This is a genomic window from Pseudomonas sp. FBF18 (assembly GCF_024261405.1).
Taxonomy (GTDB): Bacteria; Pseudomonadota; Gammaproteobacteria; order Pseudomonadales; family Pseudomonadaceae; genus Aquipseudomonas; species Aquipseudomonas palmensis.
Genome location: NZ_QKRS01000013.1, coordinates 61,499 through 118,631, shown reverse-complemented (window position 1 = coordinate 118,631; position 57,133 = coordinate 61,499). Strand labels below are relative to the sequence as shown.

The 57,133-nt window shown below is 66.5% G+C and carries 53 protein-coding genes (1 of these 53 only partly in view); 27 read left to right on the top strand and 26 right to left on the bottom strand.

Annotation, left to right across the window (positions count from 1 at the left end; genetic code table 11):
* From DN387_RS19390 to DN387_RS19380, 3 genes are all read left to right on the top strand, one after another.
* Positions 1-120 carry the 3' end of a PQQ-dependent dehydrogenase, methanol/ethanol family gene (locus tag DN387_RS19390; RefSeq protein ID WP_054916123.1) on the top strand. It extends 1,953 nt beyond the left edge of the window, so 120 of the gene's 2,073 nt are visible here — the last part of the coding sequence; its start codon lies beyond the left edge, outside the window; it ends in the stop codon at positions 118-120.
* A 149-nt stretch (positions 121-269) separates the two neighbouring features.
* Positions 270-2,105: an NAD(P)/FAD-dependent oxidoreductase gene (locus tag DN387_RS19385; protein WP_054916122.1), complete on the top strand. Its 1,836-nt coding sequence runs from the start codon at positions 270-272 to the stop codon at positions 2,103-2,105.
* Positions 2,106-2,323: 218 nt separating this feature from the next.
* The gene (locus DN387_RS19380) at positions 2,324-3,331 is read left to right on the top strand and encodes an Ldh family oxidoreductase (RefSeq protein WP_054916121.1); all 1,008 of its coding nucleotides are present in this window, start codon (positions 2,324-2,326) and stop codon (positions 3,329-3,331) included.
* Positions 3,332-3,446: 115 nt separating this feature from the next.
* Here the strand turns inward: DN387_RS19380 and DN387_RS19375 are convergent, their stop codons facing one another.
* The 16 genes from DN387_RS19375 to DN387_RS19300 all read right to left on the bottom strand — a co-directional run bounded on the left by DN387_RS19375 (position 3,447) and on the right by DN387_RS19300 (position 19,835).
* Positions 3,447-5,027 carry an aldehyde dehydrogenase (NADP(+)) gene (locus DN387_RS19375; protein WP_054916120.1) on the bottom strand — a complete coding sequence of 527 codons (1,581 nt, stop codon included), beginning with the start codon at positions 5,025-5,027 and terminating at the stop codon, positions 3,447-3,449.
* Positions 5,028-5,054: 27 nt separating this feature from the next.
* Positions 5,055-6,446, bottom strand: a complete 1,392-nt coding sequence (gene abaF / locus DN387_RS19370; RefSeq protein WP_054916119.1) for a fosfomycin efflux MFS transporter AbaF — start codon at positions 6,444-6,446, stop codon at positions 5,055-5,057.
* 81 nt (positions 6,447-6,527) lie between these two features.
* Positions 6,528-7,445 (bottom strand): dihydrodipicolinate synthase family protein, encoded by a 918-nt coding sequence (locus DN387_RS19365; protein WP_054916118.1) that lies wholly within the window; start codon positions 7,443-7,445, stop codon positions 6,528-6,530.
* A 124-nt stretch (positions 7,446-7,569) separates the two neighbouring features.
* A complete protein-coding gene (locus DN387_RS19360; RefSeq protein ID WP_054916117.1) occupies positions 7,570-8,598 on the bottom strand; it encodes a proline racemase family protein in 1,029 nt (342 codons plus the stop codon).
* Between the two features lie 116 nt (positions 8,599-8,714).
* Entirely contained in the window at positions 8,715-9,437 is a 723-nt protein-coding gene (locus DN387_RS19355) for an amino acid ABC transporter ATP-binding protein (protein WP_054916116.1), read from the bottom strand.
* On the bottom strand, positions 9,430-10,080 hold the full coding sequence (locus tag DN387_RS19350; RefSeq protein ID WP_043861057.1) for an amino acid ABC transporter permease: 651 nt from the start codon (positions 10,078-10,080) through the stop codon (positions 9,430-9,432). Before DN387_RS19350 ends, DN387_RS19355 begins: the two co-directional genes overlap by 8 nt.
* A 10-nt stretch (positions 10,081-10,090) precedes the next feature.
* Positions 10,091-10,756, bottom strand: a complete 666-nt coding sequence (locus DN387_RS19345; protein ID WP_043861058.1) for an amino acid ABC transporter permease — start codon at positions 10,754-10,756, stop codon at positions 10,091-10,093.
* The gene (locus tag DN387_RS19340; RefSeq protein ID WP_054916115.1) at positions 10,749-12,530 is read right to left on the bottom strand and encodes an aconitase X; all 1,782 of its coding nucleotides are present in this window, start codon (positions 12,528-12,530) and stop codon (positions 10,749-10,751) included. Before DN387_RS19340 ends, DN387_RS19345 begins: the two co-directional genes overlap by 8 nt.
* A gap of 10 nt (positions 12,531-12,540) precedes the next feature.
* The gene (locus DN387_RS19335) at positions 12,541-13,359 is read right to left on the bottom strand and encodes a transporter substrate-binding domain-containing protein (protein ID WP_043861060.1); all 819 of its coding nucleotides are present in this window, start codon (positions 13,357-13,359) and stop codon (positions 12,541-12,543) included.
* Between the two features lie 248 nt (positions 13,360-13,607).
* Entirely contained in the window at positions 13,608-14,357 is a 750-nt protein-coding gene (locus DN387_RS19330) for an AraC family transcriptional regulator (protein ID WP_043861061.1), read from the bottom strand.
* A 74-nt stretch (positions 14,358-14,431) separates the two neighbouring features.
* A complete protein-coding gene (locus DN387_RS19325) occupies positions 14,432-15,688 on the bottom strand; it encodes an FAD/NAD(P)-binding oxidoreductase (RefSeq protein WP_054916114.1) in 1,257 nt (418 codons plus the stop codon).
* Positions 15,685-15,921, bottom strand: a complete 237-nt coding sequence (locus DN387_RS19320; RefSeq protein ID WP_043861063.1) for a 2Fe-2S iron-sulfur cluster-binding protein — start codon at positions 15,919-15,921, stop codon at positions 15,685-15,687. Before DN387_RS19320 ends, DN387_RS19325 begins: the two co-directional genes overlap by 4 nt.
* Complete coding sequence (locus DN387_RS19315; protein ID WP_054916113.1) at positions 15,914-17,029, bottom strand: FAD-binding oxidoreductase; 1,116 nt, start codon at positions 17,027-17,029, stop codon at positions 15,914-15,916. The genes DN387_RS19320 and DN387_RS19315 overlap by 8 nt, the downstream gene beginning before the upstream one ends.
* Positions 17,026-17,958, bottom strand: a complete 933-nt coding sequence (locus DN387_RS19310) for a 4-hydroxyproline epimerase (protein WP_054916112.1) — start codon at positions 17,956-17,958, stop codon at positions 17,026-17,028. The genes DN387_RS19315 and DN387_RS19310 overlap by 4 nt, the downstream gene beginning before the upstream one ends.
* A 152-nt stretch (positions 17,959-18,110) precedes the next feature.
* Positions 18,111-18,815 (bottom strand): GntR family transcriptional regulator, encoded by a 705-nt coding sequence (locus DN387_RS19305; RefSeq protein ID WP_054916135.1) that lies wholly within the window; start codon positions 18,813-18,815, stop codon positions 18,111-18,113.
* Positions 18,816-18,857: 42 nt separating this feature from the next.
* The gene (locus DN387_RS19300) at positions 18,858-19,835 is read right to left on the bottom strand and encodes a LysR family transcriptional regulator (protein WP_082405775.1); all 978 of its coding nucleotides are present in this window, start codon (positions 19,833-19,835) and stop codon (positions 18,858-18,860) included.
* Between the two features lie 113 nt (positions 19,836-19,948).
* Between DN387_RS19300 and DN387_RS19295 the strand changes: the two genes are divergently transcribed.
* On the top strand, positions 19,949-20,836 hold the full coding sequence (locus DN387_RS19295; protein ID WP_054916111.1) for an SDR family oxidoreductase: 888 nt from the start codon (positions 19,949-19,951) through the stop codon (positions 20,834-20,836).
* 145 nt (positions 20,837-20,981) lie between these two features.
* Positions 20,982-22,619 carry a methyl-accepting chemotaxis protein gene (locus DN387_RS19290; RefSeq protein ID WP_043861067.1) on the top strand — a complete coding sequence of 546 codons (1,638 nt, stop codon included), beginning with the start codon at positions 20,982-20,984 and terminating at the stop codon, positions 22,617-22,619.
* 216 nt (positions 22,620-22,835) lie between these two features.
* On the opposite strand, the gene DN387_RS19285 is transcribed toward DN387_RS19290, so the two are convergent.
* The 6 genes from DN387_RS19285 to DN387_RS19260 all read right to left on the bottom strand — a co-directional run bounded on the left by DN387_RS19285 (position 22,836) and on the right by DN387_RS19260 (position 29,930).
* Positions 22,836-24,116 (bottom strand): OprD family porin, encoded by a 1,281-nt coding sequence (locus DN387_RS19285; RefSeq protein WP_054916110.1) that lies wholly within the window; start codon positions 24,114-24,116, stop codon positions 22,836-22,838.
* Between the two features lie 32 nt (positions 24,117-24,148).
* Entirely contained in the window at positions 24,149-25,285 is a 1,137-nt protein-coding gene (locus tag DN387_RS19280) for an ABC transporter substrate-binding protein (protein WP_054916109.1), read from the bottom strand.
* 48 nt (positions 25,286-25,333) lie between these two features.
* Positions 25,334-26,092 (bottom strand): ABC transporter ATP-binding protein, encoded by a 759-nt coding sequence (locus DN387_RS19275; RefSeq protein WP_229589366.1) that lies wholly within the window; start codon positions 26,090-26,092, stop codon positions 25,334-25,336.
* A 5-nt stretch (positions 26,093-26,097) separates the two neighbouring features.
* Positions 26,098-27,864 carry an ATP-binding cassette domain-containing protein gene (locus DN387_RS19270; protein WP_052504234.1) on the bottom strand — a complete coding sequence of 589 codons (1,767 nt, stop codon included), beginning with the start codon at positions 27,862-27,864 and terminating at the stop codon, positions 26,098-26,100.
* Positions 27,864-28,901, bottom strand: a complete 1,038-nt coding sequence (locus DN387_RS19265; protein ID WP_043861071.1) for a branched-chain amino acid ABC transporter permease — start codon at positions 28,899-28,901, stop codon at positions 27,864-27,866. Before DN387_RS19265 ends, DN387_RS19270 begins: the two co-directional genes overlap by 1 nt.
* Before the next feature lie 447 nt (positions 28,902-29,348).
* The gene (locus tag DN387_RS19260) at positions 29,349-29,930 is read right to left on the bottom strand and encodes a TetR/AcrR family transcriptional regulator (RefSeq protein WP_043861072.1); all 582 of its coding nucleotides are present in this window, start codon (positions 29,928-29,930) and stop codon (positions 29,349-29,351) included.
* 294 nt (positions 29,931-30,224) lie between these two features.
* Here DN387_RS19260 and DN387_RS19255 point away from each other — a divergent pair, with 294 nt between their 5' ends.
* From DN387_RS19255 to DN387_RS19165, 19 genes are all read left to right on the top strand, one after another.
* On the top strand, positions 30,225-31,040 hold the full coding sequence (locus DN387_RS19255; protein WP_054916107.1) for an alpha/beta fold hydrolase: 816 nt from the start codon (positions 30,225-30,227) through the stop codon (positions 31,038-31,040).
* Positions 31,041-31,046: 6 nt separating this feature from the next.
* Positions 31,047-31,343, top strand: coding sequence for an extradiol ring-cleavage dioxygenase (locus DN387_RS19250; RefSeq protein ID WP_043861074.1), 297 nt, complete (start codon positions 31,047-31,049; stop codon positions 31,341-31,343).
* 4 nt (positions 31,344-31,347) lie between these two features.
* Positions 31,348-32,199, top strand: coding sequence for a protocatechuate 3,4-dioxygenase (locus DN387_RS19245; protein WP_054916106.1), 852 nt, complete (start codon positions 31,348-31,350; stop codon positions 32,197-32,199).
* Complete coding sequence (locus tag DN387_RS19240) at positions 32,196-32,549, top strand: non-heme iron oxygenase ferredoxin subunit (protein ID WP_043861076.1); 354 nt, start codon at positions 32,196-32,198, stop codon at positions 32,547-32,549. The genes DN387_RS19245 and DN387_RS19240 overlap by 4 nt, the downstream gene beginning before the upstream one ends.
* Before the next feature lie 38 nt (positions 32,550-32,587).
* On the top strand, positions 32,588-33,937 hold the full coding sequence (locus tag DN387_RS19235; RefSeq protein WP_043861077.1) for an SRPBCC family protein: 1,350 nt from the start codon (positions 32,588-32,590) through the stop codon (positions 33,935-33,937).
* 9 nt (positions 33,938-33,946) lie between these two features.
* On the top strand, positions 33,947-34,477 hold the full coding sequence (locus tag DN387_RS19230; protein WP_043861078.1) for a 3-phenylpropionate/cinnamic acid dioxygenase subunit beta: 531 nt from the start codon (positions 33,947-33,949) through the stop codon (positions 34,475-34,477).
* A gap of 10 nt (positions 34,478-34,487) precedes the next feature.
* Positions 34,488-35,300, top strand: coding sequence for a 3-(cis-5,6-dihydroxycyclohexa-1,3-dien-1-yl)propanoate dehydrogenase (gene hcaB / locus DN387_RS19225; protein ID WP_054916105.1), 813 nt, complete (start codon positions 34,488-34,490; stop codon positions 35,298-35,300).
* Positions 35,301-35,331: 31 nt separating this feature from the next.
* Complete coding sequence (locus DN387_RS19220) at positions 35,332-36,303, top strand: nitronate monooxygenase family protein (RefSeq protein ID WP_043861080.1); 972 nt, start codon at positions 35,332-35,334, stop codon at positions 36,301-36,303.
* A 29-nt stretch (positions 36,304-36,332) separates the two neighbouring features.
* A complete protein-coding gene (locus tag DN387_RS19215; RefSeq protein WP_054916104.1) occupies positions 36,333-37,115 on the top strand; it encodes a 2-keto-4-pentenoate hydratase in 783 nt (260 codons plus the stop codon).
* A gap of 104 nt (positions 37,116-37,219) precedes the next feature.
* Positions 37,220-39,079, top strand: coding sequence for a feruloyl-CoA synthase (locus DN387_RS19210; RefSeq protein ID WP_054916103.1), 1,860 nt, complete (start codon positions 37,220-37,222; stop codon positions 39,077-39,079).
* The gene (locus DN387_RS19205) at positions 39,076-40,017 is read left to right on the top strand and encodes an acetaldehyde dehydrogenase (acetylating) (protein WP_043859792.1); all 942 of its coding nucleotides are present in this window, start codon (positions 39,076-39,078) and stop codon (positions 40,015-40,017) included. The genes DN387_RS19210 and DN387_RS19205 overlap by 4 nt, the downstream gene beginning before the upstream one ends.
* 10 nt (positions 40,018-40,027) lie before the next feature.
* Positions 40,028-41,062 (top strand): 4-hydroxy-2-oxovalerate aldolase, encoded by a 1,035-nt coding sequence (dmpG, locus tag DN387_RS19200; protein ID WP_054916102.1) that lies wholly within the window; start codon positions 40,028-40,030, stop codon positions 41,060-41,062.
* A 14-nt stretch (positions 41,063-41,076) separates the two neighbouring features.
* Entirely contained in the window at positions 41,077-42,081 is a 1,005-nt protein-coding gene (locus tag DN387_RS19195; protein WP_054916101.1) for a CDP-6-deoxy-delta-3,4-glucoseen reductase, read from the top strand.
* Between the two features lie 319 nt (positions 42,082-42,400).
* Positions 42,401-42,847: an HIT family protein gene (locus tag DN387_RS19190; protein WP_043859795.1), complete on the top strand. Its 447-nt coding sequence runs from the start codon at positions 42,401-42,403 to the stop codon at positions 42,845-42,847.
* 188 nt (positions 42,848-43,035) lie between these two features.
* Positions 43,036-43,812 carry a hypothetical protein gene (locus DN387_RS19185; RefSeq protein ID WP_231390606.1) on the top strand — a complete coding sequence of 259 codons (777 nt, stop codon included), beginning with the start codon at positions 43,036-43,038 and terminating at the stop codon, positions 43,810-43,812.
* Between the two features lie 38 nt (positions 43,813-43,850).
* Complete coding sequence (locus DN387_RS19180) at positions 43,851-44,249, top strand: ester cyclase (RefSeq protein WP_043859797.1); 399 nt, start codon at positions 43,851-43,853, stop codon at positions 44,247-44,249.
* A 69-nt stretch (positions 44,250-44,318) separates the two neighbouring features.
* On the top strand, positions 44,319-44,981 hold the full coding sequence (locus tag DN387_RS19175; protein ID WP_043859798.1) for an iron-containing redox enzyme family protein: 663 nt from the start codon (positions 44,319-44,321) through the stop codon (positions 44,979-44,981).
* 139 nt (positions 44,982-45,120) lie between these two features.
* The gene (locus DN387_RS19170; protein ID WP_054916100.1) at positions 45,121-46,953 is read left to right on the top strand and encodes a long-chain-acyl-CoA synthetase; all 1,833 of its coding nucleotides are present in this window, start codon (positions 45,121-45,123) and stop codon (positions 46,951-46,953) included.
* 257 nt (positions 46,954-47,210) lie between these two features.
* Complete coding sequence (locus tag DN387_RS19165; protein WP_054916134.1) at positions 47,211-48,788, top strand: diguanylate cyclase; 1,578 nt, start codon at positions 47,211-47,213, stop codon at positions 48,786-48,788.
* Positions 48,789-48,850: 62 nt separating this feature from the next.
* Here DN387_RS19165 and mobA read toward each other — a convergent pair whose 3' ends face one another.
* Genes mobA through DN387_RS19150 form a run of 3 tightly spaced genes read right to left on the bottom strand, consistent with a single transcriptional unit; the run spans position 48,851 to position 53,808 of the window.
* Positions 48,851-49,429, bottom strand: coding sequence for a molybdenum cofactor guanylyltransferase MobA (gene mobA, locus DN387_RS19160; RefSeq protein ID WP_054916099.1), 579 nt, complete (start codon positions 49,427-49,429; stop codon positions 48,851-48,853).
* Positions 49,430-49,489: 60 nt separating this feature from the next.
* Entirely contained in the window at positions 49,490-52,618 is a 3,129-nt protein-coding gene (locus DN387_RS19155) for an efflux RND transporter permease subunit (protein ID WP_043859687.1), read from the bottom strand.
* An 11-nt stretch (positions 52,619-52,629) separates the two neighbouring features.
* Positions 52,630-53,808, bottom strand: coding sequence for an efflux RND transporter periplasmic adaptor subunit (locus DN387_RS19150; protein WP_054916098.1), 1,179 nt, complete (start codon positions 53,806-53,808; stop codon positions 52,630-52,632).
* A 155-nt stretch (positions 53,809-53,963) separates the two neighbouring features.
* Here DN387_RS19150 and DN387_RS19145 point away from each other — a divergent pair, with 155 nt between their 5' ends.
* Positions 53,964-54,665 carry a response regulator transcription factor gene (locus tag DN387_RS19145; RefSeq protein WP_043859689.1) on the top strand — a complete coding sequence of 234 codons (702 nt, stop codon included), beginning with the start codon at positions 53,964-53,966 and terminating at the stop codon, positions 54,663-54,665.
* Positions 54,666-54,680: 15 nt separating this feature from the next.
* Complete coding sequence (locus DN387_RS19140; RefSeq protein WP_054916096.1) at positions 54,681-55,979, top strand: ATP-binding protein; 1,299 nt, start codon at positions 54,681-54,683, stop codon at positions 55,977-55,979.
* 353 nt (positions 55,980-56,332) lie between these two features.
* Here the strand turns inward: DN387_RS19140 and DN387_RS19135 are convergent, their stop codons facing one another.
* Positions 56,333-56,653, bottom strand: coding sequence for a hypothetical protein (locus DN387_RS19135; protein WP_054916095.1), 321 nt, complete (start codon positions 56,651-56,653; stop codon positions 56,333-56,335).
* 138 nt (positions 56,654-56,791) lie between these two features.
* Here DN387_RS19135 and DN387_RS19130 point away from each other — a divergent pair.
* Positions 56,792-57,133, top strand: a 342-nt coding sequence (locus DN387_RS19130) for an STN domain-containing protein (RefSeq protein WP_254506172.1), incomplete at its 3' end; no start/stop codon positions are given.

The following is a 57,133-nucleotide window of genomic DNA, read 5'->3' as shown; positions in this document are numbered from 1 at the left end:
CCACTGGGCATGCCGTCGTTCGACGACTCGCTCAAGCCCGAGGAGGTCGAGCAGATCAAGCTCTACGTGATGTCGCGCGAGTACGAGGACTACATGGCGCGCCACAAAGCCGCACCTTGAATCGCACCGGCGGCCTGTGTACGTCACAGGCCGCCGGTCGGGTGCGTGTTGGTGCTCCGGGTCGATCTGGTCTTTTCTGAAAGAAGTCACATCGCTGGCAGTCTTTGTGACCTCAACGGAAGAACCCGACTACCTCAGGAGCCACTGCCATGTCCGCCATCCCTTCGCGCAGCCCCCGCAGGACGCCACTTGCCCGCAACAAGGACGTGACCGCGCTGGTCCCGGACTTCCCGTTCCACTACGCCGACTACCTCGCCGCCGCCCGTGCCGCCGGCCAGCCGCTGTGCCGCGTGCCGCCCGAGTGCTGGGGCCGCAAGGTGCTGGTGGTCGGCGCCGGTATCGCCGGCCTGGTGGCGGCCTACGAACTGCTGAAGATGGGCCTGCACCCGGTGGTGCTGGAGGCCGGCGAGCGCATCGGCGGGCGGCTGTATTCCAGGGTCATGGGCGACCCCGGCGCCGAGGTTATCTGCGAGCTGGGCGCCATGCGCTTTCCGGTATCCGGCAAGGCGCTGTTCCACTACTTCGACAAGGTGGGCATGACCGCGCAGTCGGCGGACTTTCCCAACCCCGGCACAGCGGCCGCAGTCAGCACCGTGGTCGACTACCAGGGCCGCGTGAAGTACTACGAGCACGACAGCCCGGTGTTCCCCGTGCCACCGGAGTACCTGCAGCTCGAAGAGCAGTTCTTCGACACCTTTCTGGCGGGCGCGCCGTTCTACTTCCATGAACTGGAAACCGCCATGACCGAAGGCAGCATCGACCAGAAAGCCATCAAGCGCCTGTGGAATGCCATCGTCCACTGCGGCGCCGGCCGCAGCTGGGACGACGTCAGTTTCTATCAGGCCCTGCTGCTGGAGTCGGGGTGGAGCCGCGAGCAGATCAACCTGTTCGGCCAGATCGGCTTCGGCACCGGTGGCTGGAACACCGACTACCCCAACAGCATTCTCGAAGTGCTGCGGGTGCTGTACACCGGGCTGGATGCCAGCCACCGGCTCATGTACCAGGGCGCCGAGGCACTGCCCAGGGCGCTGTGGACGCAATCGCCCACTGCGTTGGGCGACCCCTGCGACAACGGCCAGGGCGACAGCAGCGTCGAGTCGATGACCCGCCAGGTATTTGCCGAGCCGTTCAACCAGGAAGTCCGGCATATCAGCCCGCTGGCGAACGGTGAGTTCTCGGTACTGGTCCACGACCTCAAGCGCGATACCAGCGCCTGGCTGACCATCGGCCACGTGGTCTACACCCCGCACCTGCGGGTACTCGACAAGCTGCGCGCCAGCGGCACCGTGCAGCAACTGAAGGCCATGGACGCGCTGCTGCCCAGCGCGACCTGGGAGGCCGTCAAATATACCCACTACATGCAGTCGGCAAAGATCTTCGCGGCCACCCGGCGGCCCTTCTGGCACGAACGACCGGGGCCGATGCAGGAACGCACGCTGAGCGTGACGCTGTCCGATGGCCTCACCCGTGGCACCTACCTGGTCGATTACGCGCAGGCGCCAAGCGGCTACCGCGGCAGCGGCATCTTCCTGTCGTACACCTGGAACGACGATGCGCTGAAGTTCCTGGGCGACCGCGCCAGGCCGGCGCCGCAGCATGCCCAGCTGTGCACCACGTTGCTGCAGGCCATCTACCCCAACGTGGACCTCGCCGCGCACTACAGTGCCAGCAACACCTTCGTCGAGTTCAACTGGGAGGACCAGCCGCACTACCTGGGCGCCTTCAAGATGAACCTGCCCGGGCAGTACGCCTACCAGCGCAGGCTCTTCGCGCAGTTCATGACCGGGGTGGGCAGCGCCACGCCCTACGGCTTCGTGCTGGCCGGCGACGACGTGTCCTGGACCGGTGGCTGGGCCGAGGGCGCGGTTACCAGCGCACTCAATGCGGTGAACAAGATTGCCGTGTGCCTGGGCGGCGCGAGCGACCCGAGCAACCCCGGCCCGGTGGAATCCTGGGCCGACCTGCAACCGGTCGAACTGCGCTGAAGCTATCCACAAAAAAAGTGGGTAGCTCTGTGGATAAAGCGCTACACGCTGCGTACCACAAGGGCTGCGTCAGTTTGATTACAAACTGAACAGCTTCCCTGGGTGTGCGTGGGGGGCTGTTGGCCACTGTGCCAAGTTCGTCATGCCCGTGGTCCGAATCGATCAAGCCCGGCCCCGGTCGATGGGGCACGATGGGCGGTCTGTCCAAGGAGCTGACCATGATTCGACTGACCCTTACCCAAGCCCATGAACTGGCAGAGTCGATCCTGCTGCACAACGGTTTCAACGCGGCGCACGCCGCAGCCGTGACGGCCACGGTGGTCGCCGGGGAGCGCGATGGCTGCGCCTCCCATGGGCTGTACCGGGTGATCGGCTGTGTGAACTCGCTCAAGGCCGGCAAGGTGTCGGCGGCGGCCGAGCCGCAGGTGATCGACCAGGCGCCCTCGATCGTGCGTGTGGATGCTGCTGGCGGCTTCTCGCAGCTGGCGTTCCAGGCCGGCTTGCCGATGCTGCAGGCCAAGGCCCGCAGCAACGGCATCGCGGCCCTGGCCATCAACCACTGCGTGCACTTTTCGGCGTTGTGGGTCGAGATCGAACAACTGACCGAGGCCGGCCTGGTGGCGCTGGCGTGCAACCCCAGCCATGCCTGGGTGGCGCCGGCCGGGGGCAGCCAGCCGGTGTTCGGCACCAACCCCATCGCGTTCGGCTGGCCGCGTGCGGGCGCCAACCCGTTCGTATTCGACTTTGCCACCAGCGCGATTGCGCGCGGCGATATCGAGCTGCATCGGCGCGCCGGCAAGGCCATCCCCGAAGGCTGGGGCGTGGATGCCCAGGGGCAGCCGAGCACCGACCCGAACGTGGTGCTCGACAGTGGCGCGATGCTCACCTTTGGTGGGCACAAGGGTTCGGCGCTGGCGGCGATGGTCGAGCTGATTGCCGGGCCGCTGATCGGCGACCTGACCAGTGCCGAGTCGCTGGCCTATGACGCGGGCAGCAAGTCCTCGCCGTACCATGGCGAGCTGATCCTCGCGCTGGACCCGCAGCGGTTTCTGGGGGCGGGCGCCGAGGCGCACCTGGCGCGGGCGGAGGCGGTGTTTGCGGGCATCGAGGGGCAGGGTGCGCGGCTGCCGTCACAGCGCCGCTTCGAGGCGCGCAAGCGCAGCCTGGAGGAGGGCGTGCAGATCCCCGAGGCGCTGTACAACGACCTCAAGGCATTGCTGAACTGAAACCCCATCGCGGGCCAAGCCCGCTCCCACAGGGTCTCCACTGACCATGAACACAGTGGTGTACCTGTGGGAGCGGGCTTGACCCGCGATGGGCTGCAAAGCAGCCCCAAATCAGTCAGAGCGGTTCGCGACTACTACAACCCTCCACCAACCGCACAATCCCCAGCGGGTTGCCATCCTGCAACGCCGCCGGCAGCAGATCATCCGGGCAGTTCTGGTAACACACCGGCCGCAGGAACCGATCGATCGCCAGGCTCCCCACCGACGTCCCCCGCGCATCCGAGGTGGCCGGGTAGGGCCCGCCATGCACCATCGCATCGCACACTTCAACACCGGTCGGGTAGCCGTTGAACAGCACCCGCCCGACCTTCTGCTCCAGCAGCGGCAGCACCTGGGCAAACTGCGCCAGGTCGTCGGCTTCTGCAATCAGGGTGGCGGTCAACTGCCCATGCAGGCTCGCCAGCGCGCTGTGCAACTGATCCGCATCGGCCACTTCCACCACCACCGTGGTCGGCCCGAACACCTCCTCCTGCAACAGTGCATCACCGTCGAGCAGCAAGCTCACATCTGCCTTGAACAGCTGCGGCTGCGCCTGGTTGCCCTGTTGTTCACGGCCCGCCAGGTGGCTCACCCCAGGGTGCGCCTGCAACGCCTGTACGCCCTTGGCATAACTGCGCAGGGTGCCGGCATTGAGCATGGTCTGCGCCGGCTGCTCGCCCAGCGTCGCCGCCAAGTGCGCAACAAACGCCGAAAACTGCGGCGAGCGCAGCCCGATCACCAGCCCGGGGTTGGTACAGAACTGCCCGCAGCCCATCACCACCGACGCCGCCAGCTCCGTGGCGATTTTCTCGCTGCGCACCTGCAGCGCCTGCGGCAGCACCAGCACCGGGTTGATGCTGCTCATTTCGGCAAACACCGGGATCGGCTGCGCCCGCGCCGCCGCCATGTCGCACAGCGCGCGCCCGCCCTTGAGCGAGCCGGTAAAGCCCACGGCCTGGATCGCCGGGTGCTTGACCAGCGCCTCGCCCACCCCGGCGCCATAGATCATGTTGAACACGCCCTCGGGCATGCCGGTGCGCTCGGCGGCGCGAATGATCGCGTTGGCCACGTGCTCGGCCGTGGCCATGTGCCCGCTGTGGGCCTTGAACACCACCGGGCAGCCGGCCGCCAGCGCCGCCGCGGTATCGCCCCCGGCGGTGGAGAACGCCAGCGGAAAGTTGCTGGCGCCGAACACCGCCACCGGCCCCACGCCGATACGGTACTGGCGCAGGTCCACCCGTGGCAGCGGCTGGCGCTCGGGCAATGCGCGGTCGATGCGTGCACCGTAGAAGTCGCCCCGGCGCAGCACCTGGGCAAACAGGCGCATCTGCCCGCTGGTGCGGCCGCGCTCGCCCTTGATCCGTGCCGTGGGCAAGGCTGTTTCGCGGGTTACCAGCGCGACGAAGTCATCGTCCAGCGCGTCCAGCTGCTCGGCTATGGCCTCCAGAAACTCCGCCCGGCGCCCGGCCGGCAGGTTGCGAAACGTCGGGTAGGCCGCCGCTGCGGCGCGGGCGGCAGCGTCCACTTCCTCGGCGGTGGCCTGGGTGAAACGGTACGGCAGGGCGTCGTCGGTGGTGGCGTCATGGCTGTGCAGGGTGATGTTGCCGGCGGCGCTGCGCGCACCGCCGATGTAGTTGTGGCCGATGATCTCGGTCATGCAGACCTCCTGTTGAAAGGGTTGGGCTCAGGCCAGCGAGTTGCCGCGAGCGCTGGCGGTGTCGGTGCTGGCGGCAACCCGCTCGGCCGACTCGGCGTCGACCAGGTGCAGCGACTTGCCACGGGTTTCACGGGTCAGGCCGACGGCGACGATGGAGATCGCCGCGGCGCCCACCAGGTACCAGGCAATCGGCGTCGAGCTGTTGTACTTGTTGAGCAGGGTGATGGCGATCAGCGGTGCCAGGGAGCCGGCGAAAATCGGCGCCACCTGATAGCACAGCGACAAGGCGGTGTAGCGCACATGGGTGGGGAACATCTCGGCCATCAGCGCCGAGTAGGGCGCATAGGTCATCGACTCGATGGCCAGGCCCAGGGTGATCGCCGCCATGATCAGCCAGTTGTTGCCGGTGTCCATCATCGGGAAGCCGACGAAGCCCCAGAACGCGGTCAGCACCGCACCGGTCAGGTACACCGGCTTGCGCCCCACCAGGTCGGACAGGTAGCCCATCAGCGGGATCAGGAAGAAGTGCAGCAGGTGCGCGCCGAACATCAGCAGCAGAATCTGCGAGGTGTCCTTGTGCACCACCAGCTTGAGGTAGGTGATCGAGAAGGTCACCACGGTGTAGTACAGGATGTTCTCGGCAAACCGCGCGCCGATGCCCACCAGTACCGAACGCCAGTGATGGCGCAGCACTTCCACCACACCCAGTTGCTGCACCTTGTGCTGCGCCTGGCGGGCCTGGGCCTGCTTGAAGATCGGGGCATCATCCACGCTGGTGCGGATCCAGTAGCCGATCAGCACCACCAGTGCCGACAGCCAGAACGCCACGCGCCAGCCCCAGGCCAGGAACTGCTCCTCGCTCAGGGTGCTCGACAGCGCCAGCAGCGCCACCGTGGCCAGCAGGTTGCCCGCCGGTACGCCGGCCTGCGGCCAGCTGGCCCAGAAGCCGCGTCGGTTGTCCGGGCAGTGCTCGGACACCAGCAAAATCGCGCCGCCCCATTCGCCGCCAAAGGCGAACCCCTGGATCAGGCGCAGCAGCACCAGCAGGATGGGCGCGGCGTAGCCGATGCTGTCGAAACCGGGCAGGCAGCCCATCAGAAAGGTGGTGATGCCGACCACCACCAGGCTCAGTTGCAACAGGCGCTTGCGCCCGAACTTGTCGCCATAGTGGCCGAACACCAGGCCGCCCAGCGGGCGGGCCAGAAAACCTACGGCGTAAAGGGCGAAGGCGGCGATGATGCCGTCGATGGGGCTGTCGGTCTGGCGAAAGAACAACTGGCCGAACACCAGTGCCGAGGCCGTACCGTAGAGAAAGAATTCATACCATTCGGCGACGGTACCGGCCATGGCGGCCGCTACCACACGCTTGAGGCCCGCCGGGGCGGTGGTTGCGCGGGGAGAGGGGTGTGCAGTGCTCATGCTGGCGTTTCCTGTGCAGGCGCAAGACAGAAAAACAGGCGCGCCGGGTGGGCCCCGCAGAGAGGCCCACCCGGCACTCACTCAGAGGCCGACATCCGGCAGTTCGGGGCGGTTGGCCAGGGCCTTGGCCATGATCTGCTCGACGAACTCGCGGTCGTCCTTTGGCAGGGCCAGGCGCGGTGGACGGGTCAGCGCGCTGCCGCGACCGGCAATGGCTTCACACAGCTTGATGCACTGCACCAGGTCGGCGCGGGCATCCAGGTGCAGGATCGGCATCAGCCACTCGTAGATCGGCATGGCCTCGGCAAAGCGTCCGGCCTTGGCCAGGCGGAAGATCGTCTCGCCCTCCTTGGGGAACACGTTGGACATGCCCGACACCCAGCCCTCGGCGCCCACCGCGATGCTTTCGAGCACCACGTCGTCGAGGCCGGCGAACAGCACGAAGCGGTCACCCACCTCGTTGCGCACGTCGATGAAACGACGGGTGTCGCCGGAGGAATCCTTGAAGCACACCACGTTGTCGCAGTCGGCCAGGGAAATCAGGATGTCCGGGGTCACGTCGTTTTTGTAGATCGGCGGGTTGTTGTAGACCATCAGTGGCACGTCGGCATGCTTGGCCACGTAACGGTAGTGCTCGGCGGTCTCGAACGGCTTGGAGCCGTACACCAGTGCCGGCATCAGCATCACCCCGTCCACGCCCACCTTGCGCACCGCGTTGGCCACCTTGGCGGCCTGCACGCTGGTGAACTCGGCCACGCCGCAGATCACCGGAACACGCCCACGCGAGGCATCCACCGCCACTTCGGTCACGGCAATCTTTTCTTCGGCCGTCAGCGAGGTGTTCTCGCCCACCGAGCCGCACACCACCAGGCCCGACACGCCGTCGCGGATCACGTTGGAAATCACCTGGTGGGTTTTTTCCAGGTTGATGGAGAAGTCGTCGTTGAATTGGGTGGTGACCGCAGGGAACACGCCACTCCAGTTGATGCGCTTGTTCATTGGTTGTCTCCGGTGGTTGTTAGTATTTCGTATACGATATTTTATGTGTGTGAAGCAGACCAGCGTTATTTCGGGGTTTTTGCTGGTCTTTTTGCTTAGGGTTTGTGAATCAAGGGCTTAGCGATCAGGCGCCGGGCCAGGTGTCCGACAGTCGGTAGCCTTGTGGCCACGGGTCGGCGGGGTCGAGCAGCAACTGATGGGTACCGGTGATCCAGGCACGCCCCGAAATGCACGGGTAGATGGCGGCGCGCCCGGCCACTTCGGTCAGCGAATCGATGCGACAGTGGAACTCCGAGCCCAGGATCGAGCGGCCGATGAAGCGTTCGCCCACCTGCATCAGGCCCTTGGCCTGCAACACTGCCATGCGCGCCGAACAGCCGGTGCCGGTGGGGGAGCGGTCGATCTTGCCGGGCTGGATTACCACCGCGTTGGCACCGGTGGCCACGCCATTCTCCATCACGATGGGCGCGGCGATCTGGCAGAACGAGATATGCGACCAGCCGGGGTTGAGCGGGTGCACAAAACCCAGTTGTTCGTTGGCGGCGCGGGTGATCTTCAGGCCCACCTCCACCAGGTCGGCGGCCTCGTCGGGGCGAATGGCGAAGCCCAGGCGCTGGGCATCGACAATCGCGAAACTGTCGCCGCCATAGGCGGTGTCGACCTGCAGCGAGCCCACGCCCTCGACCTCGATCCAGGCGTCCAGGCGGTCGGCGAAGGAGGGCACGTTCCTGACCTCCACGCGCTGCACCTTGCCGTCCCGGCATTCGGCCACGGCCTCGATCAGGCCGCCGGGGGCTTCGAGCACCAGGCGGGTCTGCGGCTCGGTCATCGGCAGGATGCCGCTGTCGAGCAACACCGTGGCCACGCACAGCGAGTTGGAGCCGGACATCGGCGGGGTGTCGGCCGGCTCCATGATGATCCAGCCCATCTGCGCGGCCGGGTTCTTGGGCGGCACCAGCAGGTTGACGTGGCGGAACACGCCGCCACGCGGTTCGTTGAGCACGAAATTGCGCAGGGTGTCGTCCTGCGCGATCCAGCGCGACTGTTCCCACAGGGTGTCGCCCGGTGGCGGCGCGACGCCACCGACAATCACATCGCCGACCTCGCCTTCGGCGTGGCAGCTGACTACATGAATCACCTTTGATGAACGCATTGCCTGGCTCCTGATTGATTGGGGCTGCTGCGCAGCCCATCGCGGGTCAAGCCCGCTCCCACAGGGTATGGGCTGATCTGTGTGGGAGCGGGCTTGACCCGCGATGAGGCCCCTGGTTACTTCACTGACTTGAGAAACGCCGCCGTCTCCGGCTGCTGCGGGTTGCCGATCACCTGGTCCGGCGAGCCGATCTCGTGCACCAGCCCGTTGCGAAAGAACGCCACCCGGTCCGACACATCCCGCGCAAAGCGGATCTCGTGGGTCACCAGCACCATGGTCATGCCGTCTTCGGCAAGCATGCGCATGGTGTCCAGCACTTCGCCCACCAGTTGCGGATCGAGCGCCGAGGTGGCCTCGTCGAACAGCATGTAGTCCGGCGACATCGCCAGCGCCCGGGCAATCGCCATGCGCTGCTGCTGACCACCGGACAACTTGCCGGGGAAGGTCTTGAACTTGTCGCCCAGCCCCACGTGGGTCAGCTGCTGGATCGCCAGTGCCTCGGCTTCCTCGCGGCTCTTGCCCAGTACCTTGCGCGGCGCCAGCATCACGTTCTCCAGCACCGTCAGGTGCGGGAAGGCATTCCATTGCTGGAACACGATGCCGATCTTCTGGCGCAGGCGGTTGAGGTCGGTGGCGCGGTTGTGCACCTCGATGCCGTCCACGCGAATGCTGCCCTTCTGGATCGGCTCCAGGCCGTTGATGCACATCAGCAGGGTCGACTTGCCCGAGCCCGAACCGCCGATGATCGACACCACCTCGCCCTTGTTCACCGTCAGGCTCACGCCCTTGACCACTTCCAGGTCGCCGAAGGATTTGTGTACGTTGTCGATCTCAATCATTTTCTTGCCACCTTCTTTCCAGTCGGGCGCCCAGGCGTGCGACCACCAGGCTCATGACGTAATAGATGAGGCCCGCGATGCACAGCACCAGCAGGGGTTCCTGAATCCGCGTGACGATGGTCTGGGAGGCGCGCAGCAATTCGACGATGCCGATCCACATCACCAGCGCGGTGTCCTTCATCACGCTCAGCACCAGGTTCAGCCAGCCCGGAAAGGCCACCCGCGAGGCCATCGGCAGCACGATCCAGCGCAGGTCCTGCAGGTAGCTCAGGCCCAGCGACCGGCTGGCCCGGCGCACGCTGGGCGGCACCGCCAGCACACCGCTGCGCACGATCTCGGTGAAGTACGCCGCGGCGTACACCCCCAGCACGATGCAGCCCACGCTGAAGGCGCTGATGTTCAGGCCCACGATGCTCTTGAACGAGTTGAACAGCACGAACTGGATCAGCAGCGGCACGCTGCGAAACACATCCAGCACCCAGGCCAGCGGCAGGCTGGCGCGTGGCAGCAGCGCACGCAGCAGGCCGAACACCAGCCCGGCCACCGAGCCCAGCATGATCGACCAGAAGGTCAGCTGCAGGGTGACCCAGGCCCCGTCGAGCAGGAACAGCATGTCGTTCCAGGTAAAGCTTGTAGAAAACATGGACAGCTCCTCAGTAACGGAACAGCCGCCAGGCCATCAGCCGGGCCACCGCGACGATCAGCTTGGCGATCAGGTAATACAGCACCGCTGCAATGGCGAAGTACTCGAAGGTGCGGAAGGTCTTGACGTTGTAGTCCTGGGTCACGCCGGTGAGGTCGTTGTTGAGCCCCACGATCACCCCCAGCGAGGTCATCAGCACCGCCCACACCATCTGGTTGCTCAAGGGGTAGAACACCACCCGCAGCAACTGCGGCACGATGATCATGCGGTAGGCCTGGAACGCGCTCATGCCCAGCGAGCGTGCCGCGCGCATCTGCGTGGTCGGCACTGCCTTGAGCCCGCCGCGAAAGTTCTCCGCCAGGTACCCGGCGTTGTTGAAGGTGATGCCGGCCAGCAGTGCGAACCACGAACTCACGTGCAGCCCCAGCGAGCCAAGCCCGAAGTACAGGATGTAGATCTGGAACAGCGAAGGGGTGTTGCGCGCAATCGATACCCAGGCATTGCCGATGCCGCGCAACACCGGCTGCTGCGCTTCACGCATCACGGTCAAGGCCAGGGCGATCAGCACGCCGAAGATCATCGACAGCGCGGCGGTCTCGAAGGTGACCCAGGCACCGGCCAGCATGTCGGGCAGGGCGCGCAGGGCCGAGCGCCATTGGAAGGTGTAGTCAAACATGCGCGGGGCTCTCCTGTGGGGCGGCCGGTTGCAGCCAGGCCGGCAGGCGACCGCTGGCGCTGCCGGTGCAGGCGGCCTCGACGCACTCGCCAAGGCTGGCGAAATGCACCGCCCGGCCCGCCAGCCCGGGGGCGTAATGGGCGTATTTGCCCGAGTTGGTCATCAGTGTGCGGGCGGCGGGCGGGATCACCGGCTCGCCGAGCATGCACCAGCAGGTGTCGGTCACCAGCACCGCGCCGAAGGCTTCGATCGGGGCAAGGTGGCCGGCGTCACGGGCCTGCTCCAGCACCGCACGGCCGCAGGTGATCACCAGGCTGACCGCCGGGTTGCGTGTGCGCCCGCGGCACAGCTGTGCCAGGTGCGCGAACTCGCCCAGGGAGAAGTGCGGGTTGCCCAGCGACACCAGGTCCACCTGGCTGTCACGGGCACTGTTCAGCTCGCGCCAGCTCACCAGCAGGTCGGCCAGGGCAATGCGTTTTACCGGCAGCACCTCGCCCGCGCTGACCGCCTGGGCCGGGTCCAGCGCTTCGGGGGTGACCCCGGCGATATGGAACAGCGGCGCCGCCGAGGTGGTGGCGAACGCGGCGCCGAAGGCCTTGAGGTCGTCGTGGGTCGGGGCAAAACGCTCCAGCCCTGTCACCAGCGGGATCCGGCTGCCGACCATGGCGCCGATGTGATAGCCCAGCAGCGGGTAGAACGCATCGTCCAGTTGGGTCAGCGCCGGCAGGTCGATCTGCACCCGCGCCTTGCGCTGGGCCTCCAGGTGGCAGCCGATCAGCGGCGCGCGGCCGGTCAGGGCGATGCAGATATCCAGGTAGTCGGGGTATTTCAGGGTACGCGCGCCGAGCACGCTGTTGGCGTACACCACGGCGTTGGACTCGGCCCACACGATCTGCTCGCCGAGCTTCGGCGCGCTGTCGAGCAGGTAGGGGGCGCAGGTAAAGCTCATCTGCGCACCCATCGCCATGTAGGCATCGCCCAGCGCACTGGCAGGTTCGCCCAGCGCCGCGTCGATACCCAGTTCGCGCCAGCGGCGCTGGTCCACGGAAATCGAGTTGAGGGTGGTCGGCACCCGCACCCTGGCGCCCCACTGCACCAGCTGCTGCGCAAAGCGCAGGCTGGCGGGGCCGGTGTAGATGCAGCCGTCGATATGCGCCTGGCTGATGTCCACCAGGCTGTGTGCGCCCTGCAGCTCGGCCATGCGCAGCACGATCTGCATCGCCACCTGCGCGGCCTTGCCCAGGTCGCCCGCGAGCAAGGCCTGGTCGTGGTCGGTAAGGGTGAGGGTGGTCGGGCGCGTCGCCGCCGGCGAGCTGGCCGGGGCTGCCGGCAGCGCCTCGGCGGGGGCCTGGTCGAACAGCACCAGGCGCTCGCCCTGCACCTGCGCGAAGGCCTTGCCGCGCAGGGCGGCAAAGGCCTGCTGGCCGATGCACAGCACCGGCAGCGAGCGCCCGAACAGCAACTGCGCCACCAGCACGCCCAGGGTCAGGATCTCATCCGGCTCGGCCAGCACCAGTGCCGCCGGTGCATGGCCGTTGCTGATCAGCTCCATCATCACACTGCTGCCGGTGCACGAGCCGCGCCCGCTGGGAATGGCCAGCACGCGGCCGGCCAGGTGTGCGCCGCTGAGCGGGTGATGGCGGTCGATGACCTCGCCGCTGAAGGCGTCGACACCGCCCCAGAAACTCAGGCCGATGTCGGCGAACAGCAACTCGCCACTGGCCGCGCCATCGACCAGGCTACGCCCGTTCAGGGCAGTGGAAGGGCTGGGCATGCCGGGCACCTCAGTAGTAGACCTTCGGCACGGTCAGGTCGGTCGGCGGGATATCGGTGCCTACCCATTTGACGAACAGCTCGTTGTAGCGGCCGCTACGTACCTGCTGGTTGACGAACAGGTTGAGGTAGTTGAGCAGGCCGTACTCGTTGCGCTTGGCCCCCAGCGACACGTAGTCGATCACGTAGGGTGCGTTGCCGGCGATCTTCAGGTTCTTGTACTTGCCCGACTTGAGCGTGGCGGCGGCCACGGTGTTGGTCACCACGGTGGCATCGATGTGCCCCTGGGCCACGGCCAGGATGGTGTCGTTCTGCGACTGGTAGGCGCGGAAACTGCCGCTGCCCCACTGCTTCACGTCCTTCTCCAGCGCGATGGCTTCATAGGTGCCGCTGGTGTTGCCCAGGGCCTTGCCCTTGATGTCGTCGAAGCTGTTGATGCCGGTGTTGTCGCGGGTCAGCACGACCATCTGGAAGGCAAAGTAGGGCACCGTGAGGCCGACCGTCTTGGCCCGCTCCAGGGTGTCGGAGGTGGACGCCACGATCACGTCGGCCCGCCCCGAGACCAGCGCCGGGATACGGTCCGGGAACGGCGTCTCGACGATCTCGGCATCTACCCCGAGGACCTTCGCCAGGTCGTTGCAGTAGTCGACGTCGAAGCCGGCCGGCTTGTTGGCGTCGTCGCGAAAGCCCATGGGCGGGAAGTCCAGGGTCACGGCGCAGCGCAGCTTGCCGGAGCCGATGATGTCATCGAGCTTGTCGGCCTGGGCGGTGGCGATGAAGGAGGTACTGAGCACAGCGCTGAGAGCTACAACAAAAGCGGGGTTTTTCATGGAAGCCTCGTTTGTCGGAAGGTGCTGGTAGCGGGCGTATTGTGAATTTCGTATACGATATTTTTATAGCAATGCGCGTGCCTGTTTTTGCCCGGGCGATGCAATTGCTGTGCGGCCCTTGAGCCAGAGGACTTGCGTTGAATCCGGCAGGGCAGGCGGGCGGTGCGCAGGAAACGCTGCCCGGTGCCGGCGGTGTTACATATGGGAGCAGTGGGTGCGGCGGCGCACCCTAAAGGAACACACCGCGTCTAGCGGCGGGTATCGCGGTACTGGCTTGGCGACAGGCTGGTGAGGGCGCGGAACTGGCGGCTGAACGCGCTGTGGTCGGTGTAGCCGCAGCGCAGGGCGATCTCGGTGATCGGCAGGTCGCTGTGGTGCAGCAGTCGCGAGGCTTCTTCAAGGCGCACCTTGTGGATCATCTGGCGCGGGGTGAGCTGGAACACACGCTTGCAGTTGCGCTCCAGCTGCGCGGCAGACAACCCGGCAATCGCGGTCAGCTCGGCCAGGCTCACGGGCCGTGCGAAGTGCTCGCGAATGTGCGCATCCACCGCCGCCAGGCGATCGAAGCCGGGGTGGCTGGCCTGGGGCGCCTGCAGGTCGCGGGAGATGCCGGCCAGGCCGACGATCTGGCCCTGGGTGTCGAACAGTGCCAGCTTGTGGGTCAGGCACCACACCGGCTGGTTGCCGAAGTACAGGTGCAGTTCGAGCTGGTCGGCCAGCTCGCGGCCGCTGTCGAGCACGCGGCGGTCCTGCGCGGTGTACAGCGGGCCGAAGCGTTCGGGGAACACGCTGTCGGCGGTCAGCCCCAGCAGCTCGTGGCTGTGCCTGAAGCCGCAGCGCCGCGCCAGGGTGTGGTTGACGAAGGCGTAGCGGGCCTGGGTGTCCTTGATGAAGAACACCACGTCGCTCAGCGTATCGAGCAGCGGCGCGATCGGCTGCAGGCTGCTCAGCAGGCTGGGCAGGTCGCAGGGCTGAAAGCTGTTGAGCGATACGTACATGGCGCTGACGGTCTGGTGGGCACCTTCGGGATCATAGAGATCCGGCGCCCGCCTCGAAAGCCCCGGGGTGCGTTTCATGCGGGCGGGGTGTCGTCCAGGCACAGCAGGGTCTCGATGCGCGCCGGGCTGAACGGCGGGCGCGGCGCCGAGGGCTGCCAGCCGAACAGGTGCTGCGCTGCGGCGCCGCACACCCGGCCCTGGCAGGCACCCATGCCGCAGCGGCTGCTCAGCTTGGCCTCGCGCCAGTCACGCTGGCCGGCGAGCTTGCTGTAGGGCACGTCCTCGCAGCGGCATACCAGGGTATCGGGGCGGGCCAGTTGCTTGAGCTGCGGGGCGAGGGCGAAGGCGTGGTTGAGCGCCTTGGCGAAGCCCTGCCAGCGCGCTCGCTGCGGCCAGTGGCGGGCGGCGCCCTGGCGGTCGCCCACGGCCGCCAGCCCGGCAATGGTGCCCTCCACCAGCGCCAGTTCGCTGCCACCAAAACCGGTGCATTCCCCCGCCGCGAACAGGCCCGGCGCACTGGTGGCCTGCCACGCGTCCACGGCCAGCGCCTGGCCGTGGAGTGTGCAGCCCAGGGCCTGGCCGAGCTGGCTGTTGGGAATCAGGCCGAAGCCGCAGGCCAGGCGCTCGCAGGCCAGCTCGACCAGCTTGCCGTGCTGGCGCAGGCGCACGCCTTCGAGGCGCTCGGTGCCGAGTGCCTCCACCACATGGCTGTCGGTGCGGTAGTGGCGGTCGAACAGGCCGAACGCTTGCAGCAGCTTGTTTGGCCAGCGCGGCAGTTGTGCGGCAAAACCCGCCACCGCGCCGCGGGTTGCCTGTTCGGCAACGCCTACCACCTGCGCGCCGTTGTGCCGCGCCGTGGCAGCGCTGGCCAGCAGCAGCGGGCCGCTGCCGGCGATCACCACGCGCTGGTCGCGCACCGGCAGGCCGCCCTTGACCAGTGCCTGCAGGCCACCGGCACCGGTCACGCCGGGCAGGGTCCAGCCGGGGAAGGGCAACAGCAGTTCGCGTGCGCCGGTGCACAGGATCAGCGTGTCGTAGTCGATCACCCAGCCGCGCTCGGCGTCTTCCACCAGCAACTGGCGCGGGCCGGTGGCGGCGATCACGCGGGTCTGCGGGTGGTGCTGCACATTGTTCAAGGCGCCCACGTGCTCGCGCAGGCGCTGTGCCTGCGCCGGCACGCTGGCCTGCGGGCCGTCGCGCCAGATCTGCCCGCCGGGCCAGGGGTTGTCGTCCAGCAGCACGATGCGTGCACCGCTGGGGGCAGCGGCCAGTGCGGCATTGAGGCCGGCCGGGCCGGCGCCGATGATCAGTACGTCGGCACGGGCGCTCATGCGCGGGTCTCCACCTGCATGCCGTCGCGGCACAGGGTCTGGCAGGCCAGGCGGCGCCGGCCGTCGATGCTCACCCGGCATTCCTGGCAGATACCCATGCCGCACAACGGTGCGCGGCGCTGGCCGCTCACCGAGGTACGCGTGCAGCCGTCGCCAGCCAGGGCCAGTGCAGCGGCCACGCTGGTGCCTTCGGCCACGCGCAGGGCACGTCCGTCCAGGGTCAGTTCAGGCATGGGTCGGTTCTCCGAGAAAACGCTGTGGCAGGTAGGCCTGTGCGGCCAGGGGCGGGTGTTCGTCGAACAGTTGCGCCACCAGCAGGTCGGCGGTGGCCGGGGCCGTGGTCACGCCCAGCCCTTCATGCCCCACCGCCAGCCACAGGCCGGGGCGTTGCGGGTGCTGGCCCACCAGCGGCAGGCCGTCGGGGCTGGCGGCGCGAAAGCCGGTCCAGGCGCGAATCGCATTGAGCTGGGCCAGCGCCGGCACGTATTCGGTGGCGCGCTTGAGCATCCTGGCAAGCATCCAGCCTTCCACCTGCGGGTCGGTAGTGCCGAACTGGCGTGAGGCACCGATGAACAGCTGGCCGGTAGGGCGCGGCTGGATATTGCACGCGGCCGACGGGCCGCTGGCGTTGTGCGCACTGGTCACGTAGCCCAGTTCCACCAGGGTGTGGGTGACCTGGCCGGGGTAGCGGTCGGTGATCAGCAGGTGGCCCTTCTTGGGTTGTATCGGCAGTTCGGGGCACAGTTCGGTGGCCTGGATACCGTTGGCCAGCACCACGGCCGTGGCGGCCAGCCACTGTCCGTCGTCCAGGCGCACGCGGGCGCCATCCACCTCGGCGACCCGTGCCTGGCGCTGGCTAATGCGCGGCTGGTCGAGCATCCAGCGTGCGGTGGCCGGGGCATACAGAATGCCGTCGTCCTCGATCAGCAGGCCGCCCTCCAGCCCTTCGCGCAGCAACGGTTCGCGTTCGCGCAATCGAGGTGCGCCGACCAGCTGGCAGATCACCCCATGGGCGCGCAGGTTGGCGTGCTTGTGCTCGGCCACGGCCATTTCTTCAGCGTTGGCGGCCAGCCACAGGGTGCCGTTGCTGCGGTAGGCGCAGCCTTCGGGCAGGTTGCGCGCAATGTCGCGCCAGCGTTGCAGCGAGTATTGGCTCAGGGCCAGTTCGGCGGGGTTGTCGTCCAGCACCAGCAGGTGGCCCATGCCGGCGGCGGTGGCGCCGGGCAGCCCGGCATCCAGCACCAGCACGTCGAGGCCGCGCCGGGCCAGGGCCTGGGCGCAGGCCGCGCCGATGATGCCGGCGCCCACCACGATCACATCGGCGGCCAGGCCCTGGGTCACAGGCGGATGCCCCAGGCGAACGGGTCGTCCTGCTCGATGATCAGCGTGGCTTCGGCGCTGATATGCGCGCGGCCGCGAATGGTCGGCACGATGCGATCGCCTGCGGTTTCGAACGAGCCTTCGAACTGGCTGCCGATCACGCTGGCCTGGCGCCAGATCTGGCCCGGTTGCAGCTTGCCGTCGGCGGCCAGGCACGCCAGCTTGGCGCTGGTGCCGGTGCCGCAGGGCGAGCGATCATAGGCCTTGCCGGGGCACAGCACGAAGTTGCGGCTGTCTGCGTCGGGGTCGTCGGCGAACAGCTCGACGTGATCGATCAGGCCGCCGTCCTCGCCGCGCAGGCCCTGATCTTCCAGGGCCTGCTGCACGGCCACGGTGTAGGCGGTGAGCGCGTCGAGGTTGTCGCCGCTGATACGCAGGCCGTGCTCGGCCACCAGGAAGAACCAGTTGCCGCCCCAGGCGATATCGCCGGTCACTTCGCCGATGCCGGGCACCTGCACGCTGACGGCGTGGCGATAGCGGTAGGCGGGTACATTGCGCACGCTGACCGAGTGGTCGTCGTGCAGGGTGGCTTGCACGTTGCCCACGGGGGTTTCGAGGGTGTGGGTGCCGGGGCCGATCCTGCCCAGGTGGGCCAGCGAGATCACCAGGCCGATGGTGCCGTGGCCGCACATGCCCAGGTAGCCGGTGTTGTTGAAGAAGATCACCCCGGCGCAGGCGCTGGGGTCGACCGGTTCGCAGAGCAGTGCGCCCACCAGCACATCATTGCCGCGGGGTTCGAGCATGCAGGCGGCGCGCCACTGATCGTGGTGTTCGGCCAGCTGTTGCCTGCGTTCGGCCATGCTGCCGTGGCCCAGGTCGGGGAAGCCTGCGGTGACCAGGCGCGTGGGTTCGCCGCCGGTGTGGGAGTCGATCACGGTGATGCGTTTCATGGGGCGCGTCCGTTGGGGGTATGGACGCAAGGGTGGCGGTTGGTGGGGGGTGGCGTCTTGATGGAATTGCGCGGTGTGGATGACGAAATCGGCATAGGGCCATGACCTGTCCGAACTGTTGCAACGCGCCATGGCCTGGGGGATTTGAGTGGTCAGCCCTGTTGGCCCGGCTCCAGACCGGGGTGGGGCTTGGCCATCGGCAAGTGCTCCAGCAAGGTCTCGCACACCCCCGCAATATGCTCATCCAGCAAGCCCACCGCGCGCTCCACATCACCCGCCCGGCATGCATCGAGGATCTCGCGGTGTTCGTGGTCGGCACGCTCCTTGCCCGCCGACAGGCTCATCTGCATGCGCAGGTACCGCTCCAGCTTGTCGTTCACCGAACGGATCATGCTCACCAGAAACGGTCGCTGCGCCGGCTCGTACAGGCACGCATGCAACTCCCAGTTCAACTGCGCCCAGCGCCCCACGTCGTTCTCGCCAATGAACTCCTGGCAGATGCGCTCGGCCTGTTTGAACGTGGCCTCGGTCATGTTCGGGATGGCCAGGCGCAACACCTTGTCCTCCAGCAACATGCGCACCTCGAACATTTGCGCCAGCTCGAAGTCCGACAAGCGCGTGACCATCGCCCCCCGGTTGCGCTGGAACATCACCAGCCCCTCGGCCTCAAGCCGCTTGAGCGCCTCGCGCACCGGGATCTTGCTGACGTTGAACTGGCGCGCGATGTCGTCCTGGCGAATCGGCTCGTCTTCGTCGAAGTGCCCGGCCACGATGGCATCGCGCAGGTGCCGGGTGATGATCTCGGACGTGGAGGGCGTGTTGCCCAGGTCCGGCGCGTTGAGTTTGGGTAGGTTCACGGTGGCAATCATTCGAGGGGATTTAGGGATATGGTATACGAATTATCTGGAAACGTTCGCCCGGGAGCGCGACGCGTTGCCACACGATGACGGCGACGGCGGCTCGAAACCGTCCTCCGACAGGCACTGGCGCAGGTGCGTCAGCAGCGTCGCGACCTTGGGCTGCGCCTGCCGGCTCTTGAGCCACGCCAGGTGAATCGGCAGGCCGTCGGTGGCCAGCGGCGCCAGCACCTGCACCAGGCTGCCGTCTTCCAGCTGACGACGAATCAGCCAGGTCGGCAGCTGTGCGATGCCATGCCCGGCCAGCACCGCGGCCACCTGGCCCTCGGCATCGCCCACCGCCATGCGTGCCGGCATGATCCGACGCTCGGTATGCCCGGGGCGGGCGGTAGGGAAGTGCCACGGGCCGACCATGCCGTCATTGAGCCCGTACACGATGCAGCTGTGGCGTTCCAGTTCGAGCTCGTTGCCGGGCTCGCCATGGCGCTCCAGGTACGCGGGGGCGGCGCAGAACACCACGCGCTGCGAGCCCAGGTAATGGTGCCCCACCGCCGCCGGCCAGCTTTGCGGCCCGCCGATGCGCACGAACAGGTCGATGCCGGCCTCGACCGGGTCCACGAAGCGGTCGGAGAAGGTCACGTGCGGCATCAGCAGCGCATGCTCGCGCACGCAGGCCAGAATCGCCGGCAGCCCGTGCAGGCGCCCGAAGGCCGCCGGCAGGTCGATGCGTACCCGGCCGCGTGGCTCGGCGTCTTGGGTGCTCAGCGCCAGCTCTGCCTCTTCTAGTTCGGCCAGCACGCCGGTGCAGGTGCGATAGAACGCCGCCCCGGCTTCGGTCAGCGCCACGCGCCGTGTTGTGCGTGCCAACAGGCGCGTGTGCAGCCGCGCCTCGAGCCGCGCGACGCTCTTGCTGACTGCCGAGCCGGTCAGGTTAAGGCGCTCGGCCGCGGCCTTGAAGCTGCCCAGGTCGGCCACGCAGACGAACACGTCGATGCCCTTGAGGCGTTCCGAAGAATACATGTGCCCACCCCATTGATGAATTGCAGTCACTTTACCCGGTAAAACATATCGCCAATACGCCGTTTGTTCCCGAGTAGCCTGATTCGACCTCTACTGCACAACAGGTTGCGAGCATGCACGACACCAAGCCCACCGTCCTCATCACCGGCGCCACCGGCCAGATCGGCGGCGACACCCTGCGCTTTCTGCAAGGCGACGACACCATCGAACTGGTGGCCGCCGTGCGTTCGCCGGCCAAGGCGCAGCCCTTCGAGGCCCGTGGCATCCGCACGGTGATCATGGACTTCGACCACGAGCACACCCTGGCGCCGGCCCTGCAGGGCGTCGACCGGGTGCTGCTGGTGACCGGCTACAGCGTCGACATGCTGCGCCAGAGCAAGGCCTTTCTCGACCGCGCACGCCACGCCGGGGTGCAGCACGTGGTGCACCTGGGGGCCTGTGGCGACGACGACGCCACCATCGGCCACTGGGCATGGCACCAGTTCGTGGAGCGCTATGTGCAATGGTGCGGCTTCAGCTTCACCCACCTGCGCCCGGAGTGCTTCATGCAGAACCTGCTCAGCTACGACGGCACCCAGGCCGTGCGCAACGGCGTGATCGAACAGTACACCGGCCACACGCGGTTCAGCTGGGTCGACGGCGAAGACGTGGCGCGGGTGGCGGCGCAGGCCCTGCTGCACCCGCAGCGCCATGCCGGGCAGACCTACCGCCTGGGCTACGACGTGAAGTCCTACGACGAGGTGGCACAGGTGATGAGCGAGGTACTCGGCCAGCCGTTTCGCTATGACGCGCAATCACCCGACGTGTTTCTCGAAAACATGCGCGCCGCCGGCGCCGAGATGGCCTACATGAGCTGCGTGCACGACAACTTCACGCGCATGGCCGCCGGCACCATCCCCGGGGTCGACCAGGTGTTCGACAACTTCCAGGCCATCACCGGCCGCGAGCCGGTGCGCTGGGTGGATTTCGTGCGCAAGCACCGGGCTGCATTCGCCTACTGAACGAATACATGTCTGAATCTTTTTGTAAGAGGTAAATGCCATATTAGAAGTGGGTCAATCTTCATTTTAAAATACAATAGTGTATGTTTGTGCGCGGTGCGCCTTGCGCCGTCGTGCATAACAATAAAATGAGGTATTGCCCCCTATGATCGGGTTGAGACATCTGCGTATCAGCACCCGCATCACCGTGCTGGTGATCGGTATCACCCTGTTTGTCGTGTTGCTCAGTGGCTGGCTGGGGCTGACCCTGCAACGCAGCCTGCTGCAGGAGAAGATGGCCGGTGTCGGCACTGCGCTGGACACCGCATCCACCCTGCTGGCGCATTATGAGAAGCAGGCCGAGGAAGGCCACCTGAGCCGCGCCGAGGCGCAGCGCCAGGCGGCAGAAATGGTCAGCCGCATTCGCTACCTGGGCGACAACTACCTGCTGATCCTCGACCTGCAGCACCGCATGCTCATGCACCCCAAGGCACCCGCCCTGGTGGGCAAGTCGCAGGCCGATTTCAAGGACGTCAACGGCAAGCCGTTCGCCCGCGAAATGATCGACCGGGCCGTGGCCCAGGGGCGCGGCACGGTCGAGTACTGGTTCCCGCGGGCAGCCGGGCAGGCGCCGGAATTCAAGGTGTCCGAGGTGGTGCTGTTCAAGCCCTGGGGCTGGGTGCTGGCCAGCGGCATCCACCCGCAGGACGTGCGCCACGAAGTGAACACGGTGCTGCGCATGCCGGCGTTGCTGGTGCTGGTGGCGTTGCTCGGCATGGCGCTGTGCGCCTGGCTGCTGATTCGCAGCATCACCCGGCCGCTCAACCACACCGTGCAGGCGCTGGCCCGCGCCACCGATGGCCACACCGACCTGACCTTGCGCCTGCCCACCGACGGCTTCGACGAGCTGACCCAGGTGGCGCACAGCTTCAACCGCCTGGTGGAGGCTGCGCACCGCGTCACCCGCAGCATGGCCAAGGCCAGCCAGCGCATCTCCAGCACCAGCGACAGCCTGGGGCAGATCACCGAGGCGGCGCAGCGCAGCATGCAGGCCCAGCAACTGGAGACCGACAGCGTGGTCACGGCCATGAGCGAGATGGTCAGCACCGTGCAGGACGTGGCGCACAACGCCAGCGTCGCCGCCAGCGCCACCCGCGATGCCGAGCAACAGGCCACGGCCGGCAGCGCCACGGTGCGCGATGCCGGTGAGGCGATTGGTGCGCTGGCCGAGGCGCTGGAGCACAGCCGCAGCGTGGTCGACCAACTGGCCACCGACTCGGGCAGTGTCGGGCGCGTACTGGACGTGATCACCGCGATTGCCGAGCAGACCAACCTGCTGGCGTTGAATGCTGCCATCGAGGCGGCGCGCGCGGGTGAGCATGGGCGTGGCTTTGCGGTGGTGGCGGACGAGGTGCGCACGTTGGCGCGGCGTACGCAGCAGTCGACGCTGGAGATCCAGCAGATCATCAACCGCGTGCAGGCCGGTGCCAGCCAGGCGGCGGCGCAGATCGGCGCCAACGTCGAGTCGGCGCAGCAGCCGGTGGCGGCCTCGGCGCGGGCGGGGCAGGCGCTGGCGTTGATCGATGCGTCGGCGTCCACGGTGAGCCAGATGACCTTGCAGATTGCCAGTGCGGCGGAGCAGCAGGCGGCCACGGCAGACGGTATCAACCGCAGCGTCACGCGCATCCACGACGCCTCGACGGTGAGCGCGCGCACCATCGAGCAGACGCGCCAGTCGTGTGATGAGCTGAGGGCGTTGGCGCAGCAGCTGGAGGAGCAGGTGGGGCAGGTGGTTACGGGGTAAATTGTGAGGGCCCCTTCGCGGGTCAAGCCCGGTCCCACAGGATCTCACCCGCCACGCCAGCATTTTGGACGCACCGCAAGACCCTGTGGGAGCGGGCTTGACCCGCGAGAGGCCTGACCAGGCACTGCAAGACAATCGGACTGTCATGGCCACCCTGGAATGCAAAACGCCCCGGCAAGCCGGGGCGTTTGTTCATCTACACACGATGCCAGCGCGTTACCAAAGCGCCACGGTGTAATCCACGTTCACCCGCAGCTCGTTGTCATCCCTGAACGCCGCAGTCGAGGCAAAGTCATTGCGGTACCACGCATGGCGCAACCGCAATGCAACGTTCTTGAACGTGCCGCTCTGCACCACGTACGACAGCTCGATGTCCTTCTCGCTCTCGCTGCGCCCGCTGCCGCCCAGCGCATTCGGCAGTTCGATGCGGCTGCCGTCCAGGTAACGCAGCATGCCCTTGAGCCCCGGTACGCCCAGGGCGACGAAGTCGTAGTCATAGCGCACCTGCCAGGTACGCTCCTTGGGGTTGAGGAACTCGCTGCTCAATGCGCCCTCGCTCACCACCATCGGCTCGGACCCGGCGATGTACGGCATCGCCGTATCGCCGCTCAATTGCATGTAGCCCAGCCCCAGGCTGTGTGCGCCCAGGCTGTAGGTGCTCATCACGCCGAAGGTACGGTTGTCGACCTTGCCGGCCCTGGCCGGGCCGTCCTCGCCGCTGATGTGGTAACGCACATCGGTCTTCAGGCGCCCGTTCGCCACCGCACGGTTGTCGACGAAGCCGACGTAGTCCTGGCGATAGATGTCCTCCAGCTGCGCATGGTAGTACTTGAGCACCAGTTGCTCGGACCACTGATAGTCGCCGCCGCCATAGGTAAAGCTGTCCGACTCGGCTGCACCATTGAAGCGCCGGTTGGGCGCGGCGACGGTGATCTTCTGGTAGTTGGTGGAATCGCGCTGGTTCATGCGGTCCAGGCGCCCGCCGCTGAGGGTCAGGTTGTCGATGTCCTGGGACTTGAACTGCACCCCGCGAAAGGTCTGCGGCAGCAGGCGCGTGGGGCTGGCGAACAGGATCGGCGAAAACGGTGCCAGGGTGCCGGCCTGCAGTTCGGTCCTGGAGACCTTGACCTTGCCGGTCAGGCCCAGCTCCGAATAATCGTCGCGCGGGTCGCGGTCCCTGGGGTCGAACGGCAGCAGCCCGGTGCCGGTGCGCGCGGGGCTGGAGTCCAGTTTCAGGCCCAGCATGGCCTGGGCATCCAGGCCGAAGCCGACGGTGCCCGGGGTGTAGCCGGAAGTGAAGCGCAGGATGAAGCCCTGGGCCCATTCGCGCGTCGCCGACTGCGCCGATTCGCCCTTGTAGTCACGGTCGAAGTAGTAGTTGCGCGCGGTCAGGGTGGCCTTGCTGTCTTCGATGAAACCCTGGGCCAGCAGTGCCGGGCTGAGCCCGCACAGGGTGCCGAGGGCGAGGGTGGTGTTGACCCGTTTCAGAGTGCTCATGGATCTGCCTTTTTTATTATTGTTGTGGGGGTTTATTCAGGGGCATGCAGCAGGACCCATTGCTGGTCCTGCACGCTCACCAGTGCACGCGCGCGCTGGTCATGGCCGAAATGGTCGGTGGCGCTGAGGTTGTACACGCCATGGGTGCCGACCACGTCGCGGGTCTGCTCCAGCTGGTCGCGCAGTTGCTGGCGAAATTGCGCGGTGCCGGGCTCGGCACCCTTGAGCGCCGCCGGGGTGGCCGCCTGCACCAGCAGCATGGCGTCGTACAGGTAGGCGCCGAACGGCGACAGGCTGTTGTCGCCGTACTTGGCCTGGTAGTCCTGCGCGTACTGGCTGGCGATGGCCTTGGAGGGGTGGCTGGCGGGCAGCTTGTCCCACACCACCACCGGGCCCACCGGCAGTATCGCACCGTTGAGCGCCTTGTCGCCGATGCGCAGGAACGCGCTGTTGGCCGCGCCGTGGGTGTGGTACACGGTGCCCTTGTAGCCCAGCCGGCGCAGCTCGGTATGCGGCAGTGCCGCCGGGGTGCCGGTGGCGCCGATCAGCACCGCGTCGGGCTTGCTGCTCATCACCTTCAGCGCCTGGCCGCTGACCGACGAGTCGGTGCGGTTGAAGCGCTCGTCGCGCACCAGCGTGATGCCTGCCGCCGGCGCCATTTCGCTGAGCACCTTGTGCCAGTCTTCGCCCCACACATCGTTGTAGCCGATGTAGGCGAGGGTCTTCACACCGTTCTGCTGCATGTGCTCGATCAGCGCCTGGGCCATCAGGGTGTTGGTCTGGGCGATGGTGAAGATCCAGCTCTGCTCGCCGCTGGCGGGGCTGAACGGCGCCAGGGCGATCTGCGCGGTCTGGCTCTCCTTGGCGATCTGCGCGACTGCTGCCGAGGTGGGCACGGTGGTCGAGCCGATCAGCAGGTCGACCTTGTGCTCGCTGACCAGCTTGCGCGCGTTCTTGGCCGCGGCGGTACTGTCGCTGGCATCGTCCAGTACCACGTATTTGACGGCCTGCCCGGCAATCTCCCTGGGCAGCAGCGCCACGGTATTGCGCTCGGGGATGCCCAGCGAGGCCCCCGGGCCGGTGGTGGAGAGAATCACGCCGACGGTCATGTCGGCCTGTGCAGCGGTCGACAGCGTGGCCAGCAACAGCAAGGGAATAATCGGTTTCATGCAAGCTCCTGATATTGTTTTTATGGGTGTGGCAAGTGCTGCGGGGCGCTACGTGCCGGTAGCGCTGATCACCTCCGTGGTGGCGGTGGGCGCGGGTGCGCGGCCCAGGTAGCTTTCGACCACCCGGGGGTTGCTGGCCAACGCCTGGGCGTCGCCTTCAAGCACGATCTCGCCGACCTCCAGCACGTAGCCGTAGTCGGAAATCTTCAGCGCAGCGCGGGCGTTCTGCTCCACCAGCAGGATCGACACGCCGCTCTGGCGCAGGGTGTCGAAGATGGTGAAGATCTCGCCGATCACCCGCGGCGCCAGGCCCAGGCTCGGTTCGTCGAGCATCAGCAGGCGCGGTTTGGCCATCAGCGCGCGGCCGATGGCGAGCATCTGGCGCTCGCCGCCCGACAGCGTGCAGGCGGCCTGCTGGCGCCGTTCGAGCAGGCGCGGGAACAGCCCGAACACCTCGTCGAGGGTCTGCTGATGGTCGCGAAAACCGCGCCGGTGGCGGCTGAAGGCGCCCAGGCGCAGGTTGTCCTCCACGCTCATCAGGCCGAACAGCTCGCGGCTCTCGGGCACCAGCACCATGCCCTGGTCGATGCGCTGGGCCACGTCGTGGTGGCCCAGCAACGCCTGGCCGGCGTAGGTCACCTGGCCCTGGCAGGGCAGCAGGCCGATCAGCGCCGCCATCAGGGTGGTCTTGCCGGCGCCATTGGGGCCGATCAGGCTGACGATCTGGCCTTCCTCCAGGTGCAGGTCGAGGTTGCGTACCGCCTCGACCTTGCCGTGGTTGATCGACAGGTTGCGCACATCCAGCAGGCGACTCATTCGACACCTCCGAGGTAGGCGGCCAGCACCGCAGGGTTCTGCTGGATCTGCAGCGGGGTGCCGCTGGCCAGGGGCTGGCCGAATTCCATCACCACGATGTGGTCGGCCAGGCCCATCACGAACTCCATGTCGTGCTCCACCAGCAGCACGCCCAGGCCCTCGCCACGCAACTGCTCGAGCAGTTGCGCCAGCGCCTGTTTCTCGCCATGGCGCAGGCCGGCGGCGGGTTCGTCGAGCAGCAACAGCAACGGGTCGCTGCACAGCGCGCGGGCGATCTCGACGATGCGCTGCTGGCCCAGCGGCAGGCTGCCGGCCGGGGTGTGCAGGTATTCGCCCAGGCCCACCCGCTGGATCTGGCGCGTGGCCTCGGCGAGCAGGGCGGCTTCTTCCTTGCGTTCCAGGTGCAGCATCGAGCGCAGCAGCCCGGCCTTGCCCCGGGCATGGGCGCCGAGGGCGACGTTCTCCAGCACGCTCATCTCGCCCAGCAGGCGCACGTGCTGGAAGGTGCGGCTCACGCCCAGGTGGGCAATGGCGCGCGGCGACAGGCCTTCGATGCGCTGGCCGTTGAAGGTGATCTGCCCGGCATTGGGCGTCAGCACCCCCGACAGCAGGTTGAACAGGGTCGACTTGCCGGCGCCGTTGGGGCCGATCAGCGCGGTGACCTCGGCGGCATTCACCGACAGGCCCATGTTCTTGTTGGCCACCAGCCCGCCGAACTGCTTGAGCAGCCCCTGGGCCACCATCAGCGGCTTGCCGGCCGCCGGCATGCTGCGCCGGGGCAGGGCCGGCGCGTCATCCAGCGCCAGGGTGCGCGGGCGGCTGGCCGGCAGCACGCTGCGCAACACCGGCAGCAGGCCGCCCCGGGCGTACTGCAGCACCAGGATCACCAGCACGCCGAAGAAGATCATCTCGACGTTGTCGGCATGCCCGAACAGCTGCGGCAGCACGTCCTGCAGCACCTGCTTGATCAGGGTCAGCAACGCTGCGCCCAGCAGCGCGCCCCACAGGCTGGCGACGCCGCCCAGCACGATCATGAACAGGTACTCGATGCCCATCACCACCGAGAACGGCGTGGGGTTGACCACCCGCTGCAGGTGCGCGTACAGCCAGCCCGACAGGGCCGCGAGCAGGGCGGCGATGATGAACACCTGCAGGCGGCTGCGTGCGGTATCGATGCCCATCGCCTCGGCCATCCCGGCCGATTCCTTGAGGGTGCGGATGGCACGGCCCTGGCGGCTGTGCAGCAGGTTGTCGAGCAGCCACAGGCTGGCCGCCAGCAACAACCCGATCAGCACCGCGAAATCGGCCGAGCCGCTGATCTGCCAGCCCAGCAGCTCGATGTTCGGCAGGTTCTGCAGGCCGCCGAAGCCGCCCAGGCCCGGCAGGTTGCCGAACAGGTAGAACAGCGCCAGGCCCCAGGCCAGGGTGCCGATGGGCAGGTAGTGCCCGGCCAGGCGCAGGGTCAGCAGGCCCAGGCTGGTGGCCACCACCAGGGTGATCGCCAGCCCCGCCAGCAGGCCCAGCCACGGCGACAGGCCGTACTGGGTGGTGAGCACCGCGCTGGCGTAGGCGCCAATGCCCACGAATGCGGCCTGGCCGAACGAGGTCATGCCGCCGATGCCGGTCAGCAGCACCAGGCCCAGGGCCACCAGGCTGTACAGGCCGATGTAGTTGAGCAGGGTCACGTGAAACGCGGGCAGCACCAGCGGCGCCAGGCCCGCCACCAGCAGCAGGGCCAACAGGGGGATCAGTCGCAGGGCCATCAGTGTTGCTCCTCCAGATGCGGGTTTTTCAGCGACAGCCACAGCAGCACCGGGATCACCACGGTGAACACGATGACCTCCTTGTAGGCCGAGGCGCCGAAGTTGGCGAAGCTCTCCAGCACGCCGACGAAAAACGCACTGGCCGCGGCTATCGGGTAACTGGCCAGGCCGCCGAAGATCGCCGCCACAAAGCCCTTGAGGCTGATCAGAAAGCCCGAGTCGTAATACAGCGTGGTCAGCGGGCCGATCAGTACCCCGGAGATCGCGCCGATCAGCGCGGCCAGGCCGAATGCGGCCTTGCCGGCCAACTGGGTGGGGATGCCCACCAGCTGTGCGCCGGTACGGTTGAGCGCAGTGGCACGCAGCGCCTTGCCGTACAGGCTGTGGCCGAAGAAGGCATACAGCAGGCCGATCAGCAGCAGCGCGCTGCCGATCACCAGCAGGCTCTGCAGGCCCACCGGCAGCTCGCCGAGCATGAACACCGACTCGGCCAGGGCCTCGGTGCGCACGCCCTCGGCGCCGAACATCAGCAGGCTCACGCCCACCAGCGCGATATGCACCGCCACCGACACGATCAACAGCAACAGCACCGAGGTCTCGGCCACCCGCTGGTACACCAGGCGGTACAGCAACGGCCCCAGCGGCGTGACCAGGGCCAGGGTCAGCAGAATCTGCAGCAGCGCTGGCAGGCTCGCCAGGTCGAGGTTGCCCAGCACCGCCCACAACAGCAGCGGCAGGCTCAGGTAGCGCGCCAGCAGGCCCGGCAGCCGGCGCCATTGACGGCGCCGTGCGGCGTCGGTGCAGTCCAGTGCGCAGGCGGCCAGCGAGCAGCCCAGCAGCAGCCACACGGTGCCGGGCATCAGGCCCAGCTGCAGGGTGGCCAGGGTCAGGGCGCTGTAGGTGACGAAGTCGCCCTGGCACACCAGGATGGTGCGCGTCACCGAGAACACCAGCACCAGGGCCAGCGCCACCAGTGCGTAGATCGCGCCCGTGGTCAGGCCGTCCTGGGCAAGAAACGCCAGTATCGAGAAATCCATGGGCAGGCCTCAGCGAGCAGTGGGCAAGGGGGAGGTGGGGTGCCGGCCGCAGAGGGCGGTCGGCGTCGGTGCGGCGGTGCCGTACCGGGGGCGTGACGGGTCGGGCGCGCAGGGCGGGACCCGGCGAGAGCGTGCAGGCGCGTGCATAGTGAAGTACTCGTTTTCTATTCTTATTGTGGTGCGCCCCTGCCCGGGGCAGGGCAACATGCAAGGCGTTTAAATACACATGTGCATGTGTATGTATAGACTACGCGCGAAGGTGGGCGGCTTGTCAACAGGCGCCGCAGCGGCGCGCCTGTATTCGCTGATTTATTCGATTATCTATTTGAATTTATTGAATAAATATTTTTCAAGACGAGCGTGCCAATACCCGCTGGATGGCGGGTATTGGATATACAAAGATACATTTGTGTATTTGCAATGTGCCGAGCGGGTCGGCACAGGCGCTCAGGCCGGGGCGTGGCTGCACGCGGGGAGGAGGATGCCGGCCATGCGCTGGCTGCGCGCCAGGCGTTGTTGCGGGGTGTCTTCGCTGTGCAGCAGCGACAGGCTGATCTGGTAGGCGTAGATCAGGTAGGCGCGGTCCTGGGCTTCGTCGCTGGGCACGCCGGCCTGAATCAGCAGCCCCTCGATGTAGTTCAGGCGGTGGCTGTCCACCTCGTCGATGGCCTGGCGCGCCTGCTTGTCGCGCCGCGCCCAGCCGCGGATGCCCAGTTCGATCGAGGCGGCGTCCTTGGCGGTCTGGCCGTGGGAAGGCAGCTCCAGCAGGCGCTGCAACTGCTGCAGCGGCGAGCTGTGGGCCGTGCGCAGGTTGAGGATCACATCCTCGGTGGCGCGTGCGCGCCAGTTGCCCAGGATGCCTTCGAGCAGTTCGCCGCGGCTTTTGAAGTGGTAGTAGAAACTGCCACGGGTGATCTTCAGTTCCTTGGCCAGGGTGTCGACGCGCACGGCGTCGACGCCGCTGGTGACAAGCACTTCCTGTGCCGCATGAATCCAATCTTCCCGCGTGAGGTTGGTGCGTGATGACATTGTGTAGGGCCTTGTCCAACAAGCTGGATAAGCGCCAGGGCAGCGCAGGGTTCGACGCTTGGCCTTGGCAGCAAACCGTCATTCTAACGCCCGCCGCAACGGCGAAGCTATTGCCGGCATTGGCCACAAGGCCAGTGCCGGGTGTCCGCATCCTGCCATACATGACAGTACATAGGTGTAGGTACGGTTGCTCATTATTTGAAAATAGTCATGTTTTTTCATTGACTCAGGTCAAAACGGTAAATAGCATGCAGATACACAACTGTATGTTAAGAATAAAAACCGGAGGCCGACATGAGCGCAACTGCAAAGACTCTGCTCGCAGCAGGGCACCACACCCACTACCACGAGGCCGGCCAGGGCGAGCCGCTGTTCCTGCTGCACGGCTCGGGCCCGGGTGTTTCGGGTTGGGCCAACTGGGCCGCCAGCGTGCCGGTGTTCGCCGACCGCTGGCGGGTGATCGTGCCGGACATCGCCGGCTTCGGTTTCACCGAGTTCAAGGATGACGCCCGGTACGACATCAAGCTGTGGGTCAGCCACCTGATCGGCATCATGGATGCCCTGGATATCCAGAAGGCCTCCTTCATCGGCAACTCGTTCGGCGGCGCCCTGGCCATCGGCCTGGCGGTGTTCGCCCCCGAGCGCGTCAACAAGCTGGTGCTGCTCGGCACCCCGGCCGGCGAGTTCGTGCAGACCCCCGGCCTGCGCGGTGCCTGGGAATACGAGCCGTCGCTGGCCAACATGCGCCAGCTGATGGAGCTGTTCCCCTACGACAAGGCGCTGATCACCGACGCCATGGTGCAGGCCCGCTACGAGGCCAGTGCCCGGCCCGGTGCCCAGGCCGCCTTGCGCAAGCTGATCCCGCAGCCCGCCGCCGAAGGCCAGACGATGGTCAAGGGCTTCCCCGCCGCCGCGCTGGCCAAGATCGTGGCGCCGACGCTGGTGGTACACGGTCGCGAAGACCGTGTGGTGCCGCCGGAGTGCGGGCTGCTGATCGCCAACAGCATTGCCGACGCCGACCTGCACCTGTTCGGGCGCTGCGGTCACTGGGTCCAGAGCGAGCAGCCACGGCGCTTTGCCGCGCTGGTTCGCGACTTTCTCGGCGAGTAATCCGGCATGAGCAGAAACGTGATGGAGCGGGTGCTGTGGCAGCTGTGCGTGGAGCGCGCGGCCAAGCAGCGCTTTCGTGAAGACGCCGCAGGCTTCGTGCAGCGCTTTGCCCTGGCCCCCGACGAGGCGCAGATGATCCTCGACTTCGACGTGGCCGGCCTGCAGGCGGCCGGGGTCAACCCGATGCTGACCATGGGCTTCTGGCAGGAGCTTTCGCCGCAACGCAGCATGCGCGTCTACAAGCAGCGCCTGGGCTGTACCGATGAACAAGGCGCGGGGTTTTCCGCCGCGCTCAAGGGGTGAACCGATGGGCAAGATAGTGGGCGGCTTCTGGATGCCGCATGACCCGGTGATGTTCGTGGCGCCCGAAGCGCCACCGGCCGCACAACGCGATGCCGTATGGGGCGCCTATGCCCAATGCGCCGAGCGCCTGGCCGCCTTGCAGCCCACGGCGGTGATCATCGTCGGCTGTGATCACTACATCCTGTTCGGCCCCCATTGCCTGCCGCGCTACGTGATCGGCACCGGCGACGTGGACGGCCCCATCGACCGCCTGCCGGGCCTGGACCGGGGCGTGGTGCGCAACCACCAGGCGCTGGCCGAGCACATCGTCCATCACGGTGAAGGGCAGGGCGTGGACTGGACCGTGGCGCGCAGCTTCACCGTCGACCATTCGTTCTCGATCCCGCACCAGCTGGTGGTCAAGCCGGCCGAGGCCCTGCTGGGCCGTGAGCTGCCGAGCATCCCGGTGTACCTGGCGTGCGGCGTCGACCCGTACATCTCGCTGGAGCGCTCGGCCGACCTGGGCCGGCAACTGCGCGCGGCAGTCGAGGCGTTCGACGCCGACGAGCGCGTGGTGATCATCGGCAGCGGCGGCATCAGCCACTGGGTAGGTACCGTCGAGATGGGCCAGGTGGCCGAGGACTTCGACCGCGAAATCCTTGCCCACGGGGTCAACGGCGACCTGCAGGCACTGTGCGCCTACCGCGACGAAGACATCCTGCGTCGGGCCGGCAACGGCGCGATGGAAATCCGCAACTTCGCCTGCGCCATGGCCGCCCTGGAGCGTCCGCGCGGTGAAGTGATCGCCTATGAAGCCGTGCCCGCCTGGGTCACCGGCCTGGGCTTTGTGCAACTCAACAACGAGGAGCCGGCATGAGCCGCGTACTGCTTTGCCAGCGTGACGAGCTGGCGCCGGGCGAACTGAAGAAGGTCGCCAACGGCGATGGCGATGCCCTGTGCGTCTACAACCTGGGCGGCACCTTCTACGCCACCACCGACATGTGCACCCACGCCACCGCCTCGCTGGCCGAAGGCGACATGGAAGACGACCTGATCACCTGCCCGGTGCACTGGGGCCAGTTCCATATCCCCAGCGGCAAGGCCGTGACCTTCCCCTGCGAACGGCACCTGCGCACCTACAAGGTCATCGTCACCGACCGCGAGGTGTATGCCGACACGGCCCTGGAAGCCGACGAGGCGCTGGCCGACGCCGACAGCCCGGTCTGACCGGGCGCCGTCCAACCGCATACCTGTGAGTCTGAACCATGGATAACAACAAGCACATACCGCTCAGAACCCTCGAAAGCACGCCCGCCCTGGGCAACCTCGACCGCCTCTGCGACATGCAGGAGGGGCGCCTGTCGGGCAAGGTGTTCTGGGACGAGGCGATCTACGAGCAGGAGCTGGAGAAGATCTTCGCGCGCTGCTGGCTGTTCGTCGCCCACGAATCCCAGCTGCCCAGGTCCGGCGACTACCTGACCACCTCGATGGGTGAAGACGAAGTGCTGGTGGTACGCCAGAAGGACGCCTCGATCAAGGTGTTCCTCAATGCCTGCCCGCACCGCGGCAACAAGGTGTGCTTTGCCGAGGCCGGCAACGCCCGCGGCTTCATCTGCAACTACCACGGCTGGTCGTTCGGCGCCGATGGCGGGCGCCTGATGGGCATGCACGAATCCAAGTGCTACGAAGAAAGCCAGTTCGACAAGTCCAGGCATGGCCTGCGCGAAGCCCGCGTGGCCAGCTACAAGGGCCTGGTGTTCGCCACCTTTGCCAGCGATGCGCCGACCCTGGAGGAGTACCTCGGGCCGATGACCTGGTACATGGACGTGATGCTCGACATGGACGAGGGCGGCAGCGAGTTCCTGGGCGGCTGCATCCGCTCCACCATCGAGTGCAACTGGAAGATCGCCGCCGAAAACTTCGTCGGCGACATCCTGCACGGCGGCTGGACCCACGACTCGGCGGCCAAGGCCATGCTCGGCGGCCCGGTGGCCAATGTCGGCGAACTGCCCGAATCCTACTCGGTGAACTGGAACGGCCACGGCTACGAGTTCGCCACCGACGTGGTCGGCAACGCCGCCACCCTGGGCGAAAAGGACATCAACAAGTACCTGCACGTGCTGCGCCCCAAGGTCGCCGAGCGCCTGGGCGAGTTCCGCTCGAAGCTGATCGGCGCGATCTCCTCGTTCACCGTGTTCCCCAACTTCTCGTTCCTGCCGGGGCAGAACACCGTGCGCATCTGGCAGCCGCGTGGCCCGCACAAGATCGAGCTGTTCACCTGGGTCATCGTCAACAAGAACGCTCCGCAGGACATCAAGGACAAATGGCGCCGTGGCGCGATGATGACCTTCTCGCCCACCGGCGTGTTCGAGATGGACGACGGCGAGAACTGGGAATACTGCACCAAGACCAGCCGTGGCGTGGTCACGCGCTACCAGGACCTGTACGTGGGCCTGGGCATGCACACCCGCCTGGACGACAGCGAGCTGCCGGGCAACGTGTTCAAGGGCCAGCTCAACGAATGCAACGCGCGGGCGTTCTACCAGCGCTGGAAAGACCTGCTGCAGGCACCGACCTGGGCCGACGTACCAGACCGCAACGGCACGCTGCGCTGAGGGGGCGAGATGACACACCAACTGCAGGACACCCCGGTGTCCATCGACGAGGCCCGCCGGGTCGAACAGTTTCTGCTGCGCGAGGCGCGCCTGCTCGACAACGAGTGCTGGGACCAATGGCTGCTGAGCCTGAGCGAAGCCATCCACTACTGGATGCCCGGCATCGAGAACCGTCGCCGCGAAGACAAGTCCGGGCCCTACCGCCTGGAGCACATGGCCTTCTTCGATGACGGCATGCGCGAGCTCAAGCGCCGCGTGGCGCGCTTCAAGCAGCCCTCGGCCTGGGCCGAGAACCCGCCCACGCGCAACGTGCACCTGGTCAGCAACATCGAGGTGTACGCCGGCGCCGAGCCGGGCGAGTACCTGGCGTACTCGTGCTTCGTCAACGTGCGCAGCCGCGGCCTGGACGAACACGCCCAGCTGGCCGGGCGGCGCGAGGACGTGCTGCGCCTGGAGGCCGAGGGCCTCAAGCTGCTCAAGCGCAAGATTCTGATCCCCAACGCGATGTTGCTGTGCAAGAACATCAACACGTTCCTATGAGGGCCTGCACATGGCTTGGTTGAAAGGGCAGGTGGCACTGGTCACCGGCGGTACCGGCGGCATCGGCAGCGCCATCGTGCGCCGCTACGTGGCCGAAGGCGCCAGGGTCGCGGTAATGGGCCGCGACGCGGCGCAACTGGCGGCGCTGGCTGCCGAGCTGGGCGATGCGGTGATCACCGTGCAGGGCGACGTGGCGCGCTATCAGGATAACCAGCGCGCCGTGGCCGCCACCCTGGAGGCGTTCGGCAGGCTCGACACCTTCGTCGGCAACGCCGCGGTGTTCGACTATTTCACCCGCCTGGACCGCATCGCCCCGCAGGATTTCGAGGGTGCGTTCCAGAAACTCTTCGCCACCAACGTGCAGGGCTACCTGCTCGGCGCGCAGGCGTCGATCGAGGCGCTGCGCCAAACCCGTGGCAGCATGATCTTTACCTTGTCCAACAGTGCCTTTTATGCCGGCGGTGGTGGCATTCTGTACGTCACCGCCAAGCATGCGCTGGTGGGCATGATCCGCCAGCTGGCCTACGAGCTGGCGCCGGACATCCGGGTCAACGGCGTGGCGCCGGGGGCGACCAACACGCCGATGAAAAGCCTGGATGGCCTGAACAGCCGCAGCGTACCGCTCAACCAGATCCCCGGGTTCGAGGCCGGTGCCGCGCAGGCTGTGCCCCTGCAACGGATTGCCGAGCCCGAGGACCACACCGGGCACTACGTGCTGCTGGCCTCGCGCGAGAATGCCGGGTTGACCACCGCCAACATCATCCACAGCGATGGCGGCTGGGAGATTCGCAGCGCCGGCCCCACGCGGTCGCGCAAGGCCTGAGCCTTGATAACCAGAACAAGAGAGATGCGTGATGACAACAACAAGCCTGAGTGCACCGCAACAGCAACTCCTGAACCTGTTCGCCGGGCTCGACCTGCCGGTGCTGGCTGCGCCGATGTTCCTGGTGTCGGGCCCGCGCCTGCTCGCCGCCAGCTGCCAGGCCGGCATCGTCGGCAGCCTGCCTGCGCCCAATGCGCGCACCGTCGAGCAACTGCAGCAATGGCTGGAACAGATCGTCGGCGAGCGTGACGCCGCGCAGCAGCGTGGCGAGCAGTGGGCGCCGTGGATGCTCAACATGATCGTGCACAGCACCTACGACCGCTTCGAGGCCGAGCTTGAACTGGTGCGCCGTTACCAGCCGCCGATCGTCTCCACCGCCCTGGGCAGCCCCAAGCGCGTGCTCGACACCGTGCACGCCTATGGCGGGGTGGTGATCGCCGACGTGATCAGCCCGGCCCTGGCACGCAAGGCCGTGGCCGCCGGCGTCGATGGCCTGGTGCTGGTGTGCAACGGCGCCGGCGGGCATACAGGCAACTACAACCCGTTCGCCTTCGTCGCCGAAGTGCGCGAGTTCTGGGACGGCCCGCTGGGCCTGGCCGGGGCGATCTCCAACGGGCGCGACATCCATGCCGCGCAGGTGCTGGGCTGCGACTTCTCGCTGGTGGGTACGCGCCTGATCGCCACCCACGAAAGCCTGGTCGAGGACGCCTACCGCGACATGCTGGTGGAGTGCTCGCTGGACCAGGTGACCACCACCAAGGCGGTCAGCGGTGTGCTGGCCAACTGGATGCAGCCGTCGCTGGACAAGGCCGGCATCGACCCGCGCAGCGAAACCCGCCCCAGCATCGACTTCTCCGGCGACATCGCCACCGCCAACAAGGCGTGGAAACACGTGTGGTCGGCGGGGCAGGGCGTGGGCCAGATCACCCGCACCTGCAGCGTGGCCGAGCTGGTCGACGAACTGCACCAGGGCTATCGCCAGAGTCGCGCGCGCGCGTTGTAAGCCAACCGGACCCGTTCAGGAGCAACCCCATGACCCACCCCAACCTTCAGGCCGCCGCCGCAGCGCTGGCCCAGGCCCGCTCTACCCGCACCCCGTGCGGGCGCATTTCCGAGCGTTTCGACATCCAGTCGCTGCACGACGCCTACGCCGTGCAGGAACTCGCCACCCAGGCCGCGCTGGCCGCCGGCCGGCGCCTGAGCGGGCGCAAGGTCGGCCTCACCTCGCTGGCGGTGCAGCAGCAACTGGGCGTCGACCAGCCCGACTTCGGCATGCTGTTCGCCGACATGGAATGCCACGATGGCCAGGCCATCGACAGCACGCGGCTGATCCAGCCCAAGGCCGAGGGCGAGATCGCCTTCGTGCTGGGGCGCGACCTGCCCGACCCCGACACCACCCTGGGCGAGCTGCTGCGCGCGGTCGACCATGTGCTGCCGGCGCTGGAGATCGTCGACTCGGCCATCGAGGACTGGAAGATCACCCTGGTCGACACCGTGGCCGACAACGCTTCCTCGGGCCTCTACGTGCTGGGCAAGACCCCGATCAGCCTGCACGGCCTGGACCTGGCCCTGGAAGGCATGCTGCTGGAGAAGAACGGTGCCCAGGCCGCCATCGGCGTGGGTGCCGCGTGCATGGGCAACCCGCTGGATGCCTGCCTGTGGCTGGCGCGCACCATGGCCCTGGCCGGGCGCCCGCTGCAGGCCGGTGACGTGCTGCTGTCCGGCGCGCTGGGGCCGATGGTGCCGGTGGTGGCGGGCGACAGCCTGCGCCTGCGCCTGACCCGCCTGGGCGAAGTGAGCTGTCGCTTCACCTGAGCCGTGCCGGCTTGAACCCGGCGGCCTGACCGACCGCCGGTACCTACAACAATAAAACCAGTGAGCAGCGGGCCGACGGCCTGCCGCGCTCACGAGGGCGTGCAATGTACGACTTCTTCAACGACCCCACCCAGCTGGCCCCCGCCCAGGTGCTGTACGAACCGCGTGCCGACGGCAGCTTCGTGCTCAGCTCGCCCGAGCCGCTGCAACCCTATGCGCGCTGCATCGGCCAGTGGCTGGAACACTGGGCCGTGCAGGCGCCGCAGCGTGCCTACCTGGCCGAACGGCGCGGCGCGGGCTGGTTCAGCCTGACCTACGAGCAGGTGCGCCAGCGCGTCGGCGCCCTGGCCCAGGGCCTGCTGGAACTGGACATCGCAGCCGGCCGGCCGCTGCTGATGCTTTCGGAAAACGACCTGGACCAGGCGCTGCTGACCCTGGCGGCGATGCACGTGGGCATCCCGGTGTCGACCATCTCGGTGGCCTACTCGCGCAATACCGGCAGCGGCTGCGCCAAGCTCAAGGCGATTGTCGAGGTGCTCAAGCCGGGGCTGATCTTCGTCAACGACGGCGATGCCTATGGCCGCGCCATCGCCCTGGTCGACCCGGACTGCCCGGTGGTGGCGGCGCGCAACGCCCAGGAAATCCCCGGTGCGCTGGCTCTGCCGCACCTGTACAAGGCCGAGACCCCGGCGGTGATGGCCGCCTTCGCGCGCCTGGATGGCGACACCCCGGCGCGCTACCTGATGACCTCCGGCTCCACCGGTGCGCCCAAGGCCGTGGTCAACACCCACGGCATGCTCTGCGCCAACCAGCAGGCGATTGCCCAGTGCTGGCGCTTTCTGGAGCAGGGCGAACTGATCGTGCTCGACTGGCTGCCCTGGAGCCACGTGTTCGGCGCCAACCACAACTTCAACCTGGTGCTGCGCAACGGCGGCACCCTGTACATCGACGACGGCCTGCCGGTGCCGGGGCAGATCGACCGCACGCTGGAGAACATCCGCTCGGTCAGGCCCACGCTGTTCTTCAACGTGCCGCGCGGCTACGAGATGCTGCTGCCGCACCTGGAGCGCGACCCGGCGCTGGCCCAGGCCCTGTTCGGGCGCCTGCGCATGCTGTTCTATGCCGCTGCCGCCCTGCCGCAAAGCAGCTGGAGCCGGCTGGTGGCGTGTGCCGGGAAGGTGCGCGACACGCCGCTGTTCTTCGCCACCGAATGGGGCTCCACCGAAACCTCGCCGGTGGTCACCAGCGTGCATTTTGCCGCCGACAAGGCCGGCATCATCGGCCTGCCGGTACCGGGCACCGAGCTCAAGTTCGTGCCGGCCGGCGACAAGCTGGAGATGCGCGTGCGCGGCCCCTCGGTGTTCCCGCGCTACCTGGGCGACCCGGCCAGCACCCTGGCGGCGTTCGATGAAGAGGGCTTCTACCGTATCGGCGACGCCGGGCGCCTGGTCGACCCGGCGCGCCCCGAGCTGGGCGTGCAGTTCGACGGCCGCGTGACCGAGGACTTCAAGCTCAGCAGCGGCACCTGGGTGTCGGTGGGCACGCTGCGCCCACGCCTGGTCAGCGCGCTGGCGCCGTATGCCAGCGACTGCGTGATCGGCGGGCATGACCGCGACATGATCGGCGCGCTGGTCTACCCGTCCCAGGCCCTGCGCGACCTGCTCGGCGACGAGGGCCAGCACATGAGCGGTGCACAGCTGGCGCTGCAGCCCGAGGTGCGCCTGGCGCTGTGCGCGGGCCTGCAGGCACTGGCCCGGGAATACCCGGCCTCGTCCCAGCATGCCGTGCGCCTGGTGATCCTCGATTCGCCGCCCAGCCTCAACGACGGCGAGATCACCGACAAGGGCTACATCAACCAGCGCACCGCCTTGAGCCTGCGCGCCGAGGCCGTGCAGCGCCTGTACGCCGACAGCCTCGACCCGAGCGTCATCCTCCTCGCCGAAGTCTACGGAGAAGCCGTATGAACCCTGCAAAATTCAATGTCGCCATCATCGGCTCCGGCAATATCGGCACCGACCTGATGATCAAGCTGCTGCGCCACGGCAAGCACCTGAAAATGGCCGTGATGGTCGGCATCGACCCGGCCTCCGACGGCCTGGAACGCGCCCGCCGCCTGGGCGTGGCCACCACCCACGAAGGGGTCGAGGGCCTGGCGCGCATGCCCGAGTTCGCCGATATCGACTTCGTGTTCGATGCCACCTCGGCCGGCGCCCATGTACGCAACGACGCCTACCTGCGCGCACGCAAGCCCGGCATCCGCCTGATCGACCTGACCCCGGCAGCCATCGGCCCGTACTGCGTGCCGGTGGTGAACCTGGAGCAGAACCTGGCGCAGTTGAACGTCAACATGGTCACCTGCGGCGGCCAGGCGACCATCCCGATGGTGGCCGCGGTGTCGCGGGTGGCCAAGGTGCACTACGCCGAAATCGTCGCCTCGATTGCCAGCAAGTCCGCCGGCCCCGGCACCCGCGCCAACATCGACGAGTTCACCGAAACCACCTCCAAGGCCATCGAAGCCATCGGCGGTGCAGCCAGGGGCAAGGCGATCATCGTGATGAACCCGGCCGAGCCGCCGCTGATCATGCGCGACACCGTGTTCGTGCTCTCCGAAGCCTGCGAGCAGGCCCGCGTGCAGGCCTCCATCCACGAGATGGCCCAGGCTGTGCAGGCCTACGTGCCCGGCTACCGGCTCAAGCAGCAGGTGCAGTTCGAGGTGATCGAGCCCCAGGCGCCGCTGTTGATCCCGGGCCTGGGCCGCTTCAGCGGGCTCAAGACCTCGGTGTTTCTCGAAGTCGAAGGCGCCGCCCACTACCTGCCGGCCTACGCCGGCAATCTCGACATCATGACGTCCGCCGCGATGGCGACCGCCGAGCGCATGGCCCAGGCCATGGCGCACAACTGAGGATGCCCGCATGACGTTCAATCCCGCCAAGAAGCTCTACATCAGCGACGTGACCCTGCGCGACGGCAGCCACGCGGTGCGCCACCAGTACTCGCTGCAGAACGTGCAGGACATCGCCCGTGCGCTGGACAAGGCCAGGGTCGATTCCATCGAAGTGGCCCACGGCGATGGCCTGCAGGGCTCCAGCTTCAACTACGGATTTGCCGCCCACACCGACCTGGAGTGGATCGAGGCCGTGGCCGACGTGATCAGCCACGCCAGGATCACCACCCTGCTGCTGCCCGGCATCGGCACGGTGCACGACCTCAAGGCCGCATATGACGCCGGCGCCCGCGTGGTGCGCGTGGCCACCCACTGCACCGAGGCCGACGTGGCCCGCCAGCACATCGAATATGCGCGCGGGCTGGGCATGGACACCGTGGGCTTTCTGATGATGAGCCACATGATCCCGGCCGAGCAGCTGGCCGCCCAGGCCAAGCTGATGGAAAGCTACGGCGCCACCTGCGTGTACATGGCCGACTCCGGTGGGGCGATGAACATGCAGGACGTGCGTGATCGCTTTCGCGCGTTCAAGGCCGTGCTCAAGCCCGAGACCGAAACCGGCATGCATGCCCACCACAACCTCAGCCTCGGGGTCGCCAACTCGATCACCGCGGTGGAGGAGGGGTGCGATCGCATCGATGCGAGCCTGGCCGGCATGGGCGCGGGCGCCGGCAACGCGCCCCTGGAAGTGTTCATCGCCGCCGCCGAGCGCCTGGGCTGGAACCACGGCACCGACCTCTACACGCTGATGGATGCAGCCGACGACATCGTGCGGCCGTTGCAGGACCGCCCTGTGCGGGTCGACCGCGAATCGCTGGCGCTGGGCTATGCCGGGGTCTACTCCAGCTTCCTGCGCCACGCCGAAATCGCCGCGGCGCGCTATGGCCTGAAAACCGTCGACATCCTGGTCGAGCTGGGCAAGCGGCGCATGGTCGGCGGCCAGGAGGACATGATCGTCGACGTGGCGCTGGACCTGCTGGCCGCCGCCGGACGCGCGCAGTGACGGAGGGTACGCACATGAGCTTCACCCTGCAGATCCAGCCGGTCGGCCTGAGCTGCCCGGTCAACGCCGGGCAGAGCGTGCTCGACGCTGCCCTGGCCGATGGCCTGATGCTCAAGCACAGCTGCCGCACCGGCACCTGTGGCAGTTGCAAGGGCCAGGTGCTCAGCGGCGAGGTGGACCACGCCGACAGCCCGCTGGCAGTGCTCAGCGAAGCCGAGCGGGCCCAGGGCCTGGCGCTGTTCTGCTGCGCCAGGGCACGTTCCGACCTGGTCATCGACGCGCCGGAAGTCACCGAGCTGCGCGGCATCGGCATCCAGCAGATGGGCGTGCGCGTGGCCAGCCTCGACAAGGTCAGCCACGACGTGGCGGTGCTGCGCCTGATGCTCGCGCCGGGCGCCGCATTCGCCTACCTGCCGGGGCAGTACGTGCAGGTGCTGCTCAAGGACGGCAGCCGGCGCAGCTACTCGATGGCCACCGCAGCGGCGCGCGACAACCAGCTTGAACTGCACATCCGGCACATGCCGGGCGGGGTGTTCAGCGGGCATGTGTTCAATGCGTTGCAGCCCAGGGCGATCCTGCGCATGGAGGGGCCTTTCGGTTCGTTCTACCTGCGCGACAGCCAACGGCCGATGGTATTGCTGGCCAGCGGCACCGGCTTTGCCCCGGTGCAGGCGCTGCTCGAGCAACTGCGCGAGCGCGGCGACAACCGCTGCCCGGTGTACCTGTACTGGGGCGGGCGGCGCCGTGAGGACCTCTACCGGCATGAACAGCTCCTGGCCTGGGAGGCGCAGTTGCCGTGGCTGCGCTACACCCCGGTGCTGTCCGAGCCGGGCCCGGCCTGCGACTGGCAGGGTGCCACCGGCTTCGTGCACCGCCAGGTGCTGCAGGACTTTCATAGCCTCAAGGACTTCGAGGTCTATGCCTGCGGCGCGCCGATCGTGGTCGACTCGGCGCGACGCGATTTCGTCGAGCAGCGGGGGCTGGAGCCCGCGCATTTTCATGCCGATGCGTTCGTGTAGCTCAGGCCGGGCGAGCCCACGCACAGCGGGTGGGTGATGGCGTCACCGTCCTCGGCCCTCAGGGCCCTGGCCGGTGACGCACCCATGCAGCCCGGATACAAAAAGTTACCTTGGGAAAACCCATTCAAATCAACCCATTAGGAAATTTACGGGATTCAGATACAAAAAATTTCAAAACTCCCGTGTACAGCTGAGGAAGGCCAGGGGTAATTTCTCCTACAAGCTGCGCGGTCAACTCTGCAATGGAATGCAGCCTGTAGCATCCCGGATCTTCATGCCTCCACCGGGGTTGCACCTACAACAATAGAGGGAGCTATCCGTGAACTGCATTTTCTGTGCAATCGCCAAGAAAGAAGCACCGGCTGCCGTTGTCTACGAAGACGAGCAGTGCCTGGCCTTTCTCTCGATTCAGCCGATCACTCCTGGCCATGTCCTGGTCATTCCCAAGGCCCACGCAAGCGGCCTGGGTGATATCCCTCCTCAAACCTGTGGCCACATGATGCGTGTGGGTCAACGGATGGCGGCCGCCCTGCGTGAAAGCGGCCTGAGCCTCGAAGAACAGCCCTGTGAAGGTATCAACCTGCTGCTGTGCGATGGCGCAGTGGCCGGGCAGACCGTAGGTCACGCGCACCTGCATGTGCTGGCCCGCTTTGTCGGTGACGGTTTCAACCTGGGTCATGCGGACCTCCCGATCGCCACGCCACAGGTGCTGGGCGAGCGCGCCGAGCAGATCCGCCGAGCCTTGGCCTCGCTACCACCGAACTGACTGCACCTCGCTCTGGTTCAACGGCACGCCCGCCACTAGCGGGTGAGTGTCTGGCTGTGCGCAGCCCGTAAATCAACAACCTATGGCTATCTACGCAAGGAGGCGAAGCTATGTATTGTCCTGTGGAAACTTAAGTCGTGCGCTGGGCTGAGTTGAATACTACAGATCACAATAAGAAGGGATTTCTCATGCCGTCACTCGCCAGTAACAAGGCTGACTTGCCTTCGGCAAGTATGCAGTTGGTAAAGGATGATTCCGCCGGTTCGGCCATCTACAGTTTCTATGATTCAGTCCTCCAGGAGTTGTGCCAGTCTGACAAGGTAAAGGTCAGGCAGGTGGTAACGCCTGCGCAATTCATCGAACTTTCTCGTGCCCGTAGCCGGTTGTATGGGCAGCGCAAGATCTATTACAAGACGCTGTTTGGCAACTCGGTCGACAACACCGTGTGCCTGGATGAATACGACCCGCGTTCCTATGTGTTTGCCTTTTATCATGATGGTGAAATCATCGGCACTCAGCGTATTACGCCGTTCCCTCACGAGTCGGGTGAGTTCATCAGCCATGAACAACTGGTGCAGTTCTCCGGGCCCAACTACGAGCACGAATGCGTCGAACTTTCGCGCCTGATCGTCGACAAGCATGCCCCGGTCAAGAACGTGGTCAACGGGCTGGCCATGACCGGTGCCTCGCTGGTGGCCCTGCAAGGCGGCTACAAGACGTTCATCACCTATGTGAAGCCACGGCTGGCGCCGAAGTTCGACAGCTTCGTGTTCGACCAGGACGGCATCTTCTTCCAGATCAAGGCCCGTGGCGATCACTACTACGCCCTGTACAAAGGCGATCTGATGCCGTCGGTGACGCCCTTCTTCGGCCTGCCCAGCTGCCCGGCAGACCTGAAGGACGTCGATGACCTGATTCGCCATACCTTGGCCGCCCGTCACGCGAGGCAGTCACTGGCGGGATAAGCATCACACAATAACGACAACATTGAGGTTGATCCAAGATGGAAGCCAGGAACAAAGAAGTGGTCATCGAGTTTTACGAGCGCATGTTTGGTCAGCGTGAACTGGCGGTTGCCGATACCTTGATTGCCGAGGACTACGTGCAGCACAACAACGTGTTCATTCCCCCGCGCCGCGAAGGCTTCAAGACCTACTTCACGCAGTTCTTCAAGACGTTCCCCGAGTCGGGTACCAGTATCGAGCGGGTCTGCGCCGAAGGCGATTATGTCTTCCTGTATGCCAAGCACTGGGCCAAGCACAGGTTCTTCACGGTGAACTACAAGGTGATCGATATCTACCGTGTTGAAAATGGTGTGCTGATGGAACACTGGGACACTATCGAAGGCCTGGGCTTCTTTTCCAAGTTCATCTACATCATCAAGTCCGTGCTGCGCCTGTAACGCCGTATTCGCCTGACCGTATAACACGTGTCATGAACGATTTATCAACACGCCAAGGAAGAGAGTGAAATGACTGAAGTGACCGCGTTTCGCAAAGAGCTCAAAGCCATCTGTGACGCCGAATGGGAAAAGATCAAGGCCGGCCGTTTCTTCCAGATGATGAAGCGTCCCGAACTGCAGCGTGAGCTGTACATCAAGTCGATTGTCCAGGTGTACCACTACACCAAGAACAACGCGATCAACCAGGCGGTGGCGTGCTGGAACCAGGACCACAAGAAGGTCGGCCTGCTGCGTTTCGCGATGAAGCATGCGCTGGAAGAGCTGGGCCACGAAAACATGGCGTACAACGACCTGATCGCCATTGGCGTGGACCCGTCGGAGTTCGAGAAACCGATGCTGCCGGCCACCGAGGCGTTCTACGGCTACCTGGACTTCGTTTCCGTATGCCGCGGCATCATTCCGCGCCTGGGCTACAGCTTCTGGGCCGAGGACTGCTATGAGCACCTCGAACCCCTGATGGACGTGTGCAAGAACCATCTCAAGCTGACCGACCAGCAACTGACCTTCTTCGTCGCCCACGCGATCATCGACGAGAAGCACTCCGAGCAGGTCAACGCCGCCATCGACCGCTGGGTCGTGACCGACGAAGAAAAAGAGGCGGTCAAGCAAGTGGCCCGCACCACGGTCTACCTGATGGGCAAGATCCTCGAGTCGGTCGCCGACGAGTTCTGATTGATCGGTACCAGGCGTCCTCGCGCACCCCGCTGCGCGAGGACTTTTTCACATGGCGTGCACAACAATAAAAACGATTGGCTGGTCATGGCGTTTGTCGAACCGCCTGGCGGCCACGGTCAATCCACCAGGAGGTGCCATGAGTAGTAATAGCGACATGATTACCTGGGGCATGATGCTGCGCAAAATTCCCTCGATCACTCGGGCCATTCCTCGGCTCGTCAGGGGCCTCAAGGTTTCCAAACTCAAGGCCGATCAGCCCTGTGGCCTGGGCTGGGCCTTCGAACAGGCGGTTGCGCGCAACCCTCAAGGGCCGGCGCTGCTCTACAAGGACACGCGCTTCAGTTACGAACAGGTCAACCAGTGGGCCAACCGTTTCGCCCACTACCTGCTGGCCCGTGGCCTGAAAAAAGGCGATGTGGTAGGCATCTTCATCGAGAACCGCCCCGAATTGCTGGTCAGCGTACTGGCCGTGAGCAAGATCGGCGGCATCTGCGCCATGCTCAACACCTCGCAGACCAACAACGTGCTGATCCACAGCCTGGGCCTGGTCAACCCGTCGGCGATCATCGTCGGCCAGGAGCTGGTGCCATCGTTCGAGGCGGTGCGCGACGAGGCGGCCATCGACAGGCAGCGCACCTTTTTCCTGGCCGACACCGACACCACGCGCGATGCCGGCACCGCCCCCGAGGGCTACGTCAACCTGACCCTTGCCAGTCAGGGGCACGCTACGGCCAATCCGGCGACTACCCAGCAGGTCTACCTCGACGACGCCTGCTTCTACATCTACACCTCCGGTACCACCGGCCTGCCCAAGGCCGGGGTGTTCAAGCATGGGCGCTGGATGAAGGTCTACGGCAGCTTCGGCATGATCGCCCTGGACATGCGCCCCGATGACATCGTCTATTGCACCTTGCCGCTGTATCACGGCACTGGCCTGTGCGTGAGCTGGGGTTCGGCATTGGCCGGTGCCTCGGGCTTCGCCATCCGCCGCAAGTTCAGCGCCAGCCAGTTCTGGGAAGACACGCGCAAATTCAAGGCCACCACCATCTGCTACGTCGGTGAACTGTGTCGCTACCTGATCGATCAGCCTGCGGCCGGCAACGATGGCGACAACCCGGTGGTTAAGATGATCGGCAACGGCCTGCGTCCGGGCGTGTGGCTCGACTTCAAGAAACGCTTCAACATCGAGCGGGTCTGCGAGTTCTACGCCGCCAGTGACGGCAACATCGGCTTTACCAACATCCTCAATTTCGAGAACACCATCGGCTTTGCCATCAACGCCTGGTCGCTGGTGGAGTACGAACACGACACCGGCGAACCACGGCGCAACGCCGACGGATTCATGCAGAAGGTCGGCAAGGGCGGTCAGGGCCTGTTGCTGGCCAAGATCGACGACGACGCCCCGTTCGATGGCTACACCGACCCGGAGAAGAGCAAGAAGGTGGTGCTCTACGACGTGTTCGAAAAGGGCGACCGCTACTTCAACAGCGGCGACCTGATTCGCGATATCGGCTTTGGCCATGCCCAGTTCGTCGACCGCCTGGGGGACACCTTCCGCTGGAAGGGCGAGAACGTCTCCACCACCGAAGTCGAGAACATCATGGTGCAGCACCCCCACATTGCCGAAGCCGTGGCCTACGGGGTGGAAATCAAGAACACCAACGGTCGCGCCGGGATGGCCGCCATCACCCCGTCGGCGCCGCTGGAGCAGCTGGATTTCTGCGACCTGCTGCGCTTCGTCAAGAGCCAGATGCCTCACTACGCGGTGCCGATGTTCTTGCGCGTCAAGACCTGCATGGAAACCACCGGCACCTTCAAGTACCAGAAGACCAAGCTCAGAAGCGAAGCCTTCGACCCCAGCCAGACCGGCGAAGACCCGGTGTATGCCTGGCTGCCGGGCACCGAAACCTACGTGCGGGTGACCGATCAGGTGCTGCAGGACATTCATGGCGGCAAGTTCCGCTACTGAAGGGCAACCGCGCCAGCGGCGCACCGCAAGGCCTGCCTGCATGCATGCGCAAGGCTGCTCACTGGAGCGGGCGGCCTTGCGTCCCACTTTCAGCTTCACCGCCCTGCAACTTCTGCCTGCCGGATTCTGCAGCAGCCCGTCGTGACCCTCACCGCTTGATTGCGCGCCTGATGCTCTGCCCCTTGCGGTACAGGGCATTCCGGAGTACAGCTGATGGCAGGATGCCTTCAGTTGTGGCATCGCAGGAGCGTTTCATGATGTCGACCCCCTTACTGCCGGTGCCGCTGCCGCACAAGCGTGACGTGCGCCTGGCCGTGCTGCTGTTGCTGGTGATCTGCGTATCGCTGGCATCGCTGACGGCCTGGAAGATATGGGCTGCACGTCAGCGCGCGCTGAACGAGGTTCAGGTACACAGCCTCAACCTGACCCAGGCACTGGACACCTATGCCGAGGGCATCATCCGCCAGAGTTCGATGATGCTGCTGGGCCTGAGCGAGCGGCTCGAAGTCGATGGCGGCGGGCCGCAGCAACTGGCGCGCCTGGCCGGGCTGGTGGAGGAGCAGAACGAACTGCTGACGCAACTGCATGGGCTGACCGTCTATGGCCCGACGGGCGAATGGCTGATGTCGACCAACGGCCCGATTCCGGACGGTGCGAACAGCGCCGACCGCGAGTTCTTCATCCACCATCGCGACAACCCGTCCCGCGAGGTGTTCATCGGCCCGCCGATCCGCAGCCGCTCCACCCAGGACTGGGTGATCACCGTCAGCCGGCGTTTCGAGCAGCCCGGGGGGCAGTTCGCCGGGGTGATCGCGGTGACCCTGGGGGTGGAGAACTTTCTGCGCCTGTTCGGCAAGATCGACGTGGGCAAGGACGGTGCGATCGCGCTCACCTACACCAGTGGGCGCATCCTGGTGCGCTACCCGTTTCGCGAGCAGGACATGGGCCGCGACTTTTCCCGGTCGCCGATCTACACCCGCTACCTGGTGGAAAACTCGGTGGGCACGGCTTCGTTTGCCTCGAGCCTGGATGGGGTGGAGCGCCTGTATGCGTTTCGCAAGAACGAGCACCTGCCACTGGTGACCACCGTGGCCATCGGCAAGCGCGAGGCCCTGGACGCCTGGCGCATGGAAGCGTGGCTGACGGTGGGGCTGGTGCTGGCGTTGCAGGGGGTGATCGCGGTGATTGGCCGGCTGCTGATCCGCGACATGCGCCATCGTGCCGAGATGGATGCGCAACTGCTGGTGGCGCGCGAAGAACTGCTGGCCACCAACCGGCAGCTGGCGGTGCTGGCCACCCACGACACGCTCACCGGGCTGGCCAACCGCCGGCGTTTCGACGAGGTGCTGGCCAGCGAAGTGCGGCGTGCCCAGCGCGAGGCCCAGCCGCTGGCGCTGCTGCTGATCGATATCGATCATTTCAAACGCTTCAATGACGCCTACGGACACATTGGCGGTGACGAATGCCTCAAGGCGGTGAGCGCCTTGCTGCGCGAGTGCGTGCGCCGCCCGACGGATGTGGTGGCGCGTTATGGCGGGGAAGAGCTGGCGATGGTGCTGCCCAATACCGAGGTGGCGGGCGCGGTGGTGGTGGCCGAGACGGTGCTGGCGCGGTTGGCCGAGCTGAACATCGTGCATGCTGGCAGCCCGTTCGGGCGGGTGTCGGTGAGTATCGGCGTGGCAGGCATGGCGGGGCAGGGCGAAACGCCCCTGACGCTGGTGGCGGCGGCCGATCAGGCGCTGTATGCGGCCAAGGCGGCGGGGCGTAATCGGTGTGTGGTGTTCGAGGGGGGCGGTGCCGCCCATCGCGGGTCAAGCCCGCTCCCACAGGGGTAGCGCAAGCCTCTGTAGGAGCGGGCTTGGCCCGCGAAGAGGCCCTCACAGACGACACAAAAGCCTTATTGCCGCAACCACTGCGGCGTATTGAAGTTGCTCAGGCGCCGGTCCTCCTCTGCACACTCCACTGCCTGCAACGGATGCTCCAGCAACGCCCGCAGCAGGCTGCGCTCACCGGCCTGCCATGCCGCCTGCAAGCTCGCCTGCTGGCGCACCGGGATCACGCAGAACATCGGCTGCCACTGCTGGCCCTGGCGCACCATCGCCGCGCAGTCCCCGGTCACCGCCACGCTCAGCAACTGCTCGAGCAACCCGCGCTCGATCAGCGGTGCATCACACGCCAGCACCACCAGCCAGGCATGCCGCGCCACCGCAAGCCCGGCCAGCACCCCGGCCAGCGGCCCGGGAAACCCAGGCTCGGCATCGCCCACCAACTGGTCGGCAAACGCCCGATAGGCGTGCTGGTTGCGATTGCAGGAAAGGATCAGGTCATCGCTCAGGTCACGCACCACGGCGTGCACGTGCGCGATCAGCGGGCGCCCCTGCCAGGACAGCAGGCCCTTGTCCTGCCCGCCCATGCGCTGGCCACGGCCGCCGGCCAGCAAAAGAACGGAGCAGGGGGGAAGTACGGCGGCGGTCATTGCAGGGTTCCAGTCCATAAGCGGGCTAGCACCATCCCATGACCGCCGCGCGGCTGTCCATCAGCTTTGTTCGACCACCGCAGTGTCGGCCTGGGCGTCACGCCGGCGCCAGCCGGTCACGCGCATCACCACCACGAAGAACACCGGCACGAACACGATCGCCAGCGTGGCGCTGAGCATGCCGCCGATCACTCCGGTGCCGATGGCCTGCTGACTCGCCGAGCTGGCGCCGGTGGCAATCGCCAGCGGCACCACGCCCAGGATGAACGCCAGCGAGGTCATCACGATGGGCCGCAGGCGCAGGCGCGCGGCCTGCACGGTGGCCTCGACCAGGTCATGCCCTTCGTCCACCAGGCTCTTGGCGAACTCGATGATCAGGATCGCGTTCTTCGCCGACAGGCCGATCAGGGTGATCAGGCCGACCTTGAAGAACACATCGTTGGGCATGTCGCGCAGGGTCACCGCCAGCACCGCACCGAGCACGCCCAGCGGCACCACCAGCAGCACCGAGGTAGGGATCGACCAGCTTTCGTACAGCGCCGCCAGGCACAGGAACACCACCAGCAGCGACAGCGCCATCAGCATCGGTGCCTGCGCCCCGGACAACTGCTCCTGCAGCGACAGCCCGGTCCATTCCAGGCCAAAGCCCAGCGGCAGGGCATCGACCAGGCGCTGCACCTCGGCCATCGCCGCGCCCGAGCTGTAGCCCGGTGCCGGCTCGCCCGACACGGCAATGGCCGGGTAGCCGTTGTAGCGGGTCAGTTGCACCGGCCCCGATACCCACTGCGCCTGGGCGAAGGCCGACAACGGCACCATCTTGCCGCTGGTGTTGCGCACGTGGATCTTGAGCAGGTCCTCGACCTGGCTGCGCTGGTCGCCCTCGGCCTGCACCACCACCCGCTGCATGCGGCCCTGGTTGGGGAAGTCGTTGACGTAGGTCGAGCCGATGGCCGTGTTGAGCACCGTGCCGATGTCGTCGAACGACACGCCCAGCGCGTTGGCCTGCTTGCGGTCGATCAGCAGCTGCACCTGCGGGCTTTCGGCCAGGGCGCTCTCGCGCACGTTGGCCAGCACCGGGCTTTTCGCGGCCTCGGCCAGCAACTGGTCACGCGCCGCCATCAGCCCGGCATGGCCCACGCCGGCACGGTCCTGCAGGCGGAACTCGAAACCGGTCGAGGTGCCCAGGCCATCCACCGAGGGCGGCAGCACCGCATAGGCCACCGCGTTCTTGAACTGGCTGAAGGCGATGTTGGCGCGCTCGGCGATGGCCTCGGCGCTGTCCTTGGCGGTGCGCTCGGACCAGTCCTTGAGCGTGGTGAACACCAGCGCCGCGTTCTGCCCGCTGCCCGAGAAACTGAAGCCCAGGATCACCGTGGTGTTGCCCACGCCAGGTTCGCCTGCGCTGTGCGCCTCGATCTGCTCGGCCACCTGCACGGTACGGTTGCGGCTGGCGCCGGGCGGCAGCTGCACGTCGGTGATGGTGTAGCCCTGGTCTTCGGTAGGCAGGAACGAGGAGGGCAGCTGGCTGAAGGTCCAGCCCAGCGCCACCAGCAGCAGGCCATACACCACCAGGTAGCGGCCGCTGCGCTGGATCGCGTGCATCACCCAGCGCTGGTAGCCGTTGCTCATGCCTTCGAACTTGCGGTTGAACCAGCCGAAGAAACCGCGCTTGACGTGGTGTTCGCCCTTGGCGATCGGCTTGAGCAGGGTGGCGCACAACGCCGGGGTCAGGCTCAGGGCAAGGAACGCCGAGAACAGGATCGATACCGCCATCGACGCCGAGAACTGCTGGTAGATCACCCCCACCGAGCCCTGCATGAACGCCATCGGCACGAACACCGCCACCAGCACCACGGTGATGCCGACGATGGCGCCGCTGATCTGCTGCATGGCCTTGCGCGTGGCTTGCTTGGGCGGCAGGCCTTCCTCGGCCATGATCCGCTCGACGTTCTCCACCACCACGATGGCGTCGTCCACCAGGATGCCGATGGCCAGCACCATGCCGAACAGGGTCAGCACGTTGATGGAGAAGCCCAGCGTCAGCATCACCGCGAAGGTGCCCATCAGCGCCACCGGCACCACCAGGGTCGGGATCAGCGTGTAGCGGATGTTCTGCAGGAACAGGAACATCACCAGGAACACAAGCACCATCGCCTCGATCAGGGTGTTGATCACCTGTTCGATCGACACCTTGACGAACGGCGAGGTGTCATACGGGATGTCGTACACCGCCCCGGGCGGGAAGTAGCGCGACAGCTCGTCCATCTTGGCCTTGACCAGGGTTGCGGTCTGCATGGCGTTGGCACCGGGCGCCAGCTGCACGCTGAAGGCGGTGGACGGCTTGCCGTTCAGGCGCGTGCCGTACTGGTACTCCTGGGCGCCGATCTCGACCCGCGCCACATCACCCACGGTGACCCGCGAGCCATCCGGGTTGGCGCGCAGCACGATGTCGGCGAACTCCTGGGGCGTCGACAGCTGGCCCTTGATCAGCACGTTGGCAGTGATTTCCTGGGTCGGGCTGCCGGGCAGGTCGCCGATGCTGCCAGGGGCCACCTGGGCGTTCTGCGCGGCAATCGCAAGGTTCACATCCTCGGGGGTGAGGTTGAAGCCGATCAGCTTCTGCGGGTCGAGCCAGATACGCATGGCGCGTTCCGAGCCATACAGCTGCGCCTTGCCCACGCCCGGTACGCGGCGCACCTCGTTCATCACGTTGCGCGCCAAAAAGTCGCTCAGCGCGGTTTCGTCGAGGCGGTCATCGTCGGCGGTCAGGGTCACCAGCATCAGGAACCCGGTGGAGATCTTCTCCACCTGCAGGCCCTGCTGGGTCACCGCCCGCGGCAGGCGCGACTCGACGATCTTCAGGCGGTTCTGCACATCGACCTGGGCCAGTTCCGGGTTGGTGCCCGGCTGGAAGGTCGCCGTTACCGTGGCGCTGCCCAGGCTGCTGGTGGACTGGAAGTACAGCAGGTGATCGGCGCCGTTGAGCTCCTGCTCGATCAGGCTGACCACGCTCTCGTCCATGGTCTGCGCCGAGGCACCGGGGTATACCGCGTACACCTCGATCTGTGGCGGCGCCACGTTGGGGTACTGGGCCACCGGCAACTGCGGGATGGCCAGCGCACCGCCGAGCAGGATGAACAGCGCGACCACCCAGGCGAACACCGGGCGGTCAATAAAGAACTGCGGCATGGATCAGGGCCTCACTGGGCGGTGGTCTGGGCGATGGGGGCAGCCGTGTCGGTGGCGGGGGTCACGCTCACCTGGTCACCCACCTTCACGTGCTGCAGGCCTTCGGTGACGATGCGATCGCCCGGGGCCAGGCCCTCGGTGACGATCCAGCGGTCCTGCTGCACGCTGCCCAGCACCACGGCGCGCTCGCTCACGCGCTGCTCGGCGTCCACCAGCAGCACCCGCGGCAGGCCCGCGCTGTCACGCAGGATGGCCTGCTGCGGCACGCTGATGCCCTTGGGCTGCACCGCTTGTTCCAGGCGCACGCGGATGAAGCTGCCGGGCAGCAGGTCCAGGTCGGGGTTGGGGAACTCGCTGCGCAGGGTGATCTGGCCGGTGCTCGGGTCCACGCTGATGTCGGAGAACAGCAGCTTGCCCGCCAGCGGGTAAGGGGTGCCGTCATCCTGGATCAGCGTGGCGCGGGCCTGGTCCTGGCCCACCTGCTTGAGCTCGCCGGCACGCAGGGCACGGCGCAGGGCGTTGATCTCGCGGGTCGACTGGGTCAGGTCGGCATGGATCGGGTCGAGCTGCTGAATGATCGCCAGCGGGGTCGATTCGTTCTGCCCCACCAGCGCGCCCTCGGTCACCAGGGCACGGCCCACGCGCCCGGAAATCGGCGCGGTCACGGTGGCATAGCCCAGGTTCAGGCGCGCACGCTCGAGCGCGGCCTTGGCCGCTGCCACTTCGGCGTCGGCCTGCATGGCGGCGGCGCGGGCGTTGTCATGCTCCTGGCGGCTGATCGCGTCGATCGAAATCAGCTCGGCGTAGCGCTGGTCCTGCAGGCGCGCCTGAAAGCGCGTGGCCTCGGCCTTGGCCAGGTTGGCGCGGGCGCTGTCGTAGTCGGCCTTGAACGGTGCCGGGTCGATGCGAAACAGCACGTCGCCCTGTTTCACGTCGCTGCCCTCACGGTACACCCGCTTGAGCACCACCCCGGCCACCCGCGCGCGCACCTCGGCAATGCGTGGCGCCAGGATGCGCCCCGACAGCTCGGTGCTGATGGCCAGGGGTTGCTCGTGCACGGTTTCGACGCTGACGGCGGGCTTGGGGGCTTGTTCTTCGGCGGGCGGCTTGCTGTCGCAGCCGGCCAGGGCCAGGCTCAGCAGCAACAGGGGCGCCAGGGTACGCAGACGGACGGGGCTTGAACTGGGCATGCGGATCTTCCATAAATGACCCGGCAATGCTAAGGCAGCCGCGCTACAGGCAGTTGTTAAGCTATGTAGGGCGAGTGTGAAAAAGTGTGAAGAATTTCGCGACCTGCGAATAAGCGCTATATCCTGCCTGACTTTCCCGGCCTTTCAAACTACCCATGCCCACTATCCTTCTGGTCGAAGACGACTGCGCCTTGAGCGAACTGATCGCCAGCTACCTGCAACGCAATGGTTTCAGCGTCAGCGTGATTGCGCGGGGGGACCACGTGCTGGAAGAGGCGCGGCGCAGCAAACCCGACCTGGTGATCCTGGACCTGATGCTGCCGGGCCTGGACGGCCTGCAGGTGTGCCGGCAGCTGCGCGCCGAATCGCTGCTGCTGCCGATCCTCATGCTCACCGCCCGCGACGACAGCCACGACCAGGTGCTGGGCCTGGAGATGGGCGCCGACGACTACGTCAGCAAGCCGTGCGAGCCGCGCGTGCTGCTGGCGCGGGTGCGGACCCTGCTGCGGCGCAGCAGCATCAACGAGCCGCATCTCGAGAGCGACCTGATCGTGATCGGCGGGCTGCGCATCGACCTGGCCGAACGCACCGTGCTGTGGCGCGACCAGACGGTGGAGTTGTCCAGCGGCGAGTTCAACCTGCTGGTGGTGCTGGCGCGCAATGCCGGCAGCGTGCTCAGCCGCGACTGCATCCTGCAGCAGTTGCGCGGCATCGAGTTCAACGGCACCGACCGCTCGGTGGACGTGGCCATATCCAAGCTGCGGCGCAAGTTCGACGACAGCGCCGGCGAGGCGCGCAAGATCAAGACGGTGTGGGGCAAGGGCTACCTGTTCAGCCGAGTCGAGTGGGAATTCTGAGGAGCGGCCACGGCCATGCTGAAAATTCTGGTACGCCTGTATCTGGTGACCATCGTCGCGTATGCCGGGTCGATCTTCCTGATCCCCGAACTCATCCTGCATGTGTTCCATGACCGCTACATCGCCTACAACCAGGACCAGGCGCGGGGCGTGCAGCGCCTGATCGTCAACCAGTTCCACCTCAAGCACCGCGACAGCTGGCCCCAGGTGGCCGAGGCGCTGAATACCGATTTCGCCCCCCTCAGCATCGAGCTGCGCCGGCGCGCCGACCTGGACCTGAACGCCGAGGAGCAGGCGCACCTGCAGGCCGGCCAGTACGTGGTGCGCCTGGGGGAGTGGGGCTATTACGAAACCGCCCTGGCGCCGCTGGACAGCGAGTGGATGGTGGTGCTGCGCAACCCGCCGGACCCGGCGGACATCTACCTGCTGTCGTGGGGCATCACCGTGCTGATCGGTGCGGCGCTGCTGGGCTGCCTGCTGTTCTGGGTGCGCCCGCACTGGCGTGACCTGCAGCGGCTCAAGGCCACGGCGCAGCGCCTGGGCGAAGGCAACCTGGCGGAGCGCACGCTGATCTCGCCACGCTCGAACATCGGCGCGTTGGCCAAGGTGTTCGACACCATGGCGGCGGATATCGAATGCCTGCTGACCCAGCAGCGCGAGTTGCTCAATGCGGTGTCGCATGAGCTGCGCACGCCGCTGACCCGCCTGGATTTTGGCCTGGTGCTGCTGTACGACGAAATGCCCCCGGCCAGTCGCAAGCGCCTGCTGGAACTGGTGGGGCACGTGCGCGAGCTGGATGCGCTGGTGCTTGAGCTGCTGTCGTACAACCGCTTGCAGAATGGCCAGGGTGGCGAGCGGGTGGAGGTGGCGCTGCCCGAATTCGTCGACAGCATCCTGGGCAGCTATGCCGAAGAGCTGGATGGGCGCGGGGTGAGCCTGGAGGTGCGTGCCGAGCCGGATCTGCCGCGCTTTGTGCTGGACCCGCGGTTGACGGCGCGGGCGGTGCAGAACCTGATCCGCAACGCCATGCGTTATTGCGGGCAGCGCATCCTGCTGCGCCTGAGCGTGGATGCCAAGGGCGCGTGCGTGCTGACCGTCGAGGATGACGGCATTGGCATTCCGCAGGAGGAGCGCGAGCGCATCTTCCAGCCGTTCTACCGCCTGGATCGCAGTCGGGACCGTGCCACGGGCGGGTTTGGCCTGGGGTTGGCGATCAGCCGTCGGGTGATCGAGGGGCAGGGTGGCACCCTGACGGTGGGGCAGTCGGCGTTGGGGGGGGCACAGTTTCGCATCTGCTTGCCGCGGGGGCGGTAGGGGCCGCTGCGCGGCCCATCGCGGGTCAAGCCCGCTCCCACAGGTTTTGCTCAGGCCCGGGGTCCCCACGGTACCTGTGGGAGCGGGCTTGACCCGCGATGGGCTCACGACGATCTTGCAGATCTTTACGCGGTCCTTGAGTCACCACCTGTGGGAGCTGGCTTGCCAGCGAAGAGGTCAAGCCCCACAGGTTTTGCACAGGCCCCGGGTCCCCGCGGTACCTGTGGGAGCGGGCTTGCCCCGCGATGGGCTCACCACGATCTTGCAGATCTTTACGCGGCCCTTGAGTCACCACGTGTGGGAGCTGGCTTGCCAGCGAAGAGGGCGGCACTGACACCCCCCCGCAGTCGAATTCACGGCCCCGGCCGCTGCGGCCGCACCGACACCCCGAACGCATTGCCCATGCGCTGCCCCGTGGCCGACTGGTTGAACAACCCCAGCTGGTTCGGCGCGCGCCGGCTCACATCCACCTCCATCGCCTTGCGGTTGGCCTGCGCCGCGCGCTGCCCGTTGCCGTTCTGCAACTGGCGCGTCAGGCAGTCGTACGCCAGCGCCCGCGCCTGGCCCACCTGCACGTCGATGCAACCCTCGTCCTGACCCGCCTGCACCACGCCACTCGACAGGCCACTCAGCAGACCGGCAACCAGCCACAACCCCGCGATTCGACAGCCCATGTCCATGCCCTCCCTGAAGCGGTTTCCCCCAGTCTAGCCCCAGGCGACTTCCCACATCGTTAAGGTTTTTTGCCTACCGCTGTCACATCAGATTCATACACAGGCCCCACGATGGCGACTTTCGGGGGAGACACCGGTTTGCGCCACTGCCTTGCCAGAATCGCCGTGCTGCTGTTGGCCGTGCTGGCGATGCCGGTGCACGGCGCAGGCCCGATCCGTTTCGACATACCGGCCCAGCCACTGGACGAGGCGCTGCACGCCTTCGGCCAGCAGAGCGGCATGGCGGTACTGGTGGACCGGGAGCTGACCGCACGCCAGCGCTCGATGCCGCTGAGCGGCGCGTTCAGCGCCCGCGACGGCCTGCGCAGGCTGCTCGAAGGCACCGGGCTGATGGCCCGCTACAGCGGCGCCGAGGCCTTCACCGTGCAGCGCGTGGCACTGCCGGCAGCCGCGCCGAACCCGCGTGCCACAGGCGGGGCC

Bases quoted from the DNA above. Each gene is read 5' to 3' on its own strand.
- DN387_RS19230 (WP_043861078.1), top strand. From the start codon at position 33,947: ATGACACACCAACTGCAGGACACCCCGGTGTCCATCGACGAGGCCCGC.
- DN387_RS19380 (WP_054916121.1), top strand. From the start codon at position 2,324: ATGATTCGACTGACCCTTACCCAAGCCCATGAACTGGCAGAGTCGATC.
- DN387_RS19270 (WP_052504234.1), bottom strand. From the start codon at position 27,864: ATGGCCCTGCGACTGATCCCCCTGTTGGCCCTGCTGCTGGTGGCGGGC.
- DN387_RS19175 (WP_043859798.1), top strand. From the start codon at position 44,319: ATGACTGAAGTGACCGCGTTTCGCAAAGAGCTCAAAGCCATCTGTGAC.
- DN387_RS19310 (WP_054916112.1), bottom strand. From the start codon at position 17,958: ATGAAACGCATCACCGTGATCGACTCCCACACCGGCGGCGAACCCACG.
- DN387_RS19240 (WP_043861076.1), top strand. From the start codon at position 32,196: ATGAGCCGCGTACTGCTTTGCCAGCGTGACGAGCTGGCGCCGGGCGAA.
- DN387_RS19205 (WP_043859792.1), top strand. From the start codon at position 39,076: ATGAACCCTGCAAAATTCAATGTCGCCATCATCGGCTCCGGCAATATC.
- DN387_RS19320 (WP_043861063.1), bottom strand. From the start codon at position 15,921: ATGCCTGAACTGACCCTGGACGGACGTGCCCTGCGCGTGGCCGAAGGC.
- dmpG (WP_054916102.1), top strand. From the start codon at position 40,028: ATGACGTTCAATCCCGCCAAGAAGCTCTACATCAGCGACGTGACCCTG.
- DN387_RS19365 (WP_054916118.1), bottom strand. From the start codon at position 7,445: ATGAACAAGCGCATCAACTGGAGTGGCGTGTTCCCTGCGGTCACCACC.
- DN387_RS19350 (WP_043861057.1), bottom strand. From the start codon at position 10,080: ATGTTTTCTACAAGCTTTACCTGGAACGACATGCTGTTCCTGCTCGAC.
- hcaB (WP_054916105.1), top strand. From the start codon at position 34,488: ATGGCTTGGTTGAAAGGGCAGGTGGCACTGGTCACCGGCGGTACCGGC.
- DN387_RS19245 (WP_054916106.1), top strand. From the start codon at position 31,348: ATGGGCAAGATAGTGGGCGGCTTCTGGATGCCGCATGACCCGGTGATG.
- DN387_RS19295 (WP_054916111.1), top strand. From the start codon at position 19,949: ATGCACGACACCAAGCCCACCGTCCTCATCACCGGCGCCACCGGCCAG.
- DN387_RS19355 (WP_054916116.1), bottom strand. From the start codon at position 9,437: ATGATTGAGATCGACAACGTACACAAATCCTTCGGCGACCTGGAAGTG.
- DN387_RS19180 (WP_043859797.1), top strand. From the start codon at position 43,851: ATGGAAGCCAGGAACAAAGAAGTGGTCATCGAGTTTTACGAGCGCATG.
- abaF (WP_054916119.1), bottom strand. From the start codon at position 6,446: ATGAGCACTGCACACCCCTCTCCCCGCGCAACCACCGCCCCGGCGGGC.
- DN387_RS19210 (WP_054916103.1), top strand. From the start codon at position 37,220: ATGTACGACTTCTTCAACGACCCCACCCAGCTGGCCCCCGCCCAGGTG.
- DN387_RS19235 (WP_043861077.1), top strand. From the start codon at position 32,588: ATGGATAACAACAAGCACATACCGCTCAGAACCCTCGAAAGCACGCCC.
- DN387_RS19185 (WP_231390606.1), top strand. From the start codon at position 43,036: ATGCCGTCACTCGCCAGTAACAAGGCTGACTTGCCTTCGGCAAGTATG.
- DN387_RS19385 (WP_054916122.1), top strand. From the start codon at position 270: ATGTCCGCCATCCCTTCGCGCAGCCCCCGCAGGACGCCACTTGCCCGC.
- DN387_RS19155 (WP_043859687.1), bottom strand. From the start codon at position 52,618: ATGCCGCAGTTCTTTATTGACCGCCCGGTGTTCGCCTGGGTGGTCGCG.
- DN387_RS19300 (WP_082405775.1), bottom strand. From the start codon at position 19,835: ATGTATTCTTCGGAACGCCTCAAGGGCATCGACGTGTTCGTCTGCGTG.
- DN387_RS19375 (WP_054916120.1), bottom strand. From the start codon at position 5,027: ATGACCGAGATCATCGGCCACAACTACATCGGCGGTGCGCGCAGCGCC.
- DN387_RS19285 (WP_054916110.1), bottom strand. From the start codon at position 24,116: ATGAGCACTCTGAAACGGGTCAACACCACCCTCGCCCTCGGCACCCTG.
- DN387_RS19215 (WP_054916104.1), top strand. From the start codon at position 36,333: ATGACCCACCCCAACCTTCAGGCCGCCGCCGCAGCGCTGGCCCAGGCC.
- DN387_RS19165 (WP_054916134.1), top strand. From the start codon at position 47,211: ATGTCGACCCCCTTACTGCCGGTGCCGCTGCCGCACAAGCGTGACGTG.
- DN387_RS19195 (WP_054916101.1), top strand. From the start codon at position 41,077: ATGAGCTTCACCCTGCAGATCCAGCCGGTCGGCCTGAGCTGCCCGGTC.
- DN387_RS19250 (WP_043861074.1), top strand. From the start codon at position 31,047: ATGAGCAGAAACGTGATGGAGCGGGTGCTGTGGCAGCTGTGCGTGGAG.
- mobA (WP_054916099.1), bottom strand. From the start codon at position 49,429: ATGACCGCCGCCGTACTTCCCCCCTGCTCCGTTCTTTTGCTGGCCGGC.
- DN387_RS19145 (WP_043859689.1), top strand. From the start codon at position 53,964: ATGCCCACTATCCTTCTGGTCGAAGACGACTGCGCCTTGAGCGAACTG.
- DN387_RS19255 (WP_054916107.1), top strand. From the start codon at position 30,225: ATGAGCGCAACTGCAAAGACTCTGCTCGCAGCAGGGCACCACACCCAC.
- DN387_RS19265 (WP_043861071.1), bottom strand. From the start codon at position 28,901: ATGGATTTCTCGATACTGGCGTTTCTTGCCCAGGACGGCCTGACCACG.
- DN387_RS19260 (WP_043861072.1), bottom strand. From the start codon at position 29,930: ATGTCATCACGCACCAACCTCACGCGGGAAGATTGGATTCATGCGGCA.
- DN387_RS19150 (WP_054916098.1), bottom strand. From the start codon at position 53,808: ATGCCCAGTTCAAGCCCCGTCCGTCTGCGTACCCTGGCGCCCCTGTTG.
- DN387_RS19340 (WP_054916115.1), bottom strand. From the start codon at position 12,530: ATGCCCAGCCCTTCCACTGCCCTGAACGGGCGTAGCCTGGTCGATGGC.
- DN387_RS19290 (WP_043861067.1), top strand. From the start codon at position 20,982: ATGATCGGGTTGAGACATCTGCGTATCAGCACCCGCATCACCGTGCTG.
- DN387_RS19280 (WP_054916109.1), bottom strand. From the start codon at position 25,285: ATGAAACCGATTATTCCCTTGCTGTTGCTGGCCACGCTGTCGACCGCT.
- DN387_RS19220 (WP_043861080.1), top strand. From the start codon at position 35,332: ATGACAACAACAAGCCTGAGTGCACCGCAACAGCAACTCCTGAACCTG.
- DN387_RS19360 (WP_054916117.1), bottom strand. From the start codon at position 8,598: ATGCGTTCATCAAAGGTGATTCATGTAGTCAGCTGCCACGCCGAAGGC.
- DN387_RS19345 (WP_043861058.1), bottom strand. From the start codon at position 10,756: ATGTTTGACTACACCTTCCAATGGCGCTCGGCCCTGCGCGCCCTGCCC.
- DN387_RS19140 (WP_054916096.1), top strand. From the start codon at position 54,681: ATGCTGAAAATTCTGGTACGCCTGTATCTGGTGACCATCGTCGCGTAT.
- DN387_RS19170 (WP_054916100.1), top strand. From the start codon at position 45,121: ATGAGTAGTAATAGCGACATGATTACCTGGGGCATGATGCTGCGCAAA.
- DN387_RS19325 (WP_054916114.1), bottom strand. From the start codon at position 15,688: ATGAGCGCCCGTGCCGACGTACTGATCATCGGCGCCGGCCCGGCCGGC.
- DN387_RS19135 (WP_054916095.1), bottom strand. From the start codon at position 56,653: ATGGGCTGTCGAATCGCGGGGTTGTGGCTGGTTGCCGGTCTGCTGAGT.
- DN387_RS19330 (WP_043861061.1), bottom strand. From the start codon at position 14,357: ATGTACGTATCGCTCAACAGCTTTCAGCCCTGCGACCTGCCCAGCCTG.
- DN387_RS19335 (WP_043861060.1), bottom strand. From the start codon at position 13,359: ATGAAAAACCCCGCTTTTGTTGTAGCTCTCAGCGCTGTGCTCAGTACC.